This window comes from Gottfriedia acidiceleris (assembly GCF_004138285.1).
Taxonomy (GTDB): Bacteria; Bacillota; Bacilli; order Bacillales; family Bacillaceae_G; genus Gottfriedia; species Gottfriedia acidiceleris_A.
On record NZ_SCFN01000025.1, the window covers coordinates 1 to 57,671 of the forward strand.

Below are 57,671 nucleotides of genomic sequence, written 5' to 3' on the forward strand. Positions count from 1 at the left end.
AAATGAAAAACATCAGCTATTAGGCTGATGTTTTTTTGTTGTCTTAAAATGCTCAAATGATCAAACGAAATTTATCAAGTTAATAATTTTTTTAATAAAAGTATAAAGGAAAAAAAGCTTCTTAAAAGAATTGTATAACATATATATATATATATATATATATATATATATATATATATATATATATATACTGATAAAGAAAAATCGCCAATTGGCGAGCCTTTAGGCAAAGACAGAGAGGTCATAGCACTTATATTTAGTACCCAAAATTGGAAAATATATCAATTTTTCTTCTAGGCTACCAATATATACAGTCCTTAAAGTGGAAAAAAAGATTAAGAGCTGTATCGTTTGGAAAAAATGGTAAAGAGATAATAGTTGAAATTTTTCATGAAAGGAATATAATAATAGTCAAAGATAGTCAAAGTCAGTAAAGGTGGTAAATAGATGAAGAATATATCAGATATTATTGAACAATATCTAATGCACTACTTTGACATATCCGATAAAGATTATGTCGAGATAAAAAGAAGTGAAATAGCGAATAAATTTGATTGTGTACCTTCTCAAATAAATTATGTAATTAATACTAGATTCACATTAGAAAGAGGATATGTAGTAGAAAGTAAACGTGGCGGTGGAGGGTATATTCGAATTATTAAAGTGCAATTTCATGATAAAGCGAGCGTAATTGATCAAATATTAAGTAGCTTTACTAATAATATTGCACAGTCTAGCTCGGAGGACTATATTCGTCTACTACTTGAAAAAAATGTAATTACTCAGCGTGAAGCAAAAATGATGTTAAGTGTATTAGATCGTTCAGTAATAATGGTTAATTTACCTTATCGAGACGAGTTAAGAGCAAGAATGTTCAAGGCAATGCTAAGAAGTTTAAAGTATAAATAGAATATGGAGGTTGCCCATAATGATTTGTCAAGAATGTCAAGAACGTCCGGCAACATTACACTATTCTAAAATTATTAATGGTGAGAAAACAGATATTCACTTATGTGAGAAATGCGCAAATGAATCGAACAATAAATATATTTTTTCTGAAATAGGTGGTTATTCTGTAAATGATTTGTTAGCTGGATTGTTTAAAGGTAATACTGGTATTTATGAAATGAAGAAAAATAAATTTCATCAAGATTCCCAAATTGAATGTCCTAGATGTAAGATGACTTTTCAAAAGTTTACTAAAATTGGACGTTTAGGTTGTTCAACTTGTTATGAAACATTTATGGATCAGATGAAACCAATTGTTAAAAGAATTCATAGTGGTAATGTATCGCATACAGGGAAAATACCTCAAAAGATTAATGGGGCAATCTCCTTGAAAAGGAAGCTACAAGACTTGAAATCTCAAATGCAAAATTTTATTGATAAGGAAGATTTTGAGCAAGCAATTAAGATTCGGGATGAAATTCGTGAAATTGAAAAAGATTTACAAGCCCTTCAAAAGGAGGTGGAGTAAGTTACATGTCTATTAATCGAATTATTAATGAAGCGATTAGTCCATGGATGAAACAAGAAGGTCCAGATGATGATATCGTTTTAAGTAGTCGTATTAGGTTAGCTAGAAATTTCAGTGCATATTTGTATCCAACTTTACTTAGTCAAGACAAGGCTAAAGAAATTTGTCATTTAGTTAAACATTATTTTGAAGGTAGTACAGCTTTACCAAACGGACCTTTTGAATATATTGAAATTAATCAGTTAGAGCCAGTAGAGAAAAGAGTATTAATTGAAAAACACTTAATAAGTCCTAATTTAGTTCAAGAGTCGGTACATGGTGCATGTATATTATCTCAGGATGAACAAATTAGCATTATGATTAATGAAGAAGACCATTTAAGAATTCAAGCTCTATTTCCAGGTTTACAACTTAGAGAGGCACTTACTCAAGCGAATCATATTGATAATTATATAGAGAGTCAGCTTGAATATGCTTTCGATGAAACAATTGGTTATTTAACCAGCTGTCCTACTAATGTTGGTACCGGATTAAGGGCCTCAGTGATGATGCATCTTCCAGCACTGGTCATCACAAAACAATTTAACCGTTTAATTCCTACTATTAATCAACTTGGTTTAGTAGTAAGAGGAATTTATGGTGAAGGTAGCGAAGCATTAGGTAATATCTTTCAGATTTCGAATCAAATAACATTAGGGAAATCGGAAGAAGAAATAATAGAAGACTTAACGACAATTGTACAACAACTGATCAAACACGAGAAATCAGCAAGAGATGCACTTGTAAGAACTTCTTTAATTCTTTTAGAAGATCGAGTCTTTCGTTCTCTAGGTACATTGAAATACGGAAGAATAATAGAAACAAAGGAAAGTGCTAAGTGTTTATCGGATGTACAATTAGGGATTGATTTAGGTTTAATTGATGGTTTATCTAAAAACTTTTTACATGAATTAATGATATTAACTCAACCAGGTATTTTACAACAGTATGTAGGTGATCAGCTTACTCCCGAGGAAAGGGATATTAAAAGAGCATCACTAATACGCGAAAGACTATCTAACAAAAATAACTAATTATATAGGAGGAACCAATTATGATGTTTGGTCGATTTACAGAACGTGCTCAAAAAGTATTAGCTCTTTCTCAAGAAGAGGCAATCCGAATTGGACACTCAAATATAGGTACAGAACATATTTTACTAGGACTTGTTCGAGAGGGAGAAGGTATTGCTGCTAAGGCATTACTTGCACTTGGTTTAAGCCCAGAGAAAGTACAACAAGAAGTGGAAACTTTAATAGGACGTGGTCAGGGAGTTGCCCAAACTGTGCATTACACTCCTAGAGCTAAAAAAGTGATTGAATTATCAATGGATGAGGCTCGCAAATTAGGGCATTCATATGTAGGAACAGAACACATCCTTTTAGGACTAATTCGAGAAGGAGAAGGTGTAGCAGCAAGAGTATTAAATAATCTTGGTGTTAGCTTAAATAAAGCTCGTCAACAAGTTCTTCAATTATTAGGTAGCAATGAAAGCTCGTCTAATCATCAAAATGGATCTGCTAATCAAGCAAACACGCCTACATTAGACAGCTTAGCTCGTGATTTAACAGTATCGGCTAGAGAGGGTCGTCTAGATCCTGTAATCGGACGTGGTAAAGAAATTCAGCGAGTAATTGAAGTGTTAAGCCGACGCACTAAGAATAATCCAGTATTAATCGGTGAGCCTGGTGTAGGTAAAACAGCTATTGCAGAAGGATTAGCTCAACAAATTGTTAATAATGAAGTACCAGAGATTTTAAGAGATAAACGAGTAATGACACTTGATATGGGTACCGTCGTAGCTGGAACTAAGTACCGTGGTGAATTTGAAGATCGTCTGAAAAAAGTAATGGACGAAATTCGTCAAGCTGGAAATATTATTCTTTTCATTGATGAACTTCATACATTAATTGGTGCAGGTGGAGCGGAAGGTGCAATTGATGCATCTAACATCTTAAAGCCATCATTAGCACGTGGAGAGCTACAATGCATCGGTGCAACAACAATTGATGAATACCGTAAATATATCGAAAAAGATGCTGCATTAGAGCGTCGTTTCCAACCAATTCAAGTTGATCAGCCAAGTGTAGATGAGTCAATTCAAATTCTTCAAGGCTTACGTGACCGTTATGAGGCACATCATAGAGTATCAATTTCTGATCAGGCAATTATTGAAGCTGTAAAACTATCTGATCGATACATTACAGACCGTTTCTTACCGGATAAAGCAATTGATGTTATTGATGAGGCAGGTTCTAAAGTGCGACTACGTAGCTTTACAACACCGCCAAATTTAAAAGAATTGGAATTAAAATTAGAGGAAGTTCGTAAAGAGAAAGATGCAGCTGTTCAAAGTCAAGAATTTGAAAAAGCGGCATCATTAAGAGACTCAGAACAAAGATTACGTGAACAATTAGAAGATACGAAACGCCAATGGAAAGAGAAACAGGGTAAAGAAAATTCTGAAGTAACTGTAGAGGATATAGCGAATGTTGTATCATCATGGACGAATATTCCAGTTACAAAACTTGCTCAAACAGAGGCAGATAAACTGTTAAATATGGAAAGTGTTCTTCATAAACGAGTAATTGGTCAAGAAGAAGCAGTAGTAGCAGTTTCTAAAGCTGTACGACGTGCAAGAGCTGGATTAAAAGATCCAAAACGTCCAATTGGTTCATTTATTTTCTTAGGTCCTACAGGGGTAGGTAAAACAGAGTTGGCTCGAGCATTAGCTGAAACAATTTTTGGCGATGAAGATGCGATGATTCGTATTGATATGTCGGAGTATATGGAAAAACACGCAACATCTCGTTTAGTAGGAGCACCTCCAGGATATGTAGGATATGATGAAGGTGGTCAATTGACTGAGAAAGTTAGACGTAAACCTTACTCAGTAATTCTATTAGATGAAATTGAGAAAGCACATCCAGACGTATTTAATATTCTACTTCAAGTATTAGAAGACGGTCGATTAACAGATTCAAAAGGCCGCACAGTTGACTTTAGAAACACACTTGTTATCATGACATCAAACGTTGGAGCAAGTGCTTTAAAAACAAATAAATATGTTGGATTCAATATTAACGATGGAGAAAAAGATTACAAAGATATGAAAGGAAAAGTATTAGAGGAATTGAAAAAAGCATTCCGTCCTGAATTCCTAAACCGTATCGATGAAACAATCGTTTTCCATTCATTAGAGAAGAAACATATTAAAGAAATTGTTCACTTAATGGTTAATAGCTTAACGAAGCGTTTAAAAGAACAAGAAATCGAACTAGAATTATCAGATGCAGCAATTGATAAAATTTCAGATGAAGGATTCGATGCTGAATACGGAGCTCGTCCTTTAAGAAGAGCAATTCAAAAACAAGTAGAGGATCGTTTATCCGAAGAATTATTAAAGGGTAATATTGAAAAAGGCCGAAAAGTTATTCTTGATGTAAAAGATAATGAATATTTGATAAGGTCAGCGGCTGAAACTGTAAATCAATAAGCAATTACAAAGTTCATACCTTTTATGAAGGATAATTGAACAAATTAATTGTAAAGTTATCTAATTTGTGAAAAAGGGCGTGAAGCCCTTTTTCTTATATCAAAAAAGCGTTAGGATAGACTTAGAATACATACTCTATTAATATAGAAAATCATAGTAACAAAAGAGGTACTATACATATGGCTAAAAAGAAAACTAAATTCGTTTGTCAATCTTGTGGATATGAATCAGTTAAGTGGATTGGAAAGTGTCCTGCATGTAACGAGTGGAACACAATGGTTGAGTTTATAGAACAGCCTGCTAGTTCAAGAAGGCTAACGTTTAATACAAATGCTACAGTAGAAGGAACGAAACCAATTTCAATCATGGAAGTGGAAATAGGTACTGAAACTCGTATCGAAACCTCCTTCGATGAGTTTAACCGGGTTTTAGGTGGCGGTATCGTTTTAGGTTCACTAGTATTAATTGGTGGTGACCCGGGAATTGGCAAGTCGACGATGCTTTTACAGGTTTCCTCACAATTGGCTAAAAAGGATCATAAAGTTTTATATGTTTCAGGTGAAGAATCTCAGAAGCAAATAAAATTAAGAGCAGAACGACTAGGTGTCGCTACACAAAACTTATATGTTTTATCCGAGACAGATTTGTCTTATATTGCTCGATATATGGATGAGATGTCTCCTGATTTTGTTGTAATTGATTCGATTCAAACAATCTATTTACAAGAAGTAACATCTGCTCCTGGTAGTGTTTCACAAGTTCGAGAGTGTACTTCAGAATTAATGAAAATCGCGAAGACAAAAGGCATTCCGATCTTTATAGTAGGACATGTGACAAAAGAGGGATCAATTGCAGGCCCACGTTTACTGGAACATATGGTTGATGCAGTGTTATATTTTGAGGGTGAAAGACATCATACATATCGAATATTAAGGGCAGTTAAAAATCGTTTTGGTTCTACTAATGAAACGGGTATTTTTGAAATGAAAGAGTTAGGATTAGTAGAAGTGCTGAATCCATCGGAAATATTCTTAGAAGAGAGACCTTTTGGAGTAGCAGGTTCAACTGTTGTTGCTTCTATGGAAGGTACTAGACCTGTACTTGTTGAATTACAAGCACTTGTCTCTCCAACGAGCTTTGGAAATGCAAGGCGAATGGCAACAGGTATAGATCACAATAGAGTATCGTTAATTATGGCTGTATTAGAAAAGAGAATGGGCCTTTTATTACAAAATCAAGATGCTTATTTAAAGGTTGCCGGAGGACTGAAGTTAGATGAGCCAGCTGTAGACTTAGCTGTTGCAGTAAGTATAGCATCAAGCTTTCAAGATAAACCTACTAATCCAACAGATGTAGTAATTGGTGAGATCGGTTTAACAGGAGAAGTTCGAAGGGTATCTAGAATAGAGCAAAGAGTACAAGAAGCAGCTAAACTTGGATTTAAAAGAGCAATAATTCCATCAAAAATATTGGAGGATGGAGTTTTCCTGAAGGAATGGAAATAATAGGTATTAATACAGTACATGAAGCATTAAAATACGTGTTAGGAGGGTAGAGATGGAGGATCAAAAACAAAAAGCTAAATCAATGTTGCCAGTTTTAGAAATGATCGCTCCAGGTACACCATTGCGTGATGGCATTGATAATGTACTTAGAGCACAGACTGGTGGATTAATTGTACTTGGCTTTAATGATGAAACAAAAGAAATGGTCGATGGTGGTTTTCATATTAATGACCCTTTCTCTCCAGCTAGCTTATATGAATTAGCAAAAATGGATGGAGCACTCATTTTAAATGAAACAGGAACAAAAATCCTGTTGGCAAATGCACAATTGATACCAGATCAATCAATCTTTACAAAAGAAACTGGTATGCGTCATCGAACTGCAGAACGAGTATCAAGACAAACAGGAAATTTAGTAATTGCTATTTCGCAAAGACGTAATGTTATTACCTTATATAAAGGTAATTTGCGCTATACACTGCGAGATATTGGCGTAATTTTAACAAAAGCTAATCAGGCGATTCAGACTCTTGAAAAATATAAAATTGTGTGGAATCAAGGGATTACGTCACTTAGTATTTTAGAATTTGAAGAGCTAGTTACATTATTTGAAGTTGTAAATGTTTTACATAGTGTTGAAATGGTTCTTCGAATTAAAAATGAAATTAATAACTATGTAATTGAGCTTGGTGATGAAGGAAGACTGATTGAATTACAGTTAATTGAGATCATTTCGGACCTTGAGGAGGAGGCATTACTTTTAATAAAGGATTATCATTATAGTAAGGAACAAGATCCTAAAAGTATTTTGCAAAAACTTCAAGAACTGGCAAACGAAGAATTGTTAGAGGATCATGCCATTATTAAATTGCTAGGTTATCCGAATAATACAAATCTTGAGGAAATGGTTGAGCCTAGAGGGTATCGTATGTTGATGAAAATTTCTAGACTGCCGCCGCTAGTGATTGAAAATTTAACACAGAGATTTAAGCACCTTAAAGGGATCTACAAAGCTACTCTTGCTGAGTTAGATGATGTTGATGGAATTGGTGAAATTCGTGCAAAAAAAATCAAAGAAGGATTAAAACGAATTCAGGAGCAACTGTATATCAATAGACATAACTAAGTTATTTCGTCTAAGATAGAGTTAATTATTTATTTAAAGGAGGTGGCGAATTGATAAAGAGGATCGTTCAAGTTATTTATATTTTTGTCGGAAGTACTTTAGGTTTAGTACTTTTTCCACTATTAGATAAACTGTTGAAAACAGAGTTACCTAATATATTGCATAATTCTTATGTGCAGGCTTTAAGTGGGGCAGTGATCTTTTTTATTTTATCGCTTTGGTTAGTTGATCCAACAGTAACGTTTATCAAGTATATTGAGGAGAAATTATTAAAGGCTCCTATTTCAATGATTTTGTTTGGTAGTTTAGGACTTGTTTTTGGACTTATTCTGGCATTTCTTATTTCATTGCCAATTGACTCAATTAGATTACAGTATGTTTCATCAATTATTCAAATAGTTGTTACGATTTTATTAGGATATTTAGGTTTTCAAGTTGGGATTAAAAAGAGAGAAGAATTATTGAGTTTATTTACTTTATCTTCAAAGGCTAAGAAAAAGGCTGCTGAAGAGCAAGATGCATCGTTCGATATTCCAGTTAAAATTTTAGATACTAGTGTAATCATTGATGGTCGTATTGCTGATATTTGTCAAACTGGATTCATAGAAGGAACAATTGTGATTCCACAATTTGTATTAGCAGAATTACAATATATAGCTGATTCCTCAGATACGTTAAAACGAAATAGAGGACGAAGAGGATTAGATATTCTAAATAGAATCCAAAAAGAGCTAGCTATGAAAGTTGAAATCTACGAAGGGGATTTTGAAGATGTTCCCGAAGTAGATGCAAAATTAGTAAAGCTAACTAAATTAAAAAATGGTATTTTAGTGACAAATGACTTTAATTTAAACAAAGTAAGTGAACTTCAGCAAATTAAAGTTTGGAATATTAACGATTTAGCAAATGCAATTAAACCAGTAGTATTACCTGGGGAAGTATTAACTGCTTTTGTAGTAAAAGAAGGTAAAGAAAAATTACAAGGTGTTGCATATTTAGACGATGGTACAATGATCGTTGTAGAAGACGGTAAAGAATCAATTGGAAAACGAGTAGAAACAGTCGTTACGAGCGTACTACAAACTTCTGCAGGTCGTATGATTTTTGCAAAAGTAAAGTAAGTTAGAGGGGTATACGTAAAATGCAATATAAGGTCATCATTCCAGCAGCGGGTTCTGGCTCACGAATGGGTGCAGGCTATAATAAATTATTTCTAAAAATAGTTAGCTCGCCAATTATTGAATTAACTCTAAAAGTATTTGGCGAAGATTATCGTTGCAATGAGATTATCTTACCGATTAAAGAATCTGAAAAACAGTTCTTTGAAACTTTAAATTTGCCAAGCAGTATTCAAAATAAAATAACCTATGTAAAAGGTGGAGCAGAAAGGCAAGAAAGTGTTTATAATGGTTTGGTTTCAATTAAGGATACTGAAAGTTTTATTTTAGTACACGATGGGGCGAGACCATTCATAACAAATGCAGTGATTGAGCGGATACTTGAAAAGATGAATGAACATGAGGCAGTCATCTGTGCTGTTCCAATGAAAGATACAATTAAGAAAGTTATTGATTATGAAGTCGTTGAAACAATCGATCGTTCTACACTTTGGGGAGTACAGACTCCCCAAGCTTTTACATACAAATGCTTAATAGATGCGCATCAAAAAGCAATCGAAAATGGTTATTTAGGAACTGATGATGCAAGCTTAGTTGAATGGAACGGAAGTAAAGTTTTTGTGGTAAATGGAGATTATAACAATATTAAAGTAACAACTAAAGAAGATTTGTTTTTTGCTGAAACAATCTATGAACAATATAGAGGTTAGAAGGTGTTTACATGTTTAGAATTGGACAAGGGTTTGATGTTCACGCTTTTGCAGAAAATCGCCCGTTAATTATTGGTGGGATTGAGATTCCATACGAATTAGGTTTATTAGGTCATTCTGATGCCGATGTTCTTCTTCATACAATATCAGATGCATTGCTAGGGGCTATTGGTGAAGGAGATATAGGTAGACATTTCCCGGATACGGATCCAGCTTTTAAAGATGCTGATTCAGCAAAACTACTTCAACACGTATTTCATATTGTTAAGGATAAAGGCTATGAGTTAGTTAATGCAGATTGTACGATTATCGCTCAAGCTCCTAAAATGGCACCATATATCCAATTAATGAGAGAGCGAATTGCAGAACTGCTTGAAACGACATCTGATTGTATTAATGTAAAAGCAACAACAACTGAAAAATTAGGTTTTACAGGTAGAAAAGAAGGAATTGCATCCCAAGCGGTTGTATTGTTACAAAAGAAGGCTTAAACTAATAAAGTATATTAATTATTCAGTGGAGAGTGTCTATAAATGTCAAATAGAGTAAGAGTTCGTTATGCACCTAGTCCAACAGGTCATTTACATATTGGAAACGCACGTACAGCGTTATATGTATATTTATTTGCTAAGCATTTTAATGGTGATATGGTATTACGTATTGAAGATACTGATATAGAACGTAATGTTGAAGGCGGCGAAGAAAGCCAAGCGAAATATTTACACTGGTTAGGTATTGATTGGGATGAAGGTCCAGATAAAGGTGGCGAGTATGGCCCTTATCGTCAGCTAGAAAGACTAGACTTATACAAACAATATGCTAATGAATTAATTGAGAATGGTCACGCATACAAGTGCTATTGTACAGAGGAAGAGCTTGCAGCGGAACGTGAAGCGCAATTAGCCGCTGGTCATCCAACTACACGTTATAGCGGAAAATGCCGTCATTTAACAGCTGAAGAAAGAGCTGAAAAAGAAGCAGCAGGTGCAGAGCACACTATTCGTTTTGCAGTACCAGCAAATGATACGTATGAGTGGGAAGATATCGTTCGTGGAAATATTAAATTTGAATCAAAAGATATCGGTGACTGGGTTCTTGTTAAAAAGAACGGAATCGCTACTTATAACTACGCGGTAGTAGTTGATGATGCATTAATGAAGATTAGTCACGTACTGCGTGGGGAAGAGCATATTTCTAATACTCCTAAACAAATCATGGTATATCGTGCATTAAATTGGGATGCTCCAGATTTTGGTCATATGGCAGTAATTGTGAACGAAAACCGTAAAAAGCTTTCAAAACGTGACGAATCTGTATTACAATTTATTGAACAATATCAAAATCTTGGTTACTTACCAGAAGCGTTATTTAACTTTATTGCTCTTCTTGGTTGGTCACCAGTTGGTGAAGAAGAAATTTTCAGCAAGGATGAATTTATTAAAATTTTCGATCCTAGCCGTTTAAGTTCTGCTCCAGCTATGTTTGATAAGCAAAAACTAACTTGGATTAACAATCGATACATTAAAGAGCAACCATTAGAAAAAGTGGTAGAAATTTCATTACCACATCTAATTAAAGCTGGTTTTGTAAATGAAGAACGCACTGCAGATGAAAATCTGTGGGTTACAAATCTAGTAGCTTTATATCAAGATCAAATGAGCTTTGGTGCTGAAATTGTTGACTTATCAAGTTTATTCTTTAAAGAAGTATTAACATTCGGTGAAGAAGAGCAAGCTGTTATTTCTGAAGAGCAAGTGAAGGAAGTACTTTCAGCATTAGTTGAAGAACTTAAAGCTTCTGAAGAATTTACAGTTGATTCGATTAAAGCTGCAATGAAATCAGTTCAAAAGTCAACTGGACAAAAAGGCAAAAAGTTATTTATGCCAATTCGAGTTGCAACAACTGGTCAATGTCATGGTCCAGAATTACCAGCAGCGATGACTTTATTAGGGAAAGAAAAAGTTATTGCTCGTTTACAACAAATAATTGGTTAACATTTTGATTAATTTGTAATATATATAAGTAATATTCATATAGGTAAAATGTTGATAGGGAAAAGTAAATGGTTACTCGTTACACAGAGAGAATCACATTGGTGAAAGTGATTTTAACAGTAGTCATGGAAGTGCCCCCTTGAGTCCTTAGCCGAAAAATACGTTTTAGTAGGCTAAGGCGGTGGAAACCGTTACATTACATGAGTTGAGATAATTTATTTTATCTAAACAGAGTGGAACCGCGCATAAAGCGTCTCTGTGTATTTTATATACACAGGGACGCTTTTTATTTTTTATAGAGAAAAAATCAAATTCTTAATAAATTCTTTAAGGGGAAATGAAGATGCTAAAGTACATGAAGGAAGATGTAGCGACGATATTTGAACGCGATCCAGCCGCTACTAGCTATTTAGAAGTTATTCTTACGTATGCTGGTTTACATGCTTTATGGCTTTATCGATTTGCTCATTATTTCTATCGGAAAAAATGGCACTTTATTGCAAGAAGTATTTCACAGTTTGCTCGTTTTTTAACAGGAATCGAGATTCACCCAGGGGCGAAAATTGGTAGACGATTTTTTATCGATCATGGAGCAGGAGTCGTAATTGGAGAAACATGTGAAATAGGCGATGATGTTACGATCTATCAAGGAGTAACATTAGGTGGAACCGGGAAGGAAAAAGGTAAGCGACATCCAACCTTATTGAGTGGGGTACTAGTAGCTACGGGAGCAAAAGTTCTAGGATCAATCACAATCGGAGAAAATGCAAAAATCGGTGCAAATTCAGTTGTACTAAAGGATGTTCCAAATAATACAACGGTTGTTGGTATACCTGGTAAGATAGTTGTTCAAGATGGAATTAGAGTAAATAATCAATTTGATCACTGTGATCTACCTGACCCAGTGGCAGATCGACTACTACAACTAGAAGCGGAATTAGAAGAGCTAAGAAGTTTAATGAGAATATCTGAAAGGAAGTAAAACTATGGCAATTCAAATTTATAATACATTAACAAGGAATAAAGAAGATTTTAAGCCTATAGAAGAAGGCAAGGTCAAAATGTATGTATGTGGGCCTACAGTATATAACTATATTCACATTGGTAATGCAAGACCTGCTATTGTTTTTGATACAGTAAGACGTTATTTTGAATATCGTGGATATGAAGTAAACTATGTTTCAAATTTCACTGACGTTGATGACAAGTTAATTAAAGCAGCAAATGAATTAGGTTCAGATGTTCCAACTATAGCAGATCGTTTTATTAATGCATATTTTGAAGATGTTCAAGCGCTAGGATGCAAAACAGGAACGAATCATCCTCGTGTAATGGATAATATGGATATTATTATTGAGTTTATCGATGAGCTTGTAAAAAAAGGTTATGCATATGAATCTGAAGGTGATGTTTACTTCAAAACAAAAGAATTTAATGGTTACGGTAAACTTTCACACCAATCAATTGAAGACCTTCGAATTGGTGAAAGAATTGAAGTTGGTGAAAAGAAAGAAGACCCATTAGATTTCGCTTTATGGAAAGCAGCTAAACCAGGTGAAATATTCTGGGAAAGTCCGTGGGGGAAAGGTAGACCAGGATGGCATATTGAGTGCTCAGCAATGGCAAAGAAATACCTTGGAGAAACAATTGATATTCATGCAGGCGGTCAAGACTTATCATTCCCACACCATGAGAATGAGATCGCTCAGTCAGAAGCTTTAAGCGGGAAAACTTTTTCAAATTATTGGATGCACAATGGATACATCAATATTGACAACGAAAAAATGTCTAAATCATTGGGTAATTTTGTATTAGTACATGATATTATTAAAATCGTTGATCCTATGTTATTACGTTTCTTCATGTTATCAGTACATTATCGTCACCCAATTAACTATAGCGAGGAACTTTTACAAGAAGCTAAAAATGGTTTTGAACGTATTAAAACGGCTTACCAAAATAGTAAGCACCGTTTAGAAAGCAGTACTAATTTAACAGAAGATGACAATAAGTGGTTAAAAGAAATAGCAGATGAAAAAACCGTCTTCACAAAAGTAATGGATGATGACTTTAATACAGCCAATGCGATTTCAGTTTTATATCAATTAGCAAAATTGGCAAATCAATATTTATTAGAGACACATACTTCTACGAATGTATTAAATCAATTAGTAGCAACTTTTGATGAATTATCAAATGTACTAGGCATTACACTAGTTAAAGAAGAAGCAATGTTAGATGATGAAATCGAAGCATTAATTCAAAAACGTACAGATGCACGTAAAAATCGTGATTTTGCATTAGCGGACCAAATTCGTGACCAATTAAAAGAAATGAATATAATTATTGAAGATACTCCGCAAGGTATTCGCTGGAAAAGAGGATAACTTCATGATTGAAAGTAACCAAAATATTGATGCTAAACAACTAAACAGTTTAGCACTTGCTTATATAGGTGATGCTGTATATGAAATTTATGTACGTCATCACCTCCTTGAAAAAGGAACAGTAAGACCTAATCAACTTCACCGAGCAGCAACAAGATTTGTTTCTGCAAAAGGACAAGCTAAAGTAATTAGAGAAATGCTTTTTACTGAGATATTGTCAGATGAAGAAGTTGCAGTTGTTAAAAGGGGCCGTAATGCAAAATCAGGAACTGTGCCAAAAAATACTGATGTACAAACATATCGTTACGCAACCGCAATGGAAGCGTTAATTGGATACCATTATTTATTAAAAAATGAAGATAGACTCAATACAATTGTACATTTTGCGATTCAATTTATTGAGAATGATAAAGGAGCATAATATGTCTGAAGAATTTATTATTGGACGTAATCCAGTTATGGAAGCTATACGTTCAGGTCGTGATATAAATAAAATATGGGTTAGCGAAGGAGCAAATAAAGGTCAAATCCATAAACTTTTAGATTTAGCAAACCAAAACAAAGTGATTGTTCAAACAGCACCTAACAAGAAATTAGATGGAATGGTTAAAGGAAACCACCAAGGTGTAGTAGCGCAAGTAGCTGCATATGAATATGTGGAAATTGATGATTTGTTTGAAGTCGCTAGTAGTCGAAATGAACAACCGTTCTTCTTAATTCTTGATGAAATTGAGGACCCTCATAATTTAGGCTCAATTATGAGAACTGCAGATGCAGTTGGTGCTCATGGAATCATTATTCCAAAGAGAAGAGCGGTAGGTTTAACTTCAGCGGTTGCTAAAGCTTCTACTGGAGCAATAGAATACATTCCTGTAGCTCGAGTAACGAACTTAGCAAGAACTGTAGATGAATTAAAAGAAAGAGGAGTTTGGATTTTTGGTACAGATGCAAAAGGTGCTGATGACTATCGAAACATGGATGGCCAAATTTCACTTGGTTTAATTATTGGTAGCGAAGGTAAAGGCATGAGTAGGATCTTAAAGGAAAAATGTGATTTCCTAATTAAATTACCAATGGTCGGTAAAGTTACATCGTTAAATGCGTCTGTTGCGGCTAGTTTATTAATGTATGAGATACATCGTAAGAGACACCCGCTTGGATCATAAAAAGAAAGAGATTCTTATTGTAGATGGTTATAACATGATTGGAGCTTGGCCGAATCTTAGAAAACTTCGAGAAATTGACTTTGATAAATCACGTGATTATCTAATTACCCAACTTGCTGAGTATAAGGCATACACAGGGATGCATATAATTGTTGTATTTGATGCTCATTTTGTAAATGGAATCGAAAAGGTCGACAAGAATTCAAAGGTTGAAGTGATTTTCACTCGAAAAAACCAGACGGCTGATGAAAAAATTGAAAAACTTGCAATTGAGCTTCGTCATGTTAACCATCATATTTATGTTGCGACATCTGACTTTACTGAGCAATGGCAAATATTTGGACAAGGTGCACTTCGTATACCTGCAATGGAACTATATCGATCGGTTACTCAAAATAAAAAAATGATAAGCAGTCGAATTAGTGAAATACCAGATCAAAGACTGACGATTAGTAAGACTTTAAATTCGAAACAAACAGAAATTTTAGAAAAATGGCGAAGAGGGGAACGATGACTCATTGTTTCCTTCTTCTTTGTGCTGTATAATTTAATTAAATTGTATGGTCGGAGGTGCTAATTTTGAACGTTGAACAGGAATTGAAGCTAATGATAGAGTATGGACCTTTAGAAGATGAGGTAATTCTCGAATATGTTCGAGAGGGTGATCAAGAGGCACTAACATTTTTAATTCAAAAGTACCGAAATTTCGTTAAAGCAAAATCTAGGTCTTATTTCCTAATAGGAGCTGACCGTGAAGACATCATTCAAGAAGGCATGATTGGATTATACAAAGCAATTCGTGATTACAAAGAAGACAAACTTTCGTCTTTCAAGGCGTTTGCAGAATTATGCATTACAAGACAAATTATTACAGCAATTAAAACAGCAACTAGACAAAAGCACATCCCATTAAATTCTTATGTTTCATTGGACAAGCCTATTTATGATGAGGAATCTGATCGTACATTACTGGATGTTTTAACAGAAACAAAAAACATGGATCCAGAGGAACTTGTTATCAATCAAGAAGAAAATGTGGACATAGAGCTTAAAATGTCTGAATTATTAAGCGATTTAGAAAGAAAAGTATTATCACTCTATTTAGATGGTCGTTCTTACCAAGAAATATCAGAAGAGTTAAATAGACATGTGAAATCGATTGATAATGCTTTACAACGAGTGAAAAGAAAGCTTGAAAGATATATGGAAATAAGAGAACTGTCAGTTTAGTTAAATCAAAGAAACTCCTTTGTAATTCATAATAATTTATAGGATTACAAGGGTATAGAAATGAGTTTGACAGTTTATAGTTCACATGGTACATTCTTAATGGATAATTATAGATGAATTAGGTTGGTGTCACCATGAGAAAAAAAGTTGTCCTGTCGTGCGCTAATTGCAATAATAGAAATTACTCCACGATGAAGAATTCCTCTTCTGTAGAACGTTTGGAGATGAAAAAGTTTTGTAAAACGTGCAATGAGCATACTACACATAAAGAAACAAAATAAATGAAGTAAGATAAATGATAATTGCGAATGTCCTTATTCAGTATATAAACTAAAGAACATGCACTATTTTTTGGACAAGGCGGACGTTTCGTAAATCTCTAAACTAGTATATATGGGGGTTGCATCTGTGGGTCGTATCGGTAAGTTTTTTCGCGAAGTAAAAAGTGAAATGAAAAAAGTTTCATGGCCTAAACGTAAAGAATTAGTTAATTCAACAGTTACAGTATTAGCTACAGTTTTATTCTTTGTAGTATTCTTCGCTGTAATTGACACAGGACTTTCTAAACTAATTCGACTTATTCTTGAATAAGTTAAAACTAATTGTGCTATAATGAGTGATAATGTTTAAAAAAAAAGCCCGGTGACGGGTTTTTTAATTTGCAAAGAAAGTTGACCGGGGAGGGAAGGACAAGTAGTCCTCTAACATGGAAAAAAGATGGTATGTAGTTCATACTTACTCAGGATATGAGAATAAAGTAAAAGCTAATTTAGAAAAACGTGTAGAAACAATGGGAATGCAGGATAAAATTTTCCGTGTAATAGTTCCAGAAGAATCAGAAGTAGAAATGAAGAACGGTAAAGAGAAAGTAACGAAACGTAAAGTGTTTCCAGGTTATGTGTTAGTTGAACTAGTGATGACTGATGATTCTTGGTATGTAGTTCGAAATACACCGGGAGTAACTGGTTTCGTTGGCTCAGCTGGATCTGGTTCAAAACCAACCCCACTTTTAGAAGAAGAAATTACACATATTCTAAAACATATGGGTCTAGATGAACAAATAATTGATTTTGATTTAGATGTAAATGAAGTTGTTCGATTAAAAGAAGGTCCATTTGCGAATTATACTGGATCAATTAAAGAAATTGACTTCGAAAAGAAAAAAGTGACTGTGTTAGTAGAATTCTTTAATAAAGAAACACCGGTAGAACTGGATTTACATCTTGTTGAAAAATTATAATACAAGACCTTGCATTTTTAATTTGAAAATGTTAGACTTTTAAAGGTCAATATGCATCGAAAAGATGGTATTAACTTCTGTATAAGAATATGCATGCAAATGCAAAACGATATGAGTGGGAGGGTGTAAAACCCCATTACCACATCACGGACTTAAGGAGGTGTGTCTCGTGGCTAAAAAAGTAATTAAAATGGTAAAATTGCAAATTCCTGCAGGAAAAGCAAACCCAGCACCACCAGTTGGTCCTGCACTAGGACAAGCAGGTGTTAACATCATGGGATTCTGTAAAGAGTTCAACGCTCGTACAGCTGACCAAGCTGGTCTAATTATTCCTGTTGAAATCACTGTATTCGAAGATCGTTCGTTTACATTCATTACGAAAACTCCTCCTGCTGCTGTACTTCTTAAAGTAGCGGCTGGTATCGAGTCTGGTTCAGGTGAACCAAATCGTAAAAAAGTAGCAACAGTTAAACGCGATAAAGTGCGTGAGATTGCTGAACAAAAAATGCCTGACTTAAATGCTGCTTCTGTTGAAGCTGCTATGCGTATGGTAGAAGGTACTGCACGTAGTATGGGTATCGTTATTGAAGACTAATCCCATCTTCAATAAGGTGTGATTGAGGAGGTTGCGAACATCGTTTGATGTGCTTTATCGCAACCTTTATTCGTGGGAGGAAAATCCGTTAAAACCACATTAGGAGGAATAAAACATGGCTAACAAAGGTAAAAAATACCAAGAAGCTATTAAATTAGTAGATCGTACAGCTGTTTACGCAGTAAACGAAGCTGTTGATCTTGTTAAAAAGACTACAACTGTTAACTTTGATGCAACAGTTGAAGTAGCATTCCGTTTAGGAGTAGATCCAAAGAAAGCTGACCAACAAATTCGTGGTGCAGTAGTTCTTCCACACGGTACTGGTAAAGTACAACGTGTATTAGTATTCGCTAAAGGTGAAAAAGCTAAAGAAGCTGAAGCTGCTGGTGCTGATTTCGTAGGCGATGCTGACATGATTAACAAAATCCAACAAGGTTGGTTCGATTTTGATGTAGTAGTAGCAACTCCAGACATGATGGCTGAAGTTGGTAAATTAGGACGTGTATTAGGACCTAAAGGTTTAATGCCAAACCCGAAAACAGGTACAGTTACATTTGACGTAACAAAAGCTGTTAACGAAATCAAAGCTGGTAAAGTTGAATACCGTGTTGATAAAGCTGGTAACATTCACGTACCAATCGGTAAAGTATCTTTCGAAAACGAAAAGTTAGTAGAAAACTTTACAACAATCTTTGAAACTATGGTAAAAGTTAAACCTGCTGCTGCTAAAGGAACATACATGAAGAACGTAGCAATTACTTCAACTATGGGCCCTGGTATCAAAGTAGATCCAGCTAGTTTCTAAGATAAAAAACAAAGTTGACAATTCGACAAGAACTCTCTATAATGGAGATTGTCTTGCTAATTAAATAGACTACCGTAGACAGTAGGTGCTTAAGCTTAATATCCTACCGAGGTGTATAACTGATAAATTCGTGCATATACAACCTCCATGTCTTTTTTTGAAAGATTCGTGGAGGTTTTGCTATGGTTACACTTTTGCGGTATATACACTAAAATCCACAGGAGGTGTAATAAATGAGCGCAGTATTAGAAGCTAAAAAACAAGTTGTAACTGAAGTAGCTGCTAAATTACGTGATAGCAAAGCAACAGTTGTTGTTGACTACCGTGGTTTAAATGTTGCTGAAGTAACTGAATTACGTAAGCAATTACGTGAAGCTGGCGTTGAGTTCAAAGTTTACAAAAACACTTTAACTCGTCGTGCTGCTGAAGAGGCTGGCTTAGCTGGTTTAAACGAATCATTAACTGGTCCAAACGCAATCGCGTTTAGTATGGAGGATGTAATTGCTCCTGCTAAAGTAATCAACGATTTCGCTAAAAAACATGAAGCTTTAGAAATTAAAGCTGGTGTAATCGAAGGAAACGTTGCTACTGTTGAAGAAGTTAAAGCTCTTGCTGAACTTCCATCTCGCGAAGGTTTACTTTCTATGTTGCTTAGCGTGCTACAAGCACCAATCCGCAACTTCGCTCTTGCAACTAAAGCAGTTGCAGAACAAAAAGAAGAACAAGGCGCTTAATGCCAAGATCGCTTAAAATATATAATTTAAAGGTATAAACAAGGAGGAAATTAACAATGACTAAAGAACAAATCATTGAAGCAGTTAAAAACATGACTGTATTAGAATTAAATGACTTAGTAAAAGCAATCGAAGAAGAGTTCGGCGTAACTGCTGCTGCTCCTGTAGCTATGATGGGTGGCGCTGTTGAAGCTGCTGCTGAGCAAACTGAATTTGATTTAGTATTAGCTAGCCCTGGCGACCAAAAAATCAAAGTAATCAAAGTAGTTCGTGAATTAACTGGTTTAGGATTAAAAGAAGCTAAAGAATTAGTTGACAACACTCCTAAAGCAATTAAAGAAGGAATCAGCAAAGAAGAAGCTGAAGAAATGAAAGCTAAACTTGAAGAAGTTGGCGCTAACGTAGAAGTTAAGTAATTTCTAAAAGTTTTTAGAAAAGCTCGCATTTATGCGAGCTTTTTTTGTACATAAGGGGTTACTTTTGGAAAGACTGTTGATAAGTATATTTATGGAAGAAGGATTTTTTTATGGCAGATCATTATTTTACAAATCAACCGAATAGTAAAACTGATAAAAAAGTATTTTCGTTTACGCTGAGAGGTAATGATTTGAAATTCCAATCTGATTCAGGTGTTTTTTCTAGGAATGAAGTTGACTTTGGATCCCGTGTTTTAATTAACGCATTCACATTTCCAGAAGTTGAAGGTAATATTTTAGATGTTGGATGTGGGTACGGTCCGATAGGGTTATCAATCGCAAAAGATTGTACTAGTCGAATCGTTGAAATGGTCGATGTGAATTTAAGGGCGATTGAATTAGCAAAAGAAAATGCGAATGTAAATAAAATAGAAAATATAAAAATCTATGAAAGTAGCATCTATGAAAATGTAATAGGTGAATATGCGGCTATTTTAACAAATCCTCCAATTCGTGCTGGGAAAAGTGTTGTTCATGAAATTTTAAAAGGGGCTCATGATAAATTACTTTCTGGTGGAGAGTTATGGGTAGTTATACAAAAGAAGCAAGGAGCGCCATCAGCTCTTGATTTATTAAAAGAGACTTTCGACGAGGTTGAAGTAGTAAAAAAGGATAAAGGATATTATATCATAAAAAGTAAAAAAGATTGACTGTAATTTTTGCTTGTGATAGTATTATTAAATGCCAATATATATTTATTTTCAAAAATGATTTTTTGAAAGTGGGTATATTTCTATATTCTTTGGAAATGATAGTAAAATGACTGTCGTTGAGTTTAATAAATGGTTTTCATTTTGAAACCATTTTATTTTTTGTTTAACAAGTAAGGGATGTTTTCTGCTTATTTGTTACTATTTTTTTGTTTTAAATACTCTTGATTTAAGGGGTGAATATGTTGACAGGTCAACTAGTTCAATATGGACGACACCGCCAACGCAGAAGTTATGCTCGTATCAGTGAAGTTTTAGAGTTACCTAACTTAATTGAGATTCAAACAGCATCTTACCAATGGTTCTTAGATGAAGGTTTGAGAGAAATGTTCCAAGACATTTCACCAATTGAGGATTTCACAGGTAATCTATCATTAGAATTCATTGATTACAGCTTAGGTGAGCCGAAGTATGTTGTAGAAGAATCGAAAGAGCGTGACGTAAACTACGCTGCTCCACTTCGAGTGAAAGTTCGCCTATTAAATAAGGAAACTGGCGAAGTTAAGGAGCAAGACGTTTTCATGGGGGATTTCCCACTGATGACGGACACAGGCACATTCATTATTAATGGTGCTGAACGTGTAATCGTTTCACAATTAGTACGTTCTCCAAGTGTGTACTATAGTGGAAAGATCGACAAAAATGGTAAAAAAGGTTTTACGGCTACAGTTATTCCGAACCGTGGTGCTTGGTTAGAGTACGAAACGGACGCGAAGGATGTAGTTTATGTACGTATTGACCGAACAAGAAAATTACCTGTAACGGTACTACTACGTTCGCTTGGGTTTGGTACAGACCAAGAGATTCTAGACTTATTAGGCGAAAACGAATACCTACGTAATACTCTTGAAAAAGATAACACAGATAGCACTGAAAAAGCGCTTCTTGAAATCTATGAAAGATTACGTCCAGGTGAACCACCTACTGTAGAAAACGCTAAAAACCTATTAATTACTCGCTTCTTTGATCCGAAGCGTTATGACTTAGCTAGCGTTGGACGCTACAAAATAAATAAAAAATTACACATTAAAAATAGACTATTTAACCAACGTATTGCAGAAACATTAGTCGATCCAGAAACTGGTGAAATCATTGTAGAAAAAGGGACAACTCTTGATCGCCGTACGTTAGACCGTATTCTTCCATTCTTAGAAAAGAATATCGGTGAAAAAGTTGCTCACCCTGCTGGTGGTGTATTAGAAGATGAGATTACTTTACAATCTATTAAAATTTACGCTCCTGTAGAAGATGGTGAACAAGTTATTCAAGTTATTGGAAATGCAAATGTAAGCAAAAGTGTGAAAAATATTTCACCTGCTGACATCATTGCTTCAATTTCTTACTTCTTTAACCTGCTACATAACGTAGGTGACACTGACGATATTGACCATTTAGGAAATCGTCGTTTACGTTCAGTTGGTGAATTACTTCAAAACCAATTCCGTATCGGTCTATCTCGTATGGAACGTGTAGTACGTGAACGTATGTCAATTCAAGATACAAACGCAGTTACTCCACAGGCATTAATTAATATTCGCCCTGTAATTGCTTCAATTAAAGAATTCTTTGGTAGTTCACAGCTATCTCAATTCATGGACCAAACAAATCCTCTTGCTGAATTAACTCATAAACGAAGACTATCAGCACTTGGACCAGGTGGTTTAACACGTGAACGTGCTGGATTTGAAGTACGTGACGTTCATTACTCTCACTATGGTCGTATGTGTCCGATTGAAACGCCTGAGGGACCAAACATCGGATTAATTAACTCACTTTCTTCTTATGCTAAAGTAAATCAATTTGGTTTCATTGAAACTCCATATCGTCGTGTAGACCCTGAAACAGGTCGTCTAACTGATAAAATTGACTATTTAACTGCTGATGAAGAAGATAACTATGTAGTTGCCCAAGCGAATGCTCGTTTAGGTGAAGATGGTAGTTTCTTAGATGAAGATGTAGTTGCTCGTTTCCGTGGAGACAACACTGTTGTAAAACGTGAGCGTATTGACTATATGGATGTATCTCCTAAACAAGTAGTATCAGCTGCGACAGCATGTATTCCTTTCTTAGAGAACGATGACTCAAACCGTGCCCTAATGGGAGCGAACATGCAACGTCAAGCAGTACCATTATTAAACCCTGAATCTCCAATCGTAGGTACAGGTATGGAATACGTTTCAGCAAAAGACTCAGGTGCTGCAGTAATTTGTAAACACCCAGGTATCGTTGAACGTGTTGAAGCGAAAGAAGTTTGGGTACGTCGCTACTTAGAAGTAGATGGACAAAAAGTTAAAGGTGACCTTGATAAATATCGTATGTTAAAATTCGTACGTTCTAACCAAGGTACTTGTTATAACCAACGCCCAATCGTAAGTGTTGGTGACGAGGTAGTAAGAGGCGAAATTCTTGCAGATGGACCTTCAATGGAAAAAGGTGAATTAGCACTAGGACGTAACGTATTAGTAGCATTCATGACATGGGATGGTTACAACTACGAGGATGCGATCATTATGAGTCGCCGTCTTGTTAAAGAAGATGTTTACACTTCAGTTCATATTGAAGAATATGAATCAGAAGCTCGTGATACAAAATTAGGACCTGAAGAAATCACTCGTGATATTCCAAACGTTGGTGAAGATGCACTTAAAAATCTTGATGAGCGTGGAATTATCCGAATTGGTGCAGAAGTAAAAGATGGAGATTTATTAGTTGGTAAAGTAACGCCTAAAGGTGTAACTGAATTAACTGCTGAAGAACGTCTTCTACATGCAATCTTCGGTGAAAAAGCTCGTGAAGTTCGTGATACATCTTTACGTGTTCCACACGGTGGAGGCGGAATTATTCTTGATGTGAAAGTATTCACTCGTGAAAACGGTGATGAATTACCACCAGGAGTAAACCAACTTGTTCGTGTTTATATCGTTCAGAAACGTAAAATCTCTGAAGGGGATAAAATGGCTGGACGACATGGTAATAAAGGGGTTATCTCTCGTATTTTACCAGAAGAAGATATGCCATTCTTACCTGATGGAACGCCAGTTGATATCATGTTAAATCCATTAGGGGTACCTTCTCGTATGAACATCGGTCAGGTATTAGAGCTACACTTAGGTATGGCTGCAAGATATCTTGGCATTCATGTTGCTTCTCCAGTATTTGACGGAGCGCGTGAGGAAGATGTTTGGGGAACAATTGAAGAAGCTGGTATGGCACGTGATGCGAAAACTGTACTTTATGATGGACGTACAGGTGAGCCATTCGATAACCGTGTATCTGTTGGTGTCATGTATATGATTAAACTTGCACACATGGTTGACGATAAGCTTCATGCTCGTTCAACAGGACCTTACTCACTTGTAACGCAACAACCACTTGGTGGTAAAGCACAATTTGGTGGACAACGTTTTGGTGAGATGGAGGTTTGGGCACTTGAAGCATACGGTGCTGCTTACACATTACAAGAAATCTTAACAGTTAAATCTGATGACGTTGTTGGACGTGTGAAAACATATGAAGCAATCGTTAAAGGTGAAAATGTACCGGAACCAGGTGTTCCTGAATCATTCAAAGTATTAATTAAAGAATTACAGTCACTTGGTATGGATGTTAAGATGATGTCTGCTACAGACGAAGAGATTGAAATGCGTGATACTGAAGATGATGATGATCAAGCTTCAGAACATTTAGCGATGGATATTGAATACGTAAAAGAATAAGTATTATATAGGGTAAAACCTTAGGACAGAAAGGGAGGTAGGCCCCTTGATAGATGTAAATAATTTCGAGTATATGAAGATCGGACTTGCATCGCCTGACAAAATTCGCTCGTGGTCATACGGGGAAATTAAAAAACCTGAAACAATTAACTACCGTACATTAAAACCTGAAAAAGATGGTCTTTTCTGTGAACGCATTTTCGGTCCTACGAAAGATTGGGAATGTCACTGCGGAAAATATAAACGTGTACGTTATAAAGGTGTAGTTTGTGATCGTTGTGGAGTTGAAGTAACTCGTGCAAAAGTACGTCGTGAGCGTATGGGTCATATCGAATTAGCTGCACCAGTATCACATATTTGGTATTTCAAAGGTATTCCAAGCCGTATGGGACTTGTTTTAGACATGTCCCCTCGTGCTCTGGAAGAAGTAATCTACTTTGCTTCTTACGTAGTAACAGAAGCTGGAGATACTCCTTTAGAAAAGAAACAATTGCTTTCTGAGAAAGAGTTCCGTGCTTATCGTGAGCGTTACGGTCAAACTTTCCAAGCATCTATGGGTGCTGAAGCAATTAAAAAACTATTAAGCGATATCAATCTTGAAAAAGATGTTGATTCATTAAAAGAAGAGTTAAAAACTGCTCAAGGTCAACGTCGTACAAGAGCAATTAAACGTTTAGAAGTTTTAGAAGCATTCCGTAACTCTGGTAATGAGCCTTCTTGGATGATCTTAGATGTGCTACCAGTAATCCCACCTGAATTACGACCAATGGTTCAATTAGATGGTGGACGTTTTGCAACTTCTGATCTAAACGATTTATATCGTCGTGTAATTAACCGTAACAACCGTTTAAAACGTTTATTAGACCTTGGTGCACCAAGCATCATCGTACAAAACGAAAAACGTATGCTTCAAGAAGCAGTTGATGCGTTAATTGACAATGGTCGCCGTGGCCGTCCAGTTACTGGACCAGGTAACCGTCCATTAAAATCTCTTTCTCACATGCTTAAAGGTAAGCAAGGACGTTTCCGTCAAAACTTACTTGGTAAACGTGTTGACTACTCTGGCCGTTCGGTTATCGTTGTAGGACCAAACTTACAAATGTATCAATGTGGATTACCAAAAGAAATGGCAATTGAATTATTCAAGCCATTCGTGATGAAAGAATTAGTAGAGCGTGGATTAGCACATAACATTAAGTCTGCAAAACGTAAAATTGAGCGTTTACACCCTGAGATTTGGGATGTATTAGAGTCAGTTATTCGTGAGCATCCGGTGTTACTAAACCGTGCCCCAACTCTTCACAGACTTGGTATCCAAGCGTTCGAACCTACATTAGTAGAAGGCCGTGCAATCCGTCTACATCCACTTGTATGTACTGCATACAATGCCGATTTTGATGGTGACCAAATGGCTGTTCACGTACCGTTATCAAGTGAAGCACAAGCAGAAGCTCGTATCCTAATGCTTGCAGCACAAAACATCCTGAACCCGAAAGATGGTAAACCAGTAGTTACACCATCTCAAGATATGGTATTAGGTAACTATTACTTAACTCTTGAGCGTGCAGGCGCTGTCGGTGAAGGTATGGTATTTAAAGATATTAATGAAGCGTTAATTGCATACCAAAATGGTTATGTACATTTACATTCTCGAGTTGCTGTTGCAGCAAATTCTTTAAATAACGAAACATTTACTGAAGAACAAAATAATTCATTATTAATCACAACGGTTGGTAAGTTAATCTTCAATGAAATCTTGCCTACTTCGTTCCCATATATTAATGAACCTACTCAGAGTAACCTTGAGAAGGAAACTCCTCAAATGTATTTCGTGGCTAAAGGTGCGAATATTAAAGAGATTATTGAAAGTAGAGAAGAAATTGCTCCTTTCAAAAAGAAAATACTTGGAAATATCATCGCTGAAGTATTTAAACGTTTCAAAATTACTGAAACATCTAAAATGCTAGACCGCATGAAGGATCTTGGATTTAGACACTCTACTAAAGCTGGTATTACAGTTGGTGTATCCGATATCATCGTATTACCTGAGAAGCAATTAATTATTGCTGAAGCTCAAGAAAAAGTAGATAAAGTTCTAAAACAATTCCGCCGTGGTTTAATCACAGAAGATGAGCGTTATGATCGTGTAATCGCTATTTGGAGTGATGCGAAGGATGTAATTCAAGGAAAACTGATGGCTTCCCTAAATAAACGTAACCCAATCTTTATGATGAGTGACTCTGGTGCCCGTGGTAATGCATCGAACTTCACTCAGCTTGCAGGTATGCGTGGTCTGATGGCCAACCCGGCTGGACGTATTATCGAGTTACCAATCAAATCTTCATTCCGTGAAGGTCTAACGGTACTTGAATACTTCATCTCTACACACGGTGCGCGTAAAGGTCTTGCCGATACAGCACTTAAAACAGCCGATTCAGGTTACTTAACTCGTCGTCTAGTAGACGTTGCACAAGATGTAATTGTACGTCAAGATGATTGTGGTACTGACCGCGGTTTACATGTAAAAGCGATTAAAGAAGGAAACGAAATTATTGAAGGATTATACGATCGTTTAGTTGGTCGTCATTTACGTTCAACTATTCGCCACCCAGAAACTGGTGTATTACTTGCGCAAGAAAACGATTTAATTACAGAAGACTTAGCTCGTGAAATAATCGATGCAGGTATTGAAGAAGTTAATATCCGTTCTGCATTTACATGTAATACTAACCATGGAGTATGTAAAAAATGTTATGGTCGCAACTTAGCTACAGGTGCTGAGGTTGAAGTTGGTGAGGCAGTAGGTATTATCGCTGCACAATCAATCGGTGAACCAGGTACACAGTTAACGATGCGTACATTCCATACAGGTGGGGTAGCAGGAGACGATATTACTCAAGGTTTACCTCGTATTCAAGAGCTATTTGAAGCACGTAATCCTAAAGGTCAAGCGGTTATTTCTGAAATTGATGGTATTATTTCAATTTCTACTGATGCTAAAGATAAACAAGAAATTATTGTTCAAGGCTCAGTAGAATCTAGAAACTACCCAGTTCCTTATGGCGCAAGACTAAAAGTTCAAGAAGGTGAAACTATTGAACGCGGTCAAGTAATGACTGAAGGTTCAATTGATCCTAAAGAACTTCTAAAAGTAAAAGGTACAAATGCTGTTCAAGAATACTTACTACGTGAAGTACAAAAAGTATACCGTATGCAAGGGGTAGAAATTGGTGACAAGCACGTAGAGGTAATGGTACGTCAAATGCTGAAGAAAGTTCGTGTAATGGATGCAGGTGAAACTGATTTATTACCTGGTACATTATTAGAACTTCACCAGTTCACTGAAGCAAATAAAGAAGCTTTATTTGCAGGTAAACAACCAGCTACAGCACGCCCATTATTACTAGGTATTACAAAAGCATCATTAGAAACAGACTCATTCCTTTCTGCTGCATCATTCCAAGAAACAACGCGTGTATTAACAGACGCTGCGATTAAAGGAAAACGTGATGAGTTGCTAGGATTAAAAGAGAATGTTATTATAGGTAAGTTGGTTCCAGCTGGTACTGGTATGAACAGATACCGTAAAGTAGATCTTGTTAAAGATTTAACTGAATCAGTTGAAATGAACGAAGAAGTATTAGTTGAAAAATAATCTTAAAATATTTTGCAACTTGAGTTGACATCATTTGATGAAAAATGATATTATATTCAAGGTTGCTCCTAGACAATAGCACTGCTAATCTAAGCAGGTTAGATCCGGGGCTAATTTAGGAATATACAGTTAAAACTGTTTTTGTGAGAAGGAGGGCTTCTTCCTTCTTGCAAAAACTTTGTTTTCAACTTATTATGAACCACCTGGATGTGTGGTCTTATAAATATTTGAAGGGAGGAAAACTCATGCCTACTATTAACCAGTTAGTGCGTAATGGACGTACTTCTAAAGTATGGAAATCAAAATCACCAGCATTAAATAAAGGTTTCAACTCATTAAAGAAAAAATCAACTGATTTATCAGCTCCACAAAAACGTGGTGTTTGTACTCGTGTTGGTACTATGACTCCAAAGAAACCGAACTCAGCATTACGTAAATATGCTCGTGTACGTTTAACAAACCAAATCGAGGTAACTGCTTATATCCCAGGTATCGGACACAACTTACAAGAGCACAGTGTTGTTCTTATCCGTGGTGGACGTGTAAAAGATTTACCGGGGGTACGTTACCATATCGTTCGTGGTGCATTAGATACTGCAGGTGTTGACAAACGTATGCAAGGTCGTTCTAAATACGGAACTAAGAGACCAAAAGCAGCTAAGAAGTAATAAATTACAACTAGCCGAAAGGAGGAAATAACATGCCACGTAAAGGTCCTGTTGCAAAAAGAGATGTATTACCAGATCCACTTTATAATTCAAAGTTAGTTTCTCGTTTAATCAACAAAATGATGATTGACGGAAAAAGAGGAAAATCTCAAGCTATCTTATACGGAGCATTTGAATTAATCCAAGAACGTTCTGGTAAAGAACCAATGGAAGTATTCGAAGCAGCTCTTAAAAATATCATGCCAGTTCTAGAAGTAAGAGCTCGTCGTGTTGGTGGTTCTAACTACCAAGTACCAGTTGAGGTACGTCCAGAGCGTCGTACTACTCTAGGTCTACGTTGGTTAGTAAACTATGCTCGTCTTCGTGGAGAAAAAACGATGGAAGAGCGTTTAGCTAACGAAATTCTTGACGCAGCTAACAACTCAGGTTCTGCAGTTAAGAAACGTGAAGATACACATAAAATGGCAGAAGCGAACAAAGCGTTTGCTCACTACCGTTGGTAAGATTAAAAGCAATTTAGTTATTTCTGCACATAATGAATGTTGGTTAAGTCGTTCACCTATTTCTAATTTAGCTTGCTAGATTAAATAGGTGAACGTCGGATTACATAACTTAGGATCATAATTGTTCTTTGATTGTAGTGCTTGCTTAACTTAATAACATGAGGTATGTATAGGAATAACTTTTTCTTGTACTAAAAAATCCTAACTAATACTGGAAGGGAGAAAGAACCCTGATGACAAGAGAGTTCTCCTTAAATAACACTCGTAATATCGGGATCATGGCTCACATTGATGCTGGTAAAACAACAACAACTGAGCGTATCCTTTATTACACAGGTCGTATTCACAAAATTGGTGAAACTCATGAAGGAGCTTCACAAATGGACTGGATGGAGCAAGAGCAAGAACGTGGTATCACTATCACTTCTGCTGCTACAACAGCTCAGTGGAATAACCACCGTGTAAATATCATTGACACTCCAGGTCACGTAGACTTCACTGTAGAAGTTGAACGTTCACTACGTGTACTTGATGGCGCAGTAGCAGTACTTGATGCACAATCAGGTGTTGAGCCTCAAACTGAAACAGTTTGGCGTCAAGCAACTACTTACGGAGTTCCACGTGTAGTATTCGTTAACAAAATGGATAAAATCGGCGCGGATTTCTTATACTCTGTAGGTACTTTACATGATCGTTTACAAGCTAACGCACACCCAATCCAATTAGCGATGGGTGCTGAAGATAACTTCTGGGGTATTGTTGACCTAGTTGAAATGAAAGCTATTAAGTACAATAACGACTTAGGAACTGACATTGAAACTATCGAAATTCCTGAAGAATATCAAGAGCTAGCTGAAGAATACCGTGGTCGTTTAATCGAAGCGGTAGCTGAACTTGACGAAGAATTAATGATGAAATATCTTGAAGGTGAAGAAATCACAATTCCTGAATTAAAAGCTGCTATTCGTACAGCTACATGTTCAGTACAATTCTACCCAGTAGTATGTGGTTCTGCATTCAAGAACAAAGGTGTTCAATTAATGCTTGATGCAGTAATTGATTACCTACCATCTCCATTAGATGTACCAGCTATCAAAGGAACATTACCTGATACTGATGAAGAGAGAGTAGTTCCATCAAGCGATGAAGAGCCTTTCGCAGCATTAGCATTCAAAATCATGACTGATCCTTATGTTGGTAAATTAACGTTCTTCCGAGTATACTCAGGTACGTTAGAATCTGGTTCATACGTTCAAAACTCTACAAAAGGTAAGCGTGAGCGTGTAGGTCGTATCCTACAAATGCATGCTAACTCTCGTCAAGAGATTTCGAAAGTATATGCTGGAGATATCGCAGCAGCTGTAGGTCTTAAAGATACTACAACTGGTGATACTTTATGTGATGAAAAGAATCTAGTAATTCTTGAATCTATGGAATTCCCTGATCCAGTTATCTCAATTGCGATTGAGCCAAAATCTAAAGCTGACCAAGATAAAATGGGTCAAGCATTAGTAAAATTAACTGAAGAAGATCCAACATTCCGTGCACATACTGACCAAGAAACTGGTCAAGTAATCATTGCTGGTATGGGTGAGCTTCACCTTGATATCATCGTTGACCGTATGCGTCGTGAATTCAAAGTAGAAGCTAACGTAGGTGCTCCTCAAGTAGCATACCGTGAAACTTTCCGTTCTTCTGCACAAGTAGAAGGTAAATTCGTTCGTCAATCAGGTGGACGTGGACAATTCGGACACGTTTGGATTGAATTCTCACCAAACGAAGAAGGAAAAGGCTTCGAATTTGAAAACGCAATCGTTGGTGGTGTTGTTCCTCGTGAATACATCCCAGCTGTAGCTGCAGGTCTTGAAGATTCTCTTAAAAATGGTGTATTAGCTGGATTCCCTCTAATCGACATTAAAGCGAAATTATTCGATGGATCATACCATGATGTTGACTCAAACGAAATGGCGTTTAAAGTAGCTGCTTCATTAGCTCTTAAAAATGCTGTTAAGAAATGTAACCCAGTTCTACTTGAACCATTAATGAAAGTAGAAGTTGTTATCCCTGAGGAATACTTAGGAGATATCATGGGTGATATTACTTCTCGTCGTGGACGCGTTGAAGGTATGGAAGCTCGTGGTAACGCACAAGTTGTACGTGCAATGGTACCTCTTTCTGAAATGTTTGGTTATGCAACTTCATTACGTTCTAACACTCAAGGTCGTGGAACGTTCTCAATGGTATTTGACCATTACGAAGATGTACCAAAATCAATCTCAGAAGAAATTATCAAAAAATATAAAGGTGAGTAATTGATTATTTAGTTCTCATCATGTATAACTATTTATGTTAGCTACAAAGGGTGTTTCACCCTTTGTGGCATAATAATAAAACTAAAAATTAATTTTCTTAATTATAAGGAGGATTTTTACAATGGGTAAAGCTAAATTCGAACGTGTAAAACCACACGTTAACATTGGTACAATCGGACACGTTGACCATGGTAAAACTACATTAACTGCTGCTATTACAACTGTATTAGCTAAAGTAGGTGGAGCTGAAGCTCGCGCTTACGATCAAATCGACGGAGCTCCAGAAGAAAGAGAGCGTGGAATCACAATCTCTACTGCACACGTTGAGTACGAAACAGAAACTCGTCACTATGCACACGTTGACTGCCCAGGTCACGCTGACTATGTTAAAAACATGATCACTGGTGCTGCTCAAATGGACGGTGGTATCTTAGTAGTATCTGCTGCTGATGGTCCAATGCCTCAAACTCGTGAGCACATTCTTTTATCTCGTCAAGTAGGTGTACCTTACATCGTAGTATTCATGAACAAATGTGACATGGTTGACGACGAAGAATTACTTGAATTAGTTGAAATGGAAATCCGTGATCTATTATCAGAATACGAATTCCCTGGCGATGACATTCCAGTAATCAAAGGTTCTGCACTTAAAGCTCTTGAAGGAGATGCTGAGTGGGAAGCTAAAATCCATGAATTAATGGCTGAAGTTGATTCTTACATTCCAACACCAGCTCGTGAAACTGACAAGCCTTTCTTAATGCCAGTTGAGGATGTATTCTCAATCACTGGTCGTGGAACAGTTGCTACTGGTCGTGTTGAGCGTGGTATCGTTAAAGTTGGTGACGTAGTAGAAATCATCGGTCTTGTTGAAGAACCAAAATCAACTACTGTAACAGGTGTTGAAATGTTCCGTAAACTTCTTGACCAAGCAGAAGCTGGAGATAACATCGGTGCACTTCTTCGTGGGGTTGCTCGTGACGATATCCAACGTGGTCAAGTTTTAGCTAAACCAGGTTCAGTTAAACAACACACTAAGTTCAAAGCTGAAGTTTACGTTTTATCTAAAGAAGAAGGTGGACGTCACACTCCATTCTTCGCTAACTACCGTCCACAATTCTATTTCCGTACAACTGACGTAACTGGAATCATCCAATTACCAGAAGGCGTTGAAATGGTTATGCCTGGCGACAACATCGAAATGACTGTTGAGTTAATCAACGCAATCGCTGTTGAAGAAGGAACTAAGTTCTCTATCCGTGAGGGTGGACGTACTGTAGGCGCTGGCGTAGTTGCTACAATCGTTGAATAATTAAACTTAAAAGCTTAGAAGATCTTTTCTTCTAAGCTTTTTTTATAAGTCAATTGGAAATATTTAAAATATGATTTAAAACCGATTCTTGCTTGATTTTAATAATTGAAGATAATATAATAACTAGGTACTGAAGACGACGAGAACATTATTTATCTAAACTTATAACAAATGCTTGCAATAGCATTATTTTTTATGTATAATAGATGATGTTGGTCTTTGACTGCGTAGAAATGGAAGGTTGCTGATACACCCGGCCGCTTTGCCATGGCGAGTGTAAGGAAATTTCCATGGAGTATGTCTATTATTTAAATAGGCGAAAAAGGAGGGAAAATTATGGCAAAAGAAAAAATTCGTATTCGTTTAAAAGCTTATGATCACCGTATTTTAGATCAATCTGCAGAGAAAATCGTTGAAACAGCGAAACGTTCTGGTGCTTCTGTATCTGGTCCGATTCCGTTACCAACTGAGAAATCAATTTACACGATCCTTCGTGCGGTTCATAAATACAAAGATTCTCGTGAGCAATTCGAAATGCGCACTCACAAACGTTTAATCGATATCGTGAATCCAACTCCACAAACAGTTGATTCATTAATGAGACTAGATTTACCATCTGGCGTTGATATTGAAATCAAACTTTAATAAAATTATATATAAATTCAGGAGGTGTGACTTATGACTAAAGGAATCTTAGGGAAAAAGATCGGTATGACACAAGTATTTGCTGAAAACGGCGAGTTAATTCCAGTAACTGTAATCGAAGCTACTCCAAACGTGGTTTTACAAAAGAAAACTACTGAAACTGATGGCTACGAAGCTATCCAAATCGGTTTCGCTGACAAACGTGAAAAATTAGCTAACAAACCAGAAAAAGGGCACTCTGCTAAAGCAAACACTGCACCTAAGCGCTTCGTTCGTGAACTTCGCAACGCTGACGTATCAGCTTATGAAGTTGGTCAAGAAGTCAAAGTAGATATTTTTGCAAATGGTGACATCGTTGATGTAACTGGAACTTCAAAAGGTAAAGGATTCCAAGGTAGCATTAAGCGCCACGGACAATCTCGTGGACCAATGTCTCACGGGTCTCGTTACCACCGTCGTCCAGGTTCAATGGGTCCTGTTGCTCCGAACCGTGTATTCAAAAACAAAGCTTTACCTGGTCAAATGGGTGGAGAAAAAGTAACTGTACAAAACCTACAAATCGTTAAAGTTGACGTTGAACGTAACTTACTTTTAGTAAAAGGTAATGTACCAGGTTCTAAAAAATCTTACGTAACAATCCGTACTGCGGTTAAATCTAAATAATTAATTTAGAAGAAAGGAGGAAATAAAATGCCTAAAGTTACTATGTTTAATCAAACAGGTGCTCAAGTAGGAGAAATCGAATTAGCTGATGCTGTATTCGGAATCGCTCCAAACGAACATGCTTTATTTGATGCTGTAATGATGCAACGTGCATCTTTACGTCAAGGTACTCACAAAGTTAAAACACGTTCTGAAGTACGTGGTGGTGGTCGTAAACCATGGAGACAAAAAGGAACTGGCCGTGCTCGTCAAGGTTCAATCCGTTCTCCACAATGGCGTGGTGGTGGTATCGTATTCGGTCCAACTCCAAGATCATACTCTTATAAATTACCTAAAAAGGTACGTCGCTTAGCGATTAAATCTGCTTTATCTACTAAAGTATTAGAACAAAATATGTTAGTTCTAGAAGATTTAGCGTTAAACGCACCAAAAACAAAAGATATGGTTACTGTTTTAACTGGCTTATCAGTTGCTAAGAAAGTTTTAATCGTAACAGCTGATCTAAATGAAAACGTAGCTTTATCTGCTCGCAATATTCCTGGAATCACAGTTCTTGCAGCAAATGAAGTTAACGTAATCGACGTTTTACATCATGATACATTAATCATGACTAAAGCTGCGGTGGAAAAAGTAGAGGAGGTGCTTGCGTAATGAAGGATCCTCGTGATATTATCAAACGCCCAGTTATCACTGAAGCTTCTATGGAAGCAATCGCTGAAAAAAAATACACTTTTGAAGTAGATGTAAGAGCTAATAAAACTGAAGTTAAAGATGCTGTTGAAGCAATCTTCGGTGTTAAAGTAGAAAAAGTTAACGTAATGAACTACAAAGGTAAGTTTAAACGTATGGGTAAACATGCTGGTTATACAAACCGTCGTAGAAAAGCAATCGTTAAATTAACTGCTGATAGCCAAGAAATTACATTATTCGAAGGCGTTTAATACTAACTACTAGAAAAGGAGGGAAATTACGATGGGAATCAAAAAGTATAAACCAACCACTAACGGTCGCCGTGGTATGACTACTAATGATTTTGCTGAGATCACTACTGACAAACCAGAAAAATCATTATTAGCGCCACTTAGCAAAAAAGCTGGCCGTAATAATCAAGGTAAAATTACTGTTCGTCACCAAGGTGGTGGACACAAACGTCAATACCGTATCATCGATTTCAAACGAGATAAAGATGGTATACCAGGACGCGTTGCTACAATCGAGTACGATCCAAACCGTTCTGCTAACATTGCGTTAATTAACTACGCTGATGGAGAAAAACGTTACATCCTAGCTCCTAAAAACTTAGTAGTAGGAATGGAAATCGTTTCAGGTCCTGAAGCAGATATTAAAGTAGGTAACGCTTTACCACTTGTTAACATTCCAGTAGGTACTACAATCCACAACATCGAGTTAAAACCAGGTCGTGGAGGACAATTAGTACGTTCAGCTGGTACTTCTGCTCAAGTATTAGGTAAAGAAGATCGTTATGTACTAGTTCGTTTAAACTCTGGTGAAGTACGTATGATTTTAGCAACTTGCCGCGCGACAGTAGGTCAAGTTGGTAACGAGCATCACGAACTTATTAACATCGGTAAAGCAGGTCGTTCTCGTTGGATGGGTAAACGCCCAACTGTACGTGGATCTGTAATGAACCCAGTTGATCACCCACACGGTGGTGGTGAAGGACGTTCTCCAATCGGACGTAAATCACCAATGTCTCCATGGGGTAAACCAACTCTTGGTTACAAAACTCGTAAGAAAAACAAAGCGTCAGACAAGTTTATCGTTCGTCGTCGTAAAAAATAACGCGATTGTGCTACGGTTCACTAGAACCGTAGGTCAATCACGAAGGGAGGTACCACAATGGGACGCAGCCTGAAAAAAGGTCCATTTATTGATGATCACTTATTAGCTAAAGTTGAGAAATTAAACGAGACTGACTCTAAGCAAGTTGTTAAAACTTGGTCACGTCGTTCGACTATTTTCCCACAATTTATCGGACATACTATTGCAGTATACGATGGTCGTAAACACGTACCTGTATATGTATCGGAAGATATGGTAGGTCACAAACTTGGTGAATTTGCTCCAACTCGTACTTATAAAGGTCACGATGCGGATGACAAGAAAACTAGAAGATAATGAGAGGAGGCACTCCAATGCAAGCTAAAGCTGTACTGAGAACAGTTCGTATCGCTCCTCGTAAAGTTCGTCTAGTAGTCGATTTAATCCGAGGTAAACAAGTTGGCGAAGCGATCGCAATCCTTCGACACACACCAAAAACTGCTTCTCCTGTTGTAGAAAAATTATTAAAATCTGCTATTGCTAACGCAGAGCATAACTATGATATGGATGTTAATAACTTATACATCGAAAAAGTATTCGTTGATGAAGGTGCTACATTAAAACGTTTCCGCCCTCGTGCACAAGGACGTGCTAGCGCAATCAACAAACGCACAAGCCACATTACAATCGTGGTATCAGAGAAGAAGGAGGGATAATCGATGGGACAAAAGGTAAATCCAGTCGGACTTCGTGTTGGTATTATTAAAGATTGGGAATCTAAATGGTACGCTGAAAAAGATTACGCTGATCTTTTACATGAAGACATCAAAATTCGTGAGTACATCAGCACTCGTTTAAAAGATTCTGCTGTATCTAAGGTAGAAATCGAAAGAGCTGCAAACCGTGTAAACATTACTGTTCACACTGCAAAACCAGGTATGGTAATCGGTAAAGGTGGTTCTGAAGTTGAAGCTCTTCGTAAAGCTTTAAACAACCTTACTGGCAAACGTGTTCATATCAACATCATCGAAATTAAAAGAGCAGATCTTGATGCTAAATTAGTAGCTGAAAACATCGCTCGTCAATTAGAAAACCGTGTTTCATTCCGTCGTGCTCAAAAGCAAGTACTACAACGTGCTATGCGTGCTGGTGCATTAGGTATTAAAACACAAGTTTCTGGTCGTCTTGGCGGAGCAGATATTGCTCGTGCAGAATCATATAGTGAAGGTACAGTGCCACTTCATACATTACGTGCGGATATCGATTATTCAACTGCAGAAGCAGATACAACATACGGTAAACTAGGCGTAAAAGTATGGATTTACAAAGGTGAAGTTCTTCCTACAAAAAAGAAAGCTTCTGAGGAAGGAGGAAATTAATTATGTTAATGCCTAAACGTGTTAAATATAGAAGAGAGCATCGTGGAAAAATGCGTGGACGTGCCAAAGGTGGTACTGAAATTGCATTCGGTGAATTCGGTTTACAATCTACTGAAGCTTCTTGGATTACTAACCGTCAAATTGAAGCAGCGCGTCGTGCAATGACTCGTTACATGAAACGTGGCGGTAAAGTATGGATTAAAATCTTCCCTTCTAAGCCTTACACAGCTAAACCTCTTGAGGTTCGTATGGGTAGTGGTAAAGGTGCTCCAGAAGGTTGGGTAGCAGTCGTTAAACCAGGAAAAATTATGTTCGAAATCGCTGGTGTATCTGAAGAAGTAGCTCGTGAAGCACTACGCTTAGCAGCTCACAAATTACCAGTTAAATGTAAGTTTGTAAAACGTGAAGACAATGGTGGTGATTCTAATGAAAACTAATGAGATTCGCGATCTTACCACTGCTGAAATTGAATTAAAAGTGAAATCTCTTAAAGAAGAGTTATTCAATCTTCGTTTCCAATTAGCTACAGGACAATTAGAGAACACTGCTCGTATCCGCGAGGTTCGTAAAGCAATTGCTCGTATGAAAACTGTAGTTCGTGAAAGAGAAATTAACTCTAATAATTAATGATGAGGGGAGGTTTGCCCAGTGAGCGAACGTAACCAACGTAAAGTTTACACAGGACGTGTAGTTTCTGATAAGATGGATAAGACAATTACTGTTGTAGTTGAAACTTATAAAACACATAAACTATACGGAAAACGCGTTAAATATTCTAAGAAATATAAAGCGCACGATGAGCTAAACACTGCAAAAGTTGGCGATATCGTAAAAATCATGGAGACTCGTCCATTATCAGCTACAAAACGTTTCCGTTTAGTTGAAATCGTAGAAGAAGCTGTTATTATCTAATAGATGATCGGATATCATTCTTAATCCGAAAGGAGGTCAATTTGACATGATCCAACAAGAAACTCGTTTAAAAGTTGCTGACAATTCAGGTGCACGTGAATTACTTACTATTAAAGTATTAGGTGGTTCAGGCCGTAAAACTGCTAACATCGGTGATATCATCGTATGTTCAGTAAAACAAGCAACACCAGGTGGCGTTGTTAAAAAAGGTGATGTAGTTAAAGCTGTTATCGTTCGTACGAAACGCGGTGTTCGTCGTCCAGACGGTACTTACATTAAATTTGATGAAAACGCAGCTGTTATCATTAAAGATGATAAGAGCCCACGTGGTACTCGTATTTTCGGACCAGTTGCACGTGAATTACGTGATAGCAACTTCATGAAAATCGTATCATTAGCTCCAGAAGTACTTTAATTAATGTACTTTAATAAATACTTCAGAAAGCCTTATTAAGGAGGTGCACGAAGAAGATGCATGTAAAAAAAGGTGATAAAGTTCAAGTTATCTCTGGTAAAGACAAAGGAAAACAAGGTGTTATCCTTGCTGCTTTTCCAAAGAATAACCGCGTACTAGTTGAAGGTGTTAACATCATTAAAAAACACTCAAAACCTACTCAAGCTAACCCACAAGGTGGCATCATCGAGAAAGAAGCACCAATCCATGTTTCTAATGTTATGGCATTAGATCCAAAAACTGGAGTACCTACACGCGTAGGTTACCAATTAGTGGATGGTAAAAAAGTACGTATTGCAAAAAAATCAGGCGAATTACTTGATAAATAATAGAAATTTATGAAAGGAGGTCAACTGAATGAACCGCCTAGTCGAGAAATATCAAAATGAAATCACTCCTGCTCTAGTGAGCAAGTTTAACTATAAATCAGTTATGCAAGTGCCAAAAATTGAAAAGATCGTCATCAACATGGGTGTTGGTGAGGCTGTTTCAAATTCAAAAGCATTAGATACTGCTGTTGAGGAATTAACTTTAATCGCAGGTCAAAAACCTGTGGTAACTAGAGCTAAAAAATCAATCGCACAATTCCGTCTTCGTGAAGGAATGCCTATCGGTGCTAAAGTTACATTACGCGGTGAGCGTATGTACGAATTCTTTGAGAAATTAGTTTCTGTAACATTACCTCGTGTACGTGACTTCCGTGGAATCTCTAAAAAAGCATTCGATGGCCGTGGAAACTACACTTTAGGTGTTAAAGAGCAATTAATCTTCCCAGAGATCGATTATGATAAAGTAAACAAAGTACGTGGTATGGACATCGTTATTGTAACTACTGCAAATACTGATGAAGAAGCTCGTGAAATGCTAACATTATTCGGAATGCCTTTTCAAAAATAATGAAAGCCAGCGCTAAAGAAGAGGAGGCGAAAACGTGGCTAAAAAATCAATGATTGCGAAACAAAAACGTGCTCAGAAATTTAAAGTACAAGAGTATACACGTTGCGAACGTTGCGGACGTCCACACTCAGTATTACGTAAATTTAAACTTTGCCGTATTTGTTTCCGTGAACTTGCTTATAAAGGACAAATCCCTGGCGTTAAAAAAGCTAGTTGGTAATTCTATAGATATTAGGAAGGAGGTTATCTGAACATGGTCATGACAGATCCTATTGCAGATATGCTTACTCGCATTCGTAATGCGAACATGGTACGTCACGAGAAATTAGAATTCCCAGGTTCTAACCTAAAGAAAGAAGTTGCTGAAATTCTAAAACGTGAAGGTTTCATCCGTGACGTTGAGTACATTGAAGATGATAAACAAGGTATCATCCGTATTTTCTTAAAATATGGTGTGAACAACGAACGTGTTATCACTGGATTAAAAAGAATCTCTAAGCCTGGCTTACGTGTATACGCGAAAGCTGACGAAGTACCTCGCGTACTTAACGGTTTAGGTGTTGCTATTGTTTCAACATCTAAAGGTGTAATGACAGATAAAGAAGCTCGTCAAGCAAAAACTGGTGGCGAAATCTTAGCATACGTTTGGTAATATAACACAGAGAGAATGGAGGTGTAGTGAATGTCTCGTGTTGGTAAAAAAGAACTTGTAATTCCAGCTGGAGTTACTCTTACTAATAACAACAATACTATTACAGTAAAAGGACCTAAAGGTGAGTTAACTCGTACTTTTAGCCCTGATATGACAATCGAAGTTAACGAGAACGTATTAACAGTTGCACGTCCAACTGATAACAAAGAGCACCGTGCTCTTCATGGTACAACTCGTGCTATCTTAGGTAACATGGTTGAAGGTGTAACTAATGGTTATACTCGTAACCTTGAATTAGTTGGGGTAGGTTACCGTGCAACTAAAACAGGTGACAAACTTGTTCTAGCTGTTGGTTATTCTCACCCAGTTGAGATCACTCCTGAAAATGGTGTTGAAATCGAAGTACCTTCAAATACTAAAATCAGTATTAAAGGTATCGACAAAGAACGTGTAGGCGCTCTTGCTGCTTACATCCGTCAAGTACGTCCACCAGAGCCTTACAAAGGTAAAGGTATTCGTTACGAAGGCGAAATGGTTCGTCGTAAAGAAGGTAAAACTGCGAAGTAATCTATAACTAGATAAGAGAAAGGAGTGACCAAGATGATCTTTAAGGCTGATAAAAATGCAGTACGTAAAAAAAGACATGCTCGTGTTCGTACTAAATTATCTGGTACTCAAGAACGTCCACGTTTAAACGTTTACCGTTCAAACAACCATATCTATGCTCAAATCATTGATGATGTTAATGGTGTAACATTAGCAAGTGCATCAACTTTAGATAAAGAATTAACTTTAAATGGTACTGGTAATATCGAAGCAGCAACATTAGTTGGTAGCTTAGTTGCAAAACGCGCTACTGAAAAAGGTGTTACTGAAGTTGTATTCGACCGCGGTGGTTACTTATATCATGGTCGCGTAAAAGCTTTAGCTGAAGCTGCTCGTGAAGCTGGTTTACAATTTTAATAAAAGAAGGAGGGACATACATGCGTCGCATTGATCCTAATAAATTAGAGCTTGAAGAACGCTTAGTTACGATCAACCGTGTTGCTAAAGTTGTAAAAGGTGGTCGTCGTTTCCGCTTTGCAGCATTAGTAGTTGTTGGTGACAAAAACGGTCATGTAGGTTTTGGTACTGGTAAAGCTCAAGAAGTACCTGATGCTATTCGTAAAGCTGTTGAAGATGCTAAGAAAAATCTAATTAATGTACCAATCGTTGGAACTACAATTCCTCACGTAATTACTGGTCGTTTTGGAGCTGGTGAAGTATTCTTAAAACCTGCTTCTGAAGGTACTGGAGTTATCGCTGGAGGTCCTGTTCGTGCGGTATTAGAACTTGCTGGGGTACATGATATTTTATCTAAATCTCTTGGTTCTAACACACCAGTAAACATTGTACGTGCTACTATTGAAGGTTTAAGTAACTTAAAACGTGCGGATGAAGTTGCAAAATTACGTGGTAAATCTGTAGAAGAATTACTAGGTTAATAAGGAGGGATAACGATGGCTAAACAGTTAGAAATTACCCTTACTCGCAGTGTAATTGGTCGTAAGCAAGATCAAATCGCAACAGTTCGTGCTTTAGGTATTACTAAAACAAACCAAACTGTTGTTAAAGAAGATAACGCTGCTATGCGTGGGATGATTAACAAAGTTTCTCACCTTGTATCTGTAAAAGAAATTTAATTGAACATGAATAAGTAAGGAGGTGCCCTAATGAAACTTCATGAATTAAAACCTACAGAAGGTTCTCGTAAAGTATCTAAACGTATCGGTCGTGGTATTGGTTCAGGTACTGGTAAAACTGCAGGTAAAGGTCATAAAGGACAAAACGCTCGTTCAGGTGGCGGTGTTCGTCTTGGATTTGAAGGTGGTCAAACTCCTTTATTCCGTCGTTTACCAAAACGTGGTTTCACTAACATCAACCGTAAAGATTATGCAATCGTTAATGTTGAAACGTTAAATCGCTTCGAAAACGGAACTGAAGTAACTCCTGAGTTACTGATCGAAACTGGTATTGTTCGTAAAGAATTAGCTGGTATTAAGATTTTAGGTAAAGGTAAGTTAGAAGTTAAACTTACTGTTAAAGCTCACAAGTTCTCATCTTCTGCAGTAGAGGCAATCGAAGCAGCTGGTGGAAATGCTGAGGTGATCTAAAATGTTCCGGACAATCTCCAACTTTATGCGCATTGCAGATATTAGAAAAAAAATATTCTTTACGTTATTAATGTTAATTGTATTTCGTATTGGAACGTTTATACCTGTTCCAAACGTCAACGCTGATGTATTAGCATCCCAAGATAGCTCAACGAGCATCTTTGGTGTTCTAAACACATTTGGTGGAGGAGCTCTTAAACAGTTCTCGATTTTTGCAATGGGTATAATGCCTTACATTACTGCTTCAATCATTATTCAGTTACTTCAAATGGACGTTGTTCCTAAGTTAACTGAATGGTCGAAGCAAGGTGAGATTGGTCGACGTAAATTGACTCAACTGACTAGATACATCACAATTATTCTTGGTTTTGTAGAAGCAATTGGATTATCAATCAGTATGAACAATGTTACTGGCGGAATGTTAATTGAAAATCCAGGTTGGTCAACCTATCTTTATATAGCAGTTGTACTAACAGCTGGAACATCTTTCTTATTGTGGTTAGGTGAGCAGATTACTGCTAAAGGTGTAGGGAACGGTATATCGGTTATCATCTTTGGCGGTATAGTTGCTGCTATACCTACTACTATAAGTCAAGTTTATCAGCAACAATTTAAAGGTGCTGGTGACGCGCTATTCTTAAACATCGTGAAAGTTGGCCTAGTGGTTTTAGTTTTATTATTAGTAATCGTAGCTGTAATTTATATTCAACAAGCTAATCGTAAAATTCCAATCCAATATGCTAAACGAAACAATGGTAATAATAGCTATGTCGGAGGACAATCTACTCACTTGCCATTAAAAGTAAATGGCGCTGGGGTTATTCCGGTAATCTTCGCTGTTTCATTTTTAATTACTCCATCAACAATTGCATCGTTCTTACCAAGTAACAATGTGACTGAATGGATTAAAACGCATTTTACGTATAACAATCCATGGGGAATGGCATTTTATTTAATCTTGATCATTGCTTTCACATATTTTTATACTTTTGTTCAGGCTAATCCAGAACAAATGGCTGAAAATCTTCAGAAGCAAGGTGGCTACATCCCGGGTATTCGCCCAGGTAAGAGCACTCAAGAATATATCATTAAAGTCTTATATCGTTTAACTTTCGTAGGAGCAATTTTCTTAGCTGTCATCGCTTTATTACCAATTGTATTTGGTAAAATTGCGAACTTACCACCTTCAGCTCAAATTGGAGGAACAAGTTTACTAATCGTAGTCGGAGTTGCGCTTGAAACAATGAAACAATTAGAAAGTCAGCTTGTTAAGAGAAACTACAAAGGCTTTATTAAAGATCGAGCATAGGGAAATGCATAATTCCCTATTGCTCATCTAATTTTGAGGAGGATTAACCATGAATTTAATTCTTATGGGGCTTCCTGGTGCAGGCAAAGGCACACAAGCTGAGAAAATTGTCGAAAAATACGGCATTCCTCATATATCTACTGGTGATATGTTCCGTGCAGCGATTAAAGACGGCACTGAATTAGGTCTTCAAGCAAAATCGTTTATGGATCAAGGTCATCTTGTTCCCGATGAGGTAACAATTGGTATTGTACGTGAACGATTAGCAAAAGATGATTGCCAAAACGGTTTTTTATTGGATGGTTTTCCTAGAACAGTTGCGCAGGCTGAAGCACTAGAAGAGACTCTGAAAGTAATGAATCGTAAAATTGACTTCGTGTTAAACATTCATGTAGACCAACAACTTTTAATTGAACGTTTAACAGGTCGTCGTATTTGCAAAGAGTGTGGAGCAACTTATCATTTAATTTTCAATCCACCTGTTGAAGAGGGTGTTTGCCCAAAATGTGGCGGAGAACTTTATCAACGTGCGGATGATAATGAAGAAACAGTTGCAAATCGCCTTGAAGTAAATATCAAACAAACTCAACCTTTACTTGATTTCTACAATAATCTTGGTTATGTAAAAACAATTGAAGGTCAACAAGAGATTAATAAAGTTTTTAATGACATTGATAATCTTTTAAAAGAGTTAGTTTAATAATTGAACGATAAGATCGTCGTTCCATGTGTATGACGTATTGTTGTTTCGTCAAAACTGATACTGTTATAAAAGCTTAAACATAGCTTTGCTTGGAACGATTGATATAATATAGGTCTTTAGTAGGCCAAAAAATCTCCAACATATCAGAGCACTTTGGCTTAATGTTCCTAAGCGTATGTTTGCCTCAAGCAAGCTACTGATTTGAAGAAAGGAGAATGCCCTAATGGCGAAAGATGATGTAATTGAAATTGAAGGTACCGTTACGGAAACACTTCCGAATGCGATGTTCAAGGTTGAATTGGAAAATGGTCATGTCGTTCTTGCACACGTTTCTGGTAAAATTCGTATGAACTTCATTCGTATTCTTCCAGGTGACAAGGTTACTGTAGAACTATCTCCATATGATTTAACTCGTGGCCGTATTACGTACCGTTTTAAATAATAAATATGCACTCCGTAATCTACAAGGAGGTTGAAATCATGAAAGTGAGACCATCAGTAAAACCAATCTGTGAAAAATGTAAAGTTATCCGCAGACGTGGTAAAGTAATGGTAATTTGTGAAAATCCAAAACATAAACAAAAACAAGGTTAATAAAGAAGGAGGTGCACTAGAATGGCTCGTATTGCTGGTGTAGATATTCCTCGCGACAAACGCGTGGTTGTTTCTTTAACTTATGTATACGGAATCGGTCGTGCAACTTCTGAAAAAATCTTAGCTGATGCTGGTATTTCAGAAGACACTCGTGTACGTGATTTAACAGAAGAAGAATTAGGTAAAATTCGTGAATTAATCGATAAGTTGAAAGTTGAAGGGGATCTTCGTCGTGAAGTTTCTTTAAACATTAAACGTCTAATCGAAATCGGTTCATATCGTGGTATTCGCCACCGTCGTAGCTTACCTGTTCGTGGTCAAAACACTAAAAACAATGCTCGTACTCGTAAAGGCCCACGCCGTACAGTAGCGAACAAGAAGAAATAATATTTTTTAAGTAAAGGAGGGTATTCAACATGGCACGTAAAACAAATGTACGTAAACGTCGTGTGAAAAAGAATATTGAAGCTGGTACAGCTCATATTCGTTCAACTTTCAATAACACAATCGTAACAATCACTGATGTTCATGGTAACGCAATTTCTTGGTCAAGTGCAGGATCATTAGGTTTCAAAGGATCTCGTAAATCTACTCCATTCGCTGCACAAATGGCTGCTGAAACTGCTGCTAAAGCTTCTATGGAACACGGTTTAAAAACTCTTGACGTAACTGTTAAAGGTCCGGGTGCTGGTCGTGAGGCTGCAATCCGTGCTCTTCAAGCTGCTGGTCTTGAAGTAACTGCTATCAGAGACGTTACTCCAGTTCCACATAACGGATGCCGTCCACCAAAACGTCGTCGTGTATAATTTGTCTGTATAAATTTTCAAAAATTGTCTATAATGGATTATGATATATGTTTGGCAAATATTAACAGACATCTCTTGTTGTGCACAATTAGGAACTGCCTAATAGGGACTTTCGGTTAGCATGGTCTAACCGAGGGTTTCGACGTTTTGAAGGAGGGTTTAAAAAATGATTGAAATCGAAAAGCCGAAAATCGAAACGGTTGAGATCAGTGACGATTCCAAATATGGTAAATTCGTTATTGAACCACTTGAGCGTGGATATGGTACAACGCTAGGTAACTCCTTACGTCGTATCCTTTTATCCTCACTTCCTGGTGCCGCTGTAACAGCTATTCAAATTGATGGCGTATTACATGAGTTCTCTACAGTTGAAGGTGTTGTAGAAGACGTTACAACAATTATCCTTAATGTTAAAAAACTTGCTCTGAAAATTTATTCAGACGAAGAAAAAACATTAGAAATTGATGTACGCGGAGAAGGGCCAATTACTGCAGCCGATATAACGCATGATAGCGATGTTGAAGTTCTGAATCCAGATCTTCATATTGCAACTCTTGCTAAAGATGCTCATTTACGTATGCGTCTAACTGCTAGACGTGGACGTGGATACATCCCTGCAGATGGTAATAAAAGAGAGGATCAAGCAATAGGTGTTATTCCTATCGACTCGATTTACACTCCAGTGTCTCGTGTCACATACCAAGTTGAAAATACACGTGTGGGACAGGTTTCAAATTTCGATAAGTTAACACTTGATGTTTGGACTGACGGAAGTATTGGACCAAAGGATGCTATCGCACTCGGTTCAAAAATTCTTACTGAACACTTAAACATTTTTGTAGGTTTAACTGACGAAGCTAAAAATGCAGAAATCATGGTCGAAAAAGAAGAAGATCAAAAAGATAAAGTCCTTGAAATGACGATTGAAGAACTTGATCTTTCTGTTCGTTCATATAACTGCTTAAAGCGAGCAGGTATTAATACTGTACAAGAGCTTGCGAATAAGACAGAAGAAGACATGATGAAAGTACGTAACTTAGGTCGTAAGTCTTTAGAAGAAGTAAAACATAAGTTAGAAGAGTTAGGTCTTGGCCTACGTAAAGAAGACTGATTGTAGCTTCGATAAAGGGAGAGGCGTTCTCTTCATGTCTATATGACCCAATTTTGATACTACTTACAAAGGAGGGAACTAGAAATGGGATACAGAAAATTAGGACGTACAAGCTCACAACGTAAAGCTATGTTACGTGACTTAGCTACTGATTTAATTATCAACGAACGTATTCAAACAACTGAAACTCGTGCGAAAGAGTTACGTTCAGTTGTTGAAAAAATGATTACTTTAGGTAAGCGTGGAGACTTACACGCTCGTCGTCTAGCTGCTGCTTACATCCGTAATGAAGTTGCTAACGCTGAAAACGGTCAAGACGCTTTACAAAAATTATTTGCTGACATCGCTCCTCGTTACACTGAGCGCCAAGGTGGATACACTCGTATCGCAAAAATTGGTCCTCGTCGTGGAGACGCAGCACCAATGGTTGTTATCGAATTAGTTTAATATTCGAATACAAAAGGGCTCGACGTTTCTTGTAAACATGTCGTTGCCCTTTTTTTCTGTTTACTTTTAGACTATTATATATCTATAAACAATGAGAAATTATAGGTGAACAAATGAGAAAAGATAGTATTAAAGTAGATAACATATCTTTTAAATATCCACAGGCACAATCTAATGCAGTTCATTCTGTATCATTTAGAATAAAAGAAAATGAATGGATCGCTATAGTAGGTCGAAACGGGTCAGGAAAATCAACGTTAGCTAAACTTTTAAATGGACTAATATTACCCGAAGAAGGCCAAATCGTGATTGATGAGGAAATTAGCTTATCAGAACAAACAATTTGGGACGTTCGAAAGAAAATTGCGATGGTATTTCAAAATCCTGATAATCAGTTTGTAGGTACGACAGTAATAGACGATATTGCATTTGGATTAGAAAACCATGGAATTGAGAAAAAAGAAATGGATCGTCGAATTGAGGAAGTTTTAAATATCGTCAATATGAACGAATTTGTACTCCATGAGCCACACTCTCTTTCTGGTGGCCAAAAACAAAGAGTAGCAATAGCAGGAGCATTAGCAATTCAACCAAGTATATTAATATTAGATGAAGCTACTTCGATGTTAGATCCTTTTGGTAGAAAAGAAGTAATCGAGACAATTCGTGATTTACATAAAGATATTAATATGACTGTTATTTCAATTACTCATGATATAGAAGAAGCAATACATGCAGACCGTATTTTAATTATGCATGATGGTCATTTAGTTCAAAGCGTAACTCCAGAAGAACTTTTAAAAACAGAGTTTTCTTTAGAGTCACTTGGATTAGCATCTCCTTTTACAAATAACCTTTCTAGTTTATTAATCGAAAAAGGTTTACCTTTGAGACAAGACCATCTAGAGCAAGAAAGCTTGGTGAGCGAATTATGCAAATTACTTTTGAAAAAGTAGGCTATACTTATCAGCCGAAAACACCTTTCGAGCATCGAGCTCTTTATGATATTGATGTTACGATACCAGATGGGTCATATTATGCTGTAATTGGTCACACAGGCTCAGGTAAATCTACTTTTCTGCAACATTTAAATGGCCTCTTGCAACCAACAGAGGGCATCGTCAAAATAGACGATGTTACCCTTTTATCAGATAAGAAAAACAAGAATTTAAAATCATTAAGAAAAAAAGTAGGATTAGTTTTTCAGTTTCCTGAGCAGCAATTATTTGAAGAAACTGTAGAGAAAGATATTTGCTTTGGTCCAATGAATTTTGGTGTTTCTGAAGATGAAGCAAAAAAAAGAGCTAAAGATCTAATTGAAAAAGTAGGCTTAAGTGAAGAATATTTAATGAAGTCACCATTTGAATTAAGTGGTGGTCAAATGAGAAGGGTTGCTATTGCAGGTGTTTTAGCAATGGAACCAGAAGTTTTAGTTTTGGATGAACCAACTGCTGGTCTTGATCCTAGTGGTCAAAAGGCGTTAATGGATATGTTTTACCAATTGCATAAAGAAAAGGGCCTGACGATCATTTTGGTGACTCATAGCATGGAAGATGCAGCGAGATATGCTGATATGATCCATGTGCTTCAAAAAGGGACTACGTATTTAAAGGGAAGCCCTTTAGAAGTGTTCTCATATGAAAAGGAACTAGAGGACATTGGATTACAAATTCCACTTTCTTTAAAATTCCACCAAGAACTAAATCAAAAATTAGGCATTAATGAAAAAGCTACCAGTTTAACAATCGAACAACTCGCTAATTATATTGCGAATCTTTATAATGGGGAAACAAAATGAATAGTCTAATTATCGGAAAATATATTCCAATCGATTCACTTATTCATCGTCTAGATGCTAGAGCAAAACTTCTTACAATGTTCATTTTTATTTGTATCGTTTTCTTTGCAAATAATTTTATAACATATGGTATTTTATTTATATTTTCAATTGTAACAGTATTGCTATCAAGAGTACCTCTTAATTATTATTTAAAAGGATTAAGAGCAATTTGGTTGTTAGCAGTGTTTACGTTTTTATTGCATGTTTTTACAAATAAAGAGGGACCACTAATTTATCATTTTGGATGGGTCGAAATTCATAAAGAAGGAATTATTCAAGGTATTTATATATCATTGAGATTTTTTCTTTTAGTTTCAATTACTACTTTACTGACATTAACAACAAATCCAATCGAAATTACCGATGGACTTGAGTCATTATTTAACCCATTTAAAAGGTTTGGCCTACCTGTGCATGAAATGGCTTTAATGATGTCAATTTCATTACGATTTATTCCAACGCTTATGGAAGAGACTGAAAAGATTATGAAGGCACAATCGTCCCGAGGAGTGGATTTTTCTTCAGGCCCTATAAAGGACAGGTTAAAAGCATTAGTCTCTTTACTTGTTCCATTATTTATTCATTCATTTAAACGAGCTGAGGACTTAGCAGTTGCGATGGAAGCCAGAGGTTACCAAGGCGGAGATGGAAGATCAAAGTTCCGTGTTATGAAGTGGCATTTAAGGGATACTGCATGTTTAGTTGTATTACTGTTATTATTTTTACTATTATTGTTTTTACGTAAGTAATGGAGATAAGTTATGAATCGAATTAAATGTATAATTTCATATGATGGCACACTATTTAATGGTTACCAAGTTCAACCTAATCAGAGAACAGTCCAAACGGATATTGAGACGGTTTTAACAAAAATGCACAAAGGTAATCTAATAAGAATCCATGCATCTGGTAGAACAGATACAGGAGTACACGCAGTAGGACAAGTAATTCATTTTGATAGTGAATATGCACTTCAACCAGAGCAATGGAAGAAAGCATTAAATGCACAATTGCCTAAGGATATTAATGTTAGATTTGTAGAGATCGTCGATGATAATTTTCATTCTAGATTTGATGTCGTTCGAAAAGAATACCGTTATTTTATTTGGAATGAAAAAGACGAAAATGTTTTTTCTAGAAACCATCATTATTTTTTTCCTTTTGATCTAAATATTGTTAAAATGCAAGAAGCACTAGATTGCTTACTAGGTACACATGATTTTAGTTCCTTTTGTGCATCAAATACGGATATAAAGGACAAAGTACGGACGATTTATAAAGGAAGTATTAATAAAACGGATCAGGGGATTGTCATCGCTCTAGAAGGAAATGGTTTTCTTTATAATATGGTAAGAATAATTGTTGGAACATTAATTGAGGTGGGGCAAGGAAAGCGTGATGTAAAAAGTGTTAAAAACGCACTATTAGCACGTAATCGAGCCAAGGCTGGCAAGACTTCACCGCCTAATGGACTGTTTTTATGGAAAGTTGATTATAACAACTAATCCTGGTGTAACATTTGCTTGACATTAGAAGGTATAAAGTTTAATATTAAATACGGTATTGTTTTAAGAACCACGATTAGCCCCGGAACCAGTCGTGTTAAAGATAAACAATAAAAACAATTTTACTTTATGTATATTGTATTAGGAGGAAAATAGAATGCGCACAACTTATATGGCAAAAGCTAGCGAAGTTGAACGTAAGTGGTTCGTTGTAGACGCTGAAGGAAAAACTTTAGGTCGTCTTGCAACTGAAGTAGCTACTTTACTTCGCGGTAAGCACAAACCAACTTTCACACCACACGTTGATACAGGTGATAACGTAATCATCATCAATGCTGAGAAAGTTGAATTAACAGGAAACAAATTAAACAATAAAATTTACTACCGTCATACAATGTATGCTGGTGGTTTAAAAGAGCGTACAGCTTTAGAAATGCGTACTAACTACCCAGTTAAAATGCTTGAGTTAGCTGTTAAAGGTATGCTTCCAAAAGGACGTCTTGGACGTGCTCAAATTAAAAAGTTACACGTGTATGCTGGTAACGAGCATCCACACCAAGCACAAAAACCAGAAGTTTACGAACTTCGCGGATAATTATAAAAGGAGGGCATTCACATGGCACAAGTACAATACTATGGCACAGGACGTCGTAAAAGCTCAGTAGCTCGTGTACGTTTAGTTCCTGGCGAAGGACGCGTTATCATTAACGGTCGTGATTTTGAAGATTACATCCCATTCGCTGCATTAAGAGAAGTTGTTAAACAACCACTTGTTGCAACTGAAACATTAGGTAGCTATGATATTTTAGTAAACGTTAACGGTGGTGGATACACTGGTCAAGCTGGTGCAATTCGTCACGGTATCTCTAGAGCATTATTACAAGTTGATCCTGAATACCGCGGAACTTTAAAACGCGCTGGATTATTAACTCGTGATGCACGTATGAAAGAGCGTAAAAAATACGGTCTTAAAGGTGCACGTAGAGCTCCTCAGTTCTCAAAACGTTAATTTTTATTTATACGTTCAAAACTCCTCTCCACTTTGTGGACAGGAGTTTTTTATTTTGTGTGTTTATTTCATCATGTGTAAAATTGATAACCACTATTTTTAATCCGTCCCTTTAACTGCTTCCTTTTCCCTTATCTTTTCTTTGATTTTTGTCTGTCCGCTGTTCTTTCAGAATGAAGCGGCTTTTTTACTTGCACTCTTATCCTTTGGTCTCCTCTTTGTTCAAAATGGTTAATCATTTAGCTTTTTGAAACTTTTTTTAATTATTTTAAAAGTGTTTGTAGGTTTTTGTATTGTTTTGTAGGTTTGCATATAGAATTAGTTTAGTATTTCATTTATATGTTTGAAAGCGTTAACAAGGGGGATTTATATGAAGAAATTTGGATTAGCTACGCAAATCTTTGTTGCTCTTATATTAGGTATTGTTGTAGGAGCTTTAGTATACGGAAATGAAAAGGCAATATCTTATATTCAACCGATTGGTGATATTTTTATTCATTTAATTAAAATGATCGTTATGCCAATTGTAATTTCAGCACTTGTAGTAGCTGTAGCAGGTGTAGGGGATATAAAGAAGCTTGGAAAACTTGGAGGAAAAACACTTCTTTATTTTGAAATCATTACGACAATTGCGCTTGGAATTGGATTGCTTGCAGCGAATTTATTCCACCCAGGTAAAGGCGTAGATATGAGTCATCTGCAAAAAGGTGATATTTCAGCATATGAACAAACAGCAACTGCAACACAACAAAGTGGTTTTGCAGAGACAATCGTTCATATTTTCCCGAAAAATGTGTTTGAATCAATGGCGCAAGGTGATCTTTTGCCGATTATTTTCTTCTCTGTTCTATTTGGTTTAGGTGTAGCAGCGATAGGAGATAAAGGAAAGCCTGTTCTTGGATTTTTTGAAGGTGTATTAGAAGCGATGTTTTGGGTTACAAATCAAGTTATGAAAACTGCTCCGTTCGGGGTATTCGCGTTAATTGCTGTAACAGTTGCAAAGTTTGGTGTAAGTACTTTATTACCACTTGGAAAACTTGTTTTAGCTGTTTATATAACTGTGGCATTTTTTGCTATTGTTATTTTAGGTATTAATGCTAAAATGACAGGGACGAATATTTTTACACTTATGAAGATTTTAAAGGAAGAGCTGATTCTTTCTTTTACAACAGCAAGTTCAGAAGCAGTACTTCCAAACATTATGAAAAAAATGGAGCAAATGGGTTGTCCAAAAGCAATTGTATCATTTGTTATACCGACAGGGTACTCGTTTAACTTAACGGGTTCAGCGATCTACCAAGCTCTTGCTGCATTATTTGTTGCTCAGATGTACAATATTCACATGTCATTTATGGAGCAGGTAACATTGTTGTTTGTACTAATGCTTACATCAAAAGGTATGGCCGGTGTCCCTGGTGCATCGTTCGTAGTAGTACTGGCTACACTAGGATCAATGGGATTACCTTTAGAAGGAATCGCATTAATTGCAGGTATTGATCGTATTTTAGATATGGTTCGTTCTGCAGTAAATGTATTAGGAAACTCGTTAGCAGCCATTACGATGGCGAAATGGGAAGGCGAATACGATAAAGATAAAGCGCAACAATATATTGATTCTATTAAGGAATCAAAAGTTGCGTAAAGATGGGAGAAAAAACAAATGGCGGCGACTGAAATTAAACCAAACATACGCATTGAAAAAGATTTTTTAGGGGAAAAAGAAATTCCAGCAGATGCCTACTATGGTGTCCAAACATTACGCGCAGTTGAGAATTTTCCTATTACTGGTTATAAAATTCACGAAGAGCTTATTAAAGCTTTAGCAATTGTAAAGAAGGCAGCAGCACTTGCTAACGTAGAAACAAAACGCCTTTATGAGGGAAATGGTAAAGCGATTGCAGAGGCAGCTCAAGAAATTATTGAGGGCAAATGGCATGATCAGTTCATTGTTGATCCTATTCAAGGTGGAGCAGGTACATCTATGAATATGAATGCTAATGAAGTTATTGCAAATCGAGCGCTTGAAATACTAGGTAAAGAAAAAGGTGACTATTTCTGCATTAGTCCAAATAGCCATGTAAATATGTCGCAGTCTACAAATGATGCATTCCCAACTGCAATTCATATTGCGACTTTAAATATGTTAGATAAATTATTAAACACAATGAAATATATGCGTGATGTATTTGATTTAAAGGCAAAAGAATTTGACCATGTAATTAAAATGGGCCGTACTCACTTACAGGATGCAGTACCAATTCGTTTAGGACAAGAATTCGAAGCATATTCCCGAGTACTTGGTCGTGATATAAAACGTGTCGAACAATCTCGTCAACACTTATATGAAGTAAATATGGGAGCTACAGCAGTTGGAACAGGTTTAAATGCAGATCCACGCTATATAGAACTAGTTGTTAAGCAACTTGCTGAAATAAGCGGCTTATCGCTTGTTGGAGCTGAGCATCTTGTTGATGCTACTCAAAACACTGACGCTTACACAGAAGTATCGGCTGCTCTAAAAGTATGTATGATGAATATGTCTAAAATTGCAAATGATTTACGTTTAATGGCTTCAGGCCCACGTGCAGGTCTTGGTGAAATTTCGTTGCCAGCACGTCAACCTGGTTCATCTATTATGCCAGGTAAGGTAAATCCTGTAATGGCAGAAGTGATTAACCAAGTTGCGTTCCAAGTAATCGGTAATGACCATACAATCTGTTTAGCGTCTGAAGCAGGACAATTAGAATTAAACGTTATGGAGCCTGTTCTAGTATTTAATTTACTTCAATCAATTAACATTATGAATAATGCATTCCGTGCATTTACAGATAATTGTTTAAAAGGAATTGAAGCTAATGAAGACAGAATGAAAGAATATGTAGAAAAGAGCGTTGGTCTAATCACAGCGGTTAATCCACATATCGGTTATGAAGTTGCTGCAAGAATAGCGAGAGAAGCAATTCTAACAGGAAAGCCAATTCGTGAACTTTGCTTAAAATATGACGTATTATCAGAAGAAGAGCTTGATCTAATTTTAGATCCATTTGAAATGACTCACCCTGGTATTGCTGGTGCAGTTCTTTTAGAACGTCAATAAATCAGTTAGACTGCTGATTAATGCTCACTTTCTATGTTGCTTCGCCTGTTTGCGGTGCTTATACCGCCATGTATGTAACTTTAGCGCCGCTTCTGGCCTAGCACATTGAAAGATAAGTTGCTTTAAATCAGTCTGACAATTAATTATTACAAAGTGAAGGGCGAAAAGCCCTTTTTTGCTTAAGTAAAAAAGATAAAAATAGAAAAGGGATGGGATTATATGCATAAATTCAAGGTAGGTTCGAATGGAGAAGTGGAGACTACCTTGCGAGGTGCCGAATTATTAGGTGTGCCAATGCTTAATAAAGGAGTTGCATTTACTCAAGAGGAACGAAAAGAATTAGGTTTAACAGGATTATTACCGCCAGCTGTACTTACGTTGGAGGAGCAAGCTAAACGAGCTTACGCACAATTCTCGTCACAACCTACTGATTTGCATAAAAATGTTGCATTATCAGCTTTACATGATCGTAATGAAACATTATTTTATCGTGTACTAACTGATCACTTACCTGAGATGCTTCCAGTTGTTTATACACCAACTGTTGGTTTAGCAATTCAACGTTATAGTCATGAATATAGAAGACCTCGTGGTTTGTATTTGTCGATTAATGAAGAGGATGGTATTGAACAAGCATTTGATAATTATGGCGCAAATGCAGATGAAATTGATTTAATCGTTATTACTGACGGTGAAGGAATATTAGGAATTGGTGACTGGGGAGTTGGAGGTATTAATATCGCAATTGGTAAATTAGCGGTATATACAGCTGCGGCAGGTATTGATCCAGCACGAGTATTGCCAGTCGTTTTAGATGTTGGTACTGATCGCGAAGAGCTACTAGATAATCCATTTTATGTTGGAAACCGTCATCCTCGCGTTCGCGATAGTCGATATGATGCGTTCATTGATAAGTTTGTAAGAACTGCTGTAGAAAAATTCCCAAATGCATTACTTCATTGGGAGGATTTTAGCTCTAAAAATGCACGAAACATATTAGATAAGTATCGTCACCAGGTTTGTACTTTCAATGATGATATCCAAGGCACAGGGGCAGTATCACTTGCAGCCGTGCTAGCAGCAGTGAATGCATCTGGTATTCCATTAAGTGAACATCGTGTAGTTGTATTCGGTGCAGGAGCGGCGGGTATTGGAATCGCAGATCAAGTACGTGATGCAATGGTACGTGAGGGTCTTTCATACGAATTAGCAAACCGCAGATTTTGGTGTATTGACCGAAATGGATTGCTTGCAGAGGATATGGAAGGGTTGTTCGACTTCCAACAACCGTATGCGCGCCCAATAGAGGAAAATAATTCAGGTGCAAGCCTAGCAGAAGTTGTAAGCCAAGTTCATCCTACGATCTTAATTGGTACTTCAACTGTTGCCGGTGCTTTCACAGAAGAGATTGTAAAAGATATGGCAGCACATGTTGAAAGACCTGTAATTTTACCGATGTCAAATCCTACACCACTTGCAGAAGCAAAACCATCTGATTTAATCAAGTGGACTGAAGGAAGAGCATTGGTAGCAACAGGAAGTCCATTTGCCCCAGTAACATATAACAAAACGGTTTATGTAATTGGTCAATCAAATAACGCGCTTATTTTCCCAGGCCTAGGACTTGGAACAAATGTTTCACGCGCGAGTATTATTACTGATGGAATGTTTGCAGCAGCTGCAGAAGCTGTAGCGGAAATGATTGATGTAAGTAAATTAGGTGCACCTTTACTACCTCAAATTGAGAATCTACGTACTATTTCAGAAGTAGTTGCGATTGAAGTAGCAAAAGCAGCAGTTGCTGACGGGGTAGCTCGAGTTATACACGACGATATTGAGCAAGCTGTACGAAACGCAATGTGGGAACCTGCATATCGACCTATTAAAGCTACTAAAGAATTGGTCACAATATAAAAACAAAAAATACAGCTTGTATCATCAAGCTGTATTTTCTTATGAAATTTAGTAGTATGGAGGATCATTGTGTTAATAACAACAAGGCGATATACTAGTAGCAAAAATCAGGAAGTGGCGGATTTGAAATCTAAAGGACTGCAAGGTAAAGATTTCTGGATTGTTATTGCACTTATGGTTATTGTTCCGATAGCGGGTGAACTGAACTTTCATCCATTTGATAATATATTTCGCGTTAGTTTTGGAACCCCAATTTTTTTCTTTTCTTTATTGTATTTTAGGAATTATCATTCTGTTGTAATTGGACTATTAATAGGCATATCTGTCTTTGTATTCCGTGTTGGACTAGATTGGTTAGTATTGACAGATTTTAATCTTGCTTCATCTTTTTCAGTCAGATTTCCTACTTTTTTATATTATTTTTCATATTCCGTTTTCTTTTATTTATTGAAAGTAAATCGGTTTCAACACCCTTTGCTTATAGGAATATTCGGGATTACTATTGAGATCACTTCTAGTTTAATCGAATTAATACTTCAACTATATGGAATGGGATCTTCACTTACTGTAGAAGAGTTAAACAAAATTATTATTATTGCGGTATTTAGAAGCTTTTTTGTATTAGCATTTATCAATATGATGAAGCTTTATGAGCTAAAACTGAAGGAATCACAAACTCGTAAAGAGAATGAAAATATGCTTATGCATTTATCAAATTTATATGTAGAATCTGTTTATTTGAAAAAGACGTTACAAAATGCCGAAACAATAACAAAAGAATCTTACAATTTATATCGAGACATGAGTAAGTATAAACAGGATTTAGGA

At 36.6% G+C, this 57,671-nt stretch carries 68 protein-coding genes, 1 pseudogene and 2 other annotated features (1 of these 71 running past the window's edge); all 69 genes and pseudogenes read left to right on the plus strand.

Annotation, left to right across the window (positions count from 1 at the left end; translation table 11 throughout):
* The first annotated feature begins 447 nt into the window (after positions 1-447).
* Positions 448-909, plus strand: a complete 462-nt coding sequence (locus EP747_RS21215) for a CtsR family transcriptional regulator (RefSeq protein WP_129692055.1) — start codon at positions 448-450, stop codon at positions 907-909.
* A 19-nt stretch (positions 910-928) separates the two neighbouring features.
* The gene (locus tag EP747_RS21220; protein ID WP_129692056.1) at positions 929-1,477 is read left to right on the plus strand and encodes a UvrB/UvrC motif-containing protein; all 549 of its coding nucleotides are present in this window, start codon (positions 929-931) and stop codon (positions 1,475-1,477) included.
* A 5-nt stretch (positions 1,478-1,482) separates the two neighbouring features.
* Complete coding sequence (locus EP747_RS21225; RefSeq protein WP_129692057.1) at positions 1,483-2,550, plus strand: protein arginine kinase; 1,068 nt, start codon at positions 1,483-1,485, stop codon at positions 2,548-2,550.
* Between the two features lie 20 nt (positions 2,551-2,570).
* Entirely contained in the window at positions 2,571-5,012 is a 2,442-nt protein-coding gene (gene clpC, locus EP747_RS21230) for an ATP-dependent protease ATP-binding subunit ClpC (RefSeq protein WP_129692058.1), read from the plus strand.
* Positions 5,013-5,191: 179 nt separating this feature from the next.
* Positions 5,192-6,567 (plus strand): annotated as a pseudogene (radA, locus tag EP747_RS21235) (DNA repair protein RadA).
* 2 nt (positions 6,568-6,569) lie between these two features.
* Complete coding sequence (disA, locus tag EP747_RS21240) at positions 6,570-7,643, plus strand: DNA integrity scanning diadenylate cyclase DisA (RefSeq protein WP_129692059.1); 1,074 nt, start codon at positions 6,570-6,572, stop codon at positions 7,641-7,643.
* Positions 7,644-7,693: 50 nt separating this feature from the next.
* Positions 7,694-8,764, plus strand: coding sequence for a PIN/TRAM domain-containing protein (locus EP747_RS21245; protein ID WP_098232286.1), 1,071 nt, complete (start codon positions 7,694-7,696; stop codon positions 8,762-8,764).
* Between the two features lie 20 nt (positions 8,765-8,784).
* Entirely contained in the window at positions 8,785-9,471 is a 687-nt protein-coding gene (ispD, locus tag EP747_RS21250) for a 2-C-methyl-D-erythritol 4-phosphate cytidylyltransferase (protein WP_129692060.1), read from the plus strand.
* An 11-nt stretch (positions 9,472-9,482) separates the two neighbouring features.
* Positions 9,483-9,962 carry a 2-C-methyl-D-erythritol 2,4-cyclodiphosphate synthase gene (gene ispF, locus EP747_RS21255; RefSeq protein WP_056467343.1) on the plus strand — a complete coding sequence of 160 codons (480 nt, stop codon included), beginning with the start codon at positions 9,483-9,485 and terminating at the stop codon, positions 9,960-9,962.
* 42 nt (positions 9,963-10,004) lie between these two features.
* Positions 10,005-11,465, plus strand: coding sequence for a glutamate--tRNA ligase (gene gltX, locus EP747_RS21260; protein ID WP_129692061.1), 1,461 nt, complete (start codon positions 10,005-10,007; stop codon positions 11,463-11,465).
* Between the two features lie 42 nt (positions 11,466-11,507).
* Positions 11,508-11,726, plus strand: a binding site (T-box leader).
* 82 nt (positions 11,727-11,808) lie between these two features.
* Positions 11,809-12,447: a serine O-acetyltransferase gene (gene cysE, locus EP747_RS21265; RefSeq protein ID WP_097978211.1), complete on the plus strand. Its 639-nt coding sequence runs from the start codon at positions 11,809-11,811 to the stop codon at positions 12,445-12,447.
* A 4-nt stretch (positions 12,448-12,451) separates the two neighbouring features.
* Positions 12,452-13,852 (plus strand): cysteine--tRNA ligase, encoded by a 1,401-nt coding sequence (gene cysS / locus EP747_RS21270; protein ID WP_129692062.1) that lies wholly within the window; start codon positions 12,452-12,454, stop codon positions 13,850-13,852.
* Between the two features lie 4 nt (positions 13,853-13,856).
* Positions 13,857-14,273, plus strand: coding sequence for a Mini-ribonuclease 3 (locus EP747_RS21275; RefSeq protein ID WP_129692063.1), 417 nt, complete (start codon positions 13,857-13,859; stop codon positions 14,271-14,273).
* Between the two features lies 1 nt (position 14,274).
* Positions 14,275-15,018, plus strand: coding sequence for a 23S rRNA (guanosine(2251)-2'-O)-methyltransferase RlmB (rlmB, locus tag EP747_RS21280; RefSeq protein WP_129692064.1), 744 nt, complete (start codon positions 14,275-14,277; stop codon positions 15,016-15,018).
* A gap of 34 nt (positions 15,019-15,052) precedes the next feature.
* On the plus strand, positions 15,053-15,532 hold the full coding sequence (locus EP747_RS21285; protein WP_235832965.1) for an NYN domain-containing protein: 480 nt from the start codon (positions 15,053-15,055) through the stop codon (positions 15,530-15,532).
* Between the two features lie 65 nt (positions 15,533-15,597).
* On the plus strand, positions 15,598-16,248 hold the full coding sequence (gene sigH / locus EP747_RS21290) for an RNA polymerase sporulation sigma factor SigH (RefSeq protein WP_056467364.1): 651 nt from the start codon (positions 15,598-15,600) through the stop codon (positions 16,246-16,248).
* A gap of 134 nt (positions 16,249-16,382) precedes the next feature.
* Positions 16,383-16,529 carry a 50S ribosomal protein L33 gene (gene rpmG / locus EP747_RS21295; RefSeq protein WP_082459366.1) on the plus strand — a complete coding sequence of 49 codons (147 nt, stop codon included), beginning with the start codon at positions 16,383-16,385 and terminating at the stop codon, positions 16,527-16,529.
* A gap of 112 nt (positions 16,530-16,641) precedes the next feature.
* Positions 16,642-16,839: a preprotein translocase subunit SecE gene (secE, locus tag EP747_RS21300; RefSeq protein WP_235832964.1), complete on the plus strand. Its 198-nt coding sequence runs from the start codon at positions 16,642-16,644 to the stop codon at positions 16,837-16,839.
* Between the two features lie 115 nt (positions 16,840-16,954).
* Positions 16,955-17,488: a transcription termination/antitermination protein NusG gene (gene nusG, locus EP747_RS21305; RefSeq protein WP_088014615.1), complete on the plus strand. Its 534-nt coding sequence runs from the start codon at positions 16,955-16,957 to the stop codon at positions 17,486-17,488.
* Between the two features lie 169 nt (positions 17,489-17,657).
* Positions 17,658-18,083: a 50S ribosomal protein L11 gene (gene rplK, locus EP747_RS21310; protein ID WP_056467373.1), complete on the plus strand. Its 426-nt coding sequence runs from the start codon at positions 17,658-17,660 to the stop codon at positions 18,081-18,083.
* Between the two features lie 115 nt (positions 18,084-18,198).
* On the plus strand, positions 18,199-18,888 hold the full coding sequence (gene rplA, locus EP747_RS21315) for a 50S ribosomal protein L1 (RefSeq protein ID WP_129692066.1): 690 nt from the start codon (positions 18,199-18,201) through the stop codon (positions 18,886-18,888).
* A 54-nt stretch (positions 18,889-18,942) separates the two neighbouring features.
* Positions 18,943-19,078 (plus strand) — a sequence feature (ribosomal protein L10 leader region).
* A 43-nt stretch (positions 19,079-19,121) separates the two neighbouring features.
* Entirely contained in the window at positions 19,122-19,622 is a 501-nt protein-coding gene (gene rplJ, locus EP747_RS21320; protein ID WP_098428744.1) for a 50S ribosomal protein L10, read from the plus strand.
* 56 nt (positions 19,623-19,678) lie between these two features.
* A complete protein-coding gene (gene rplL / locus EP747_RS21325) occupies positions 19,679-20,038 on the plus strand; it encodes a 50S ribosomal protein L7/L12 (protein ID WP_069033604.1) in 360 nt (119 codons plus the stop codon).
* Between the two features lie 110 nt (positions 20,039-20,148).
* Positions 20,149-20,748: a class I SAM-dependent methyltransferase gene (locus EP747_RS21330; RefSeq protein ID WP_129692067.1), complete on the plus strand. Its 600-nt coding sequence runs from the start codon at positions 20,149-20,151 to the stop codon at positions 20,746-20,748.
* Between the two features lie 245 nt (positions 20,749-20,993).
* Positions 20,994-24,524 carry a DNA-directed RNA polymerase subunit beta gene (rpoB, locus tag EP747_RS21335; RefSeq protein ID WP_129692068.1) on the plus strand — a complete coding sequence of 1,177 codons (3,531 nt, stop codon included), beginning with the start codon at positions 20,994-20,996 and terminating at the stop codon, positions 24,522-24,524.
* A 46-nt stretch (positions 24,525-24,570) separates the two neighbouring features.
* Entirely contained in the window at positions 24,571-28,179 is a 3,609-nt protein-coding gene (gene rpoC, locus EP747_RS21340) for a DNA-directed RNA polymerase subunit beta' (RefSeq protein WP_129692069.1), read from the plus strand.
* A gap of 245 nt (positions 28,180-28,424) precedes the next feature.
* Positions 28,425-28,847 (plus strand): 30S ribosomal protein S12, encoded by a 423-nt coding sequence (gene rpsL / locus EP747_RS21345; RefSeq protein ID WP_056467392.1) that lies wholly within the window; start codon positions 28,425-28,427, stop codon positions 28,845-28,847.
* Positions 28,848-28,879: 32 nt separating this feature from the next.
* Positions 28,880-29,350, plus strand: coding sequence for a 30S ribosomal protein S7 (rpsG, locus tag EP747_RS21350; RefSeq protein ID WP_056467395.1), 471 nt, complete (start codon positions 28,880-28,882; stop codon positions 29,348-29,350).
* 233 nt (positions 29,351-29,583) lie between these two features.
* Entirely contained in the window at positions 29,584-31,662 is a 2,079-nt protein-coding gene (gene fusA / locus EP747_RS21355) for an elongation factor G (protein WP_129692070.1), read from the plus strand.
* Between the two features lie 121 nt (positions 31,663-31,783).
* Positions 31,784-32,971, plus strand: a complete 1,188-nt coding sequence (gene tuf, locus EP747_RS21360; RefSeq protein ID WP_088070810.1) for an elongation factor Tu — start codon at positions 31,784-31,786, stop codon at positions 32,969-32,971.
* 336 nt (positions 32,972-33,307) lie between these two features.
* Positions 33,308-33,616, plus strand: a complete 309-nt coding sequence (rpsJ, locus tag EP747_RS21365; RefSeq protein ID WP_088003795.1) for a 30S ribosomal protein S10 — start codon at positions 33,308-33,310, stop codon at positions 33,614-33,616.
* Positions 33,617-33,649: 33 nt separating this feature from the next.
* Positions 33,650-34,279, plus strand: coding sequence for a 50S ribosomal protein L3 (gene rplC / locus EP747_RS21370; RefSeq protein WP_056467410.1), 630 nt, complete (start codon positions 33,650-33,652; stop codon positions 34,277-34,279).
* 27 nt (positions 34,280-34,306) lie between these two features.
* A complete protein-coding gene (gene rplD / locus EP747_RS21375) occupies positions 34,307-34,930 on the plus strand; it encodes a 50S ribosomal protein L4 (protein ID WP_129692071.1) in 624 nt (207 codons plus the stop codon).
* Positions 34,930-35,220 carry a 50S ribosomal protein L23 gene (gene rplW / locus EP747_RS21380; protein ID WP_056467416.1) on the plus strand — a complete coding sequence of 97 codons (291 nt, stop codon included), beginning with the start codon at positions 34,930-34,932 and terminating at the stop codon, positions 35,218-35,220. Before rplD ends, rplW begins: the two co-directional genes overlap by 1 nt.
* A gap of 31 nt (positions 35,221-35,251) precedes the next feature.
* Complete coding sequence (gene rplB, locus EP747_RS21385) at positions 35,252-36,082, plus strand: 50S ribosomal protein L2 (RefSeq protein ID WP_056467419.1); 831 nt, start codon at positions 35,252-35,254, stop codon at positions 36,080-36,082.
* Between the two features lie 57 nt (positions 36,083-36,139).
* Positions 36,140-36,418 (plus strand): 30S ribosomal protein S19, encoded by a 279-nt coding sequence (rpsS, locus tag EP747_RS21390; protein WP_069033610.1) that lies wholly within the window; start codon positions 36,140-36,142, stop codon positions 36,416-36,418.
* A gap of 17 nt (positions 36,419-36,435) precedes the next feature.
* Positions 36,436-36,777 carry a 50S ribosomal protein L22 gene (gene rplV, locus EP747_RS21395; RefSeq protein WP_056467425.1) on the plus strand — a complete coding sequence of 114 codons (342 nt, stop codon included), beginning with the start codon at positions 36,436-36,438 and terminating at the stop codon, positions 36,775-36,777.
* A gap of 3 nt (positions 36,778-36,780) precedes the next feature.
* Positions 36,781-37,440, plus strand: coding sequence for a 30S ribosomal protein S3 (gene rpsC / locus EP747_RS21400; protein ID WP_129692072.1), 660 nt, complete (start codon positions 36,781-36,783; stop codon positions 37,438-37,440).
* A gap of 2 nt (positions 37,441-37,442) precedes the next feature.
* Positions 37,443-37,877, plus strand: coding sequence for a 50S ribosomal protein L16 (rplP, locus tag EP747_RS21405; protein ID WP_056467431.1), 435 nt, complete (start codon positions 37,443-37,445; stop codon positions 37,875-37,877).
* On the plus strand, positions 37,867-38,067 hold the full coding sequence (rpmC, locus tag EP747_RS21410) for a 50S ribosomal protein L29 (protein ID WP_056467434.1): 201 nt from the start codon (positions 37,867-37,869) through the stop codon (positions 38,065-38,067). Before rplP ends, rpmC begins: the two co-directional genes overlap by 11 nt.
* A 21-nt stretch (positions 38,068-38,088) precedes the next feature.
* The gene (rpsQ, locus tag EP747_RS21415; protein WP_056467437.1) at positions 38,089-38,352 is read left to right on the plus strand and encodes a 30S ribosomal protein S17; all 264 of its coding nucleotides are present in this window, start codon (positions 38,089-38,091) and stop codon (positions 38,350-38,352) included.
* 46 nt (positions 38,353-38,398) lie between these two features.
* Positions 38,399-38,767 carry a 50S ribosomal protein L14 gene (gene rplN, locus EP747_RS21420; RefSeq protein WP_088014602.1) on the plus strand — a complete coding sequence of 123 codons (369 nt, stop codon included), beginning with the start codon at positions 38,399-38,401 and terminating at the stop codon, positions 38,765-38,767.
* 56 nt (positions 38,768-38,823) lie between these two features.
* Positions 38,824-39,135: a 50S ribosomal protein L24 gene (rplX, locus tag EP747_RS21425; RefSeq protein WP_056467443.1), complete on the plus strand. Its 312-nt coding sequence runs from the start codon at positions 38,824-38,826 to the stop codon at positions 39,133-39,135.
* A 28-nt stretch (positions 39,136-39,163) separates the two neighbouring features.
* Entirely contained in the window at positions 39,164-39,703 is a 540-nt protein-coding gene (gene rplE / locus EP747_RS21430; RefSeq protein WP_069033613.1) for a 50S ribosomal protein L5, read from the plus strand.
* A gap of 34 nt (positions 39,704-39,737) precedes the next feature.
* A complete protein-coding gene (locus EP747_RS21435) occupies positions 39,738-39,923 on the plus strand; it encodes a type Z 30S ribosomal protein S14 (protein WP_056467450.1) in 186 nt (61 codons plus the stop codon).
* Positions 39,924-39,956: 33 nt separating this feature from the next.
* Entirely contained in the window at positions 39,957-40,355 is a 399-nt protein-coding gene (gene rpsH, locus EP747_RS21440) for a 30S ribosomal protein S8 (protein WP_056467453.1), read from the plus strand.
* A 30-nt stretch (positions 40,356-40,385) separates the two neighbouring features.
* Positions 40,386-40,922, plus strand: coding sequence for a 50S ribosomal protein L6 (rplF, locus tag EP747_RS21445; protein WP_056467456.1), 537 nt, complete (start codon positions 40,386-40,388; stop codon positions 40,920-40,922).
* 33 nt (positions 40,923-40,955) lie between these two features.
* On the plus strand, positions 40,956-41,318 hold the full coding sequence (rplR, locus tag EP747_RS21450) for a 50S ribosomal protein L18 (RefSeq protein ID WP_098848446.1): 363 nt from the start codon (positions 40,956-40,958) through the stop codon (positions 41,316-41,318).
* 20 nt (positions 41,319-41,338) lie between these two features.
* Positions 41,339-41,839, plus strand: a complete 501-nt coding sequence (rpsE, locus tag EP747_RS21455; RefSeq protein ID WP_056467462.1) for a 30S ribosomal protein S5 — start codon at positions 41,339-41,341, stop codon at positions 41,837-41,839.
* Positions 41,840-41,854: 15 nt separating this feature from the next.
* Positions 41,855-42,037 carry a 50S ribosomal protein L30 gene (rpmD, locus tag EP747_RS21460; RefSeq protein ID WP_088070790.1) on the plus strand — a complete coding sequence of 61 codons (183 nt, stop codon included), beginning with the start codon at positions 41,855-41,857 and terminating at the stop codon, positions 42,035-42,037.
* A 30-nt stretch (positions 42,038-42,067) separates the two neighbouring features.
* Positions 42,068-42,508, plus strand: coding sequence for a 50S ribosomal protein L15 (gene rplO, locus EP747_RS21465; protein ID WP_056467467.1), 441 nt, complete (start codon positions 42,068-42,070; stop codon positions 42,506-42,508).
* A gap of 1 nt (position 42,509) precedes the next feature.
* Positions 42,510-43,817 (plus strand): preprotein translocase subunit SecY, encoded by a 1,308-nt coding sequence (secY, locus tag EP747_RS21470; protein WP_129692073.1) that lies wholly within the window; start codon positions 42,510-42,512, stop codon positions 43,815-43,817.
* A 49-nt stretch (positions 43,818-43,866) separates the two neighbouring features.
* Positions 43,867-44,517, plus strand: a complete 651-nt coding sequence (locus tag EP747_RS21475; protein ID WP_129692074.1) for an adenylate kinase — start codon at positions 43,867-43,869, stop codon at positions 44,515-44,517.
* A 226-nt stretch (positions 44,518-44,743) separates the two neighbouring features.
* On the plus strand, positions 44,744-44,962 hold the full coding sequence (gene infA / locus EP747_RS21480) for a translation initiation factor IF-1 (RefSeq protein WP_056467475.1): 219 nt from the start codon (positions 44,744-44,746) through the stop codon (positions 44,960-44,962).
* Positions 44,963-45,000: 38 nt separating this feature from the next.
* Positions 45,001-45,114: a 50S ribosomal protein L36 gene (gene rpmJ, locus EP747_RS21485; RefSeq protein ID WP_000868344.1), complete on the plus strand. Its 114-nt coding sequence runs from the start codon at positions 45,001-45,003 to the stop codon at positions 45,112-45,114.
* A 21-nt stretch (positions 45,115-45,135) separates the two neighbouring features.
* On the plus strand, positions 45,136-45,501 hold the full coding sequence (rpsM, locus tag EP747_RS21490; RefSeq protein ID WP_098232302.1) for a 30S ribosomal protein S13: 366 nt from the start codon (positions 45,136-45,138) through the stop codon (positions 45,499-45,501).
* Between the two features lie 29 nt (positions 45,502-45,530).
* On the plus strand, positions 45,531-45,920 hold the full coding sequence (gene rpsK, locus EP747_RS21495; RefSeq protein ID WP_056467481.1) for a 30S ribosomal protein S11: 390 nt from the start codon (positions 45,531-45,533) through the stop codon (positions 45,918-45,920).
* Between the two features lie 166 nt (positions 45,921-46,086).
* Entirely contained in the window at positions 46,087-47,031 is a 945-nt protein-coding gene (locus tag EP747_RS21500; protein WP_056467484.1) for a DNA-directed RNA polymerase subunit alpha, read from the plus strand.
* Positions 47,032-47,115: 84 nt separating this feature from the next.
* Positions 47,116-47,478 carry a 50S ribosomal protein L17 gene (gene rplQ, locus EP747_RS21505; RefSeq protein WP_056467487.1) on the plus strand — a complete coding sequence of 121 codons (363 nt, stop codon included), beginning with the start codon at positions 47,116-47,118 and terminating at the stop codon, positions 47,476-47,478.
* Between the two features lie 113 nt (positions 47,479-47,591).
* Positions 47,592-48,434, plus strand: a complete 843-nt coding sequence (locus EP747_RS21510) for an energy-coupling factor ABC transporter ATP-binding protein (RefSeq protein WP_129692075.1) — start codon at positions 47,592-47,594, stop codon at positions 48,432-48,434.
* Positions 48,410-49,276 carry an energy-coupling factor ABC transporter ATP-binding protein gene (locus EP747_RS21515; RefSeq protein WP_129692076.1) on the plus strand — a complete coding sequence of 289 codons (867 nt, stop codon included), beginning with the start codon at positions 48,410-48,412 and terminating at the stop codon, positions 49,274-49,276. Before EP747_RS21510 ends, EP747_RS21515 begins: the two co-directional genes overlap by 25 nt.
* Complete coding sequence (cbiQ, locus tag EP747_RS21520) at positions 49,273-50,067, plus strand: cobalt ECF transporter T component CbiQ (protein ID WP_129692077.1); 795 nt, start codon at positions 49,273-49,275, stop codon at positions 50,065-50,067. Before EP747_RS21515 ends, cbiQ begins: the two co-directional genes overlap by 4 nt.
* A gap of 12 nt (positions 50,068-50,079) precedes the next feature.
* Positions 50,080-50,823 (plus strand): tRNA pseudouridine(38-40) synthase TruA, encoded by a 744-nt coding sequence (gene truA, locus EP747_RS21525; RefSeq protein WP_129692078.1) that lies wholly within the window; start codon positions 50,080-50,082, stop codon positions 50,821-50,823.
* A gap of 157 nt (positions 50,824-50,980) precedes the next feature.
* The gene (gene rplM / locus EP747_RS21530) at positions 50,981-51,418 is read left to right on the plus strand and encodes a 50S ribosomal protein L13 (protein WP_056467502.1); all 438 of its coding nucleotides are present in this window, start codon (positions 50,981-50,983) and stop codon (positions 51,416-51,418) included.
* A 21-nt stretch (positions 51,419-51,439) separates the two neighbouring features.
* Positions 51,440-51,832: a 30S ribosomal protein S9 gene (gene rpsI, locus EP747_RS21535; RefSeq protein ID WP_056467505.1), complete on the plus strand. Its 393-nt coding sequence runs from the start codon at positions 51,440-51,442 to the stop codon at positions 51,830-51,832.
* 370 nt (positions 51,833-52,202) lie between these two features.
* On the plus strand, positions 52,203-53,474 hold the full coding sequence (locus EP747_RS21540; RefSeq protein ID WP_129692079.1) for a cation:dicarboxylate symporter family transporter: 1,272 nt from the start codon (positions 52,203-52,205) through the stop codon (positions 53,472-53,474).
* A gap of 18 nt (positions 53,475-53,492) precedes the next feature.
* Positions 53,493-54,929, plus strand: a complete 1,437-nt coding sequence (gene aspA, locus EP747_RS21545) for an aspartate ammonia-lyase (RefSeq protein ID WP_129692080.1) — start codon at positions 53,493-53,495, stop codon at positions 54,927-54,929.
* 219 nt (positions 54,930-55,148) lie between these two features.
* Complete coding sequence (locus EP747_RS21550; protein ID WP_129692081.1) at positions 55,149-56,843, plus strand: NAD-dependent malic enzyme; 1,695 nt, start codon at positions 55,149-55,151, stop codon at positions 56,841-56,843.
* A gap of 114 nt (positions 56,844-56,957) precedes the next feature.
* A protein-coding gene (locus EP747_RS21555) for an ATP-binding protein (RefSeq protein ID WP_419179336.1) crosses the window boundary here: on the plus strand, positions 56,958-57,671 show its 5' portion. Its footprint extends 600 nt past the window's final position; 714 of the gene's 1,314 nt are visible here — the first part of the coding sequence; its start codon is at positions 56,958-56,960; its stop codon lies off the right edge, out of view.

Bases quoted from the DNA above. Each gene is read 5' to 3' on its own strand.
- cbiQ (WP_129692077.1), top strand. From the start codon at position 49,273: ATGAATAGTCTAATTATCGGAAAATATATTCCAATCGATTCACTTATT.
- EP747_RS21215 (WP_129692055.1), top strand. From the start codon at position 448: ATGAAGAATATATCAGATATTATTGAACAATATCTAATGCACTACTTT.
- EP747_RS21220 (WP_129692056.1), top strand. From the start codon at position 929: ATGATTTGTCAAGAATGTCAAGAACGTCCGGCAACATTACACTATTCT.
- EP747_RS21225 (WP_129692057.1), top strand. From the start codon at position 1,483: ATGTCTATTAATCGAATTATTAATGAAGCGATTAGTCCATGGATGAAA.
- EP747_RS21275 (WP_129692063.1), top strand. From the start codon at position 13,857: ATGATTGAAAGTAACCAAAATATTGATGCTAAACAACTAAACAGTTTA.
- truA (WP_129692078.1), top strand. From the start codon at position 50,080: ATGAATCGAATTAAATGTATAATTTCATATGATGGCACACTATTTAAT.
- EP747_RS21475 (WP_129692074.1), top strand. From the start codon at position 43,867: ATGAATTTAATTCTTATGGGGCTTCCTGGTGCAGGCAAAGGCACACAA.
- rpsC (WP_129692072.1), top strand. From the start codon at position 36,781: ATGGGACAAAAGGTAAATCCAGTCGGACTTCGTGTTGGTATTATTAAA.
- rpmJ (WP_000868344.1), top strand. From the start codon at position 45,001: ATGAAAGTGAGACCATCAGTAAAACCAATCTGTGAAAAATGTAAAGTT.
- rplO (WP_056467467.1), top strand. From the start codon at position 42,068: ATGAAACTTCATGAATTAAAACCTACAGAAGGTTCTCGTAAAGTATCT.
- rplB (WP_056467419.1), top strand. From the start codon at position 35,252: ATGGGAATCAAAAAGTATAAACCAACCACTAACGGTCGCCGTGGTATG.
- EP747_RS21285 (WP_235832965.1), top strand. From the start codon at position 15,053: ATGATTGGAGCTTGGCCGAATCTTAGAAAACTTCGAGAAATTGACTTT.
- EP747_RS21330 (WP_129692067.1), top strand. From the start codon at position 20,149: ATGGCAGATCATTATTTTACAAATCAACCGAATAGTAAAACTGATAAA.
- rlmB (WP_129692064.1), top strand. From the start codon at position 14,275: ATGTCTGAAGAATTTATTATTGGACGTAATCCAGTTATGGAAGCTATA.
- rpsJ (WP_088003795.1), top strand. From the start codon at position 33,308: ATGGCAAAAGAAAAAATTCGTATTCGTTTAAAAGCTTATGATCACCGT.
- rplL (WP_069033604.1), top strand. From the start codon at position 19,679: ATGACTAAAGAACAAATCATTGAAGCAGTTAAAAACATGACTGTATTA.
- rplJ (WP_098428744.1), top strand. From the start codon at position 19,122: ATGAGCGCAGTATTAGAAGCTAAAAAACAAGTTGTAACTGAAGTAGCT.
- rpsE (WP_056467462.1), top strand. From the start codon at position 41,339: ATGCGTCGCATTGATCCTAATAAATTAGAGCTTGAAGAACGCTTAGTT.
- cysE (WP_097978211.1), top strand. From the start codon at position 11,809: ATGCTAAAGTACATGAAGGAAGATGTAGCGACGATATTTGAACGCGAT.
- nusG (WP_088014615.1), top strand. From the start codon at position 16,955: ATGGAAAAAAGATGGTATGTAGTTCATACTTACTCAGGATATGAGAAT.
- EP747_RS21500 (WP_056467484.1), top strand. From the start codon at position 46,087: ATGATTGAAATCGAAAAGCCGAAAATCGAAACGGTTGAGATCAGTGAC.
- rplR (WP_098848446.1), top strand. From the start codon at position 40,956: ATGATCTTTAAGGCTGATAAAAATGCAGTACGTAAAAAAAGACATGCT.
- rpsH (WP_056467453.1), top strand. From the start codon at position 39,957: ATGGTCATGACAGATCCTATTGCAGATATGCTTACTCGCATTCGTAAT.
- rplA (WP_129692066.1), top strand. From the start codon at position 18,199: ATGGCTAACAAAGGTAAAAAATACCAAGAAGCTATTAAATTAGTAGAT.
- clpC (WP_129692058.1), top strand. From the start codon at position 2,571: ATGATGTTTGGTCGATTTACAGAACGTGCTCAAAAAGTATTAGCTCTT.
- fusA (WP_129692070.1), top strand. From the start codon at position 29,584: ATGACAAGAGAGTTCTCCTTAAATAACACTCGTAATATCGGGATCATG.
- aspA (WP_129692080.1), top strand. From the start codon at position 53,493: ATGGCGGCGACTGAAATTAAACCAAACATACGCATTGAAAAAGATTTT.
- EP747_RS21540 (WP_129692079.1), top strand. From the start codon at position 52,203: ATGAAGAAATTTGGATTAGCTACGCAAATCTTTGTTGCTCTTATATTA.
- rpsG (WP_056467395.1), top strand. From the start codon at position 28,880: ATGCCACGTAAAGGTCCTGTTGCAAAAAGAGATGTATTACCAGATCCA.
- rplQ (WP_056467487.1), top strand. From the start codon at position 47,116: ATGGGATACAGAAAATTAGGACGTACAAGCTCACAACGTAAAGCTATG.
- rpsL (WP_056467392.1), top strand. From the start codon at position 28,425: ATGCCTACTATTAACCAGTTAGTGCGTAATGGACGTACTTCTAAAGTA.
- EP747_RS21515 (WP_129692076.1), top strand. From the start codon at position 48,410: ATGCAAATTACTTTTGAAAAAGTAGGCTATACTTATCAGCCGAAAACA.
- infA (WP_056467475.1), top strand. From the start codon at position 44,744: ATGGCGAAAGATGATGTAATTGAAATTGAAGGTACCGTTACGGAAACA.
- rpmG (WP_082459366.1), top strand. From the start codon at position 16,383: ATGAGAAAAAAAGTTGTCCTGTCGTGCGCTAATTGCAATAATAGAAAT.
- gltX (WP_129692061.1), top strand. From the start codon at position 10,005: ATGTCAAATAGAGTAAGAGTTCGTTATGCACCTAGTCCAACAGGTCAT.
- rplN (WP_088014602.1), top strand. From the start codon at position 38,399: ATGATCCAACAAGAAACTCGTTTAAAAGTTGCTGACAATTCAGGTGCA.
- rplP (WP_056467431.1), top strand. From the start codon at position 37,443: ATGTTAATGCCTAAACGTGTTAAATATAGAAGAGAGCATCGTGGAAAA.
- rplE (WP_069033613.1), top strand. From the start codon at position 39,164: ATGAACCGCCTAGTCGAGAAATATCAAAATGAAATCACTCCTGCTCTA.
- rpsM (WP_098232302.1), top strand. From the start codon at position 45,136: ATGGCTCGTATTGCTGGTGTAGATATTCCTCGCGACAAACGCGTGGTT.
- rpmC (WP_056467434.1), top strand. From the start codon at position 37,867: ATGAAAACTAATGAGATTCGCGATCTTACCACTGCTGAAATTGAATTA.
- secY (WP_129692073.1), top strand. From the start codon at position 42,510: ATGTTCCGGACAATCTCCAACTTTATGCGCATTGCAGATATTAGAAAA.
- rplX (WP_056467443.1), top strand. From the start codon at position 38,824: ATGCATGTAAAAAAAGGTGATAAAGTTCAAGTTATCTCTGGTAAAGAC.
- tuf (WP_088070810.1), top strand. From the start codon at position 31,784: ATGGGTAAAGCTAAATTCGAACGTGTAAAACCACACGTTAACATTGGT.
- ispF (WP_056467343.1), top strand. From the start codon at position 9,483: ATGTTTAGAATTGGACAAGGGTTTGATGTTCACGCTTTTGCAGAAAAT.
- rpsK (WP_056467481.1), top strand. From the start codon at position 45,531: ATGGCACGTAAAACAAATGTACGTAAACGTCGTGTGAAAAAGAATATT.
- rplW (WP_056467416.1), top strand. From the start codon at position 34,930: ATGAAGGATCCTCGTGATATTATCAAACGCCCAGTTATCACTGAAGCT.
- ispD (WP_129692060.1), top strand. From the start codon at position 8,785: ATGCAATATAAGGTCATCATTCCAGCAGCGGGTTCTGGCTCACGAATG.
- rplM (WP_056467502.1), top strand. From the start codon at position 50,981: ATGCGCACAACTTATATGGCAAAAGCTAGCGAAGTTGAACGTAAGTGG.
- rplF (WP_056467456.1), top strand. From the start codon at position 40,386: ATGTCTCGTGTTGGTAAAAAAGAACTTGTAATTCCAGCTGGAGTTACT.
- rpsS (WP_069033610.1), top strand. From the start codon at position 36,140: ATGGGACGCAGCCTGAAAAAAGGTCCATTTATTGATGATCACTTATTA.
- rpmD (WP_088070790.1), top strand. From the start codon at position 41,855: ATGGCTAAACAGTTAGAAATTACCCTTACTCGCAGTGTAATTGGTCGT.
- rplV (WP_056467425.1), top strand. From the start codon at position 36,436: ATGCAAGCTAAAGCTGTACTGAGAACAGTTCGTATCGCTCCTCGTAAA.
- rpsI (WP_056467505.1), top strand. From the start codon at position 51,440: ATGGCACAAGTACAATACTATGGCACAGGACGTCGTAAAAGCTCAGTA.
- rplD (WP_129692071.1), top strand. From the start codon at position 34,307: ATGCCTAAAGTTACTATGTTTAATCAAACAGGTGCTCAAGTAGGAGAA.
- EP747_RS21550 (WP_129692081.1), top strand. From the start codon at position 55,149: ATGCATAAATTCAAGGTAGGTTCGAATGGAGAAGTGGAGACTACCTTG.
- secE (WP_235832964.1), top strand. From the start codon at position 16,642: ATGGGGGTTGCATCTGTGGGTCGTATCGGTAAGTTTTTTCGCGAAGTA.
- disA (WP_129692059.1), top strand. From the start codon at position 6,570: ATGGAGGATCAAAAACAAAAAGCTAAATCAATGTTGCCAGTTTTAGAA.
- rplC (WP_056467410.1), top strand. From the start codon at position 33,650: ATGACTAAAGGAATCTTAGGGAAAAAGATCGGTATGACACAAGTATTT.
- EP747_RS21510 (WP_129692075.1), top strand. From the start codon at position 47,592: ATGAGAAAAGATAGTATTAAAGTAGATAACATATCTTTTAAATATCCA.
- cysS (WP_129692062.1), top strand. From the start codon at position 12,452: ATGGCAATTCAAATTTATAATACATTAACAAGGAATAAAGAAGATTTT.